This is a genomic window from Bradyrhizobium sp. USDA 4452 (assembly GCF_054063575.1).
Genome location: NZ_JBSSGK010000001.1, coordinates 49,910 through 104,310, shown reverse-complemented (window position 1 = coordinate 104,310; position 54,401 = coordinate 49,910). Strand labels below are relative to the sequence as shown.

General features: G+C 64.7%; 57 protein-coding genes and 2 pseudogenes (2 of these 59 running past the window's edge). 27 read left to right on the top strand and 32 right to left on the bottom strand.

What is annotated here, in order from left to right; genetic code table 11:
- Together ACVISU_RS00705 and ACVISU_RS00700 are read right to left on the bottom strand one after the other, a co-directional pair.
- On the bottom strand, nt 1-176 hold the beginning of the coding sequence (locus tag ACVISU_RS00705) for a 2-dehydro-3-deoxygalactonokinase (protein WP_050402492.1). It extends 739 nt beyond the left edge of the window; 176 of the gene's 915 nt are visible here — the first part of the coding sequence; its start codon is at nt 174-176; the stop codon falls past the left edge of the window.
- A 156-nt stretch (nt 177-332) separates the two neighbouring features.
- The gene (locus tag ACVISU_RS00700) at nt 333-548 is read right to left on the bottom strand and encodes a hypothetical protein (protein ID WP_050402491.1); all 216 of its coding nucleotides are present in this window, start codon (nt 546-548) and stop codon (nt 333-335) included.
- Between the two features lie 207 nt (nt 549-755).
- Here ACVISU_RS00700 and ACVISU_RS00695 point away from each other — a divergent pair, with 207 nt between their 5' ends.
- On the top strand, nt 756-932 hold the full coding sequence (locus ACVISU_RS00695) for a hypothetical protein (RefSeq protein ID WP_172803581.1): 177 nt from the start codon (nt 756-758) through the stop codon (nt 930-932).
- A gap of 89 nt (nt 933-1,021) precedes the next feature.
- On the opposite strand, the gene ACVISU_RS00690 is transcribed toward ACVISU_RS00695, so the two are convergent.
- Nucleotides 1,022-1,309: a hypothetical protein gene (locus ACVISU_RS00690; protein WP_456705666.1), complete on the bottom strand. Its 288-nt coding sequence runs from the start codon at nt 1,307-1,309 to the stop codon at nt 1,022-1,024.
- A 140-nt stretch (nt 1,310-1,449) separates the two neighbouring features.
- Nucleotides 1,450-1,691 (bottom strand): annotated as a pseudogene (locus ACVISU_RS00685) (hypothetical protein).
- 122 nt (nt 1,692-1,813) lie between these two features.
- Here ACVISU_RS00685 and ACVISU_RS00680 point away from each other — a divergent pair.
- Together ACVISU_RS00680 and ACVISU_RS00675 are read left to right on the top strand one after the other, a co-directional pair.
- Nucleotides 1,814-2,050: a hypothetical protein gene (locus tag ACVISU_RS00680; protein ID WP_050402489.1), complete on the top strand. Its 237-nt coding sequence runs from the start codon at nt 1,814-1,816 to the stop codon at nt 2,048-2,050.
- A 207-nt stretch (nt 2,051-2,257) separates the two neighbouring features.
- Nucleotides 2,258-2,614 (top strand): DUF6481 family protein, encoded by a 357-nt coding sequence (locus ACVISU_RS00675; RefSeq protein ID WP_050402488.1) that lies wholly within the window; start codon nt 2,258-2,260, stop codon nt 2,612-2,614.
- A 56-nt stretch (nt 2,615-2,670) separates the two neighbouring features.
- Here ACVISU_RS00675 and ACVISU_RS00670 read toward each other — a convergent pair whose 3' ends face one another.
- A complete protein-coding gene (locus ACVISU_RS00670; protein ID WP_456705665.1) occupies nt 2,671-2,904 on the bottom strand; it encodes a pentapeptide MXKDX repeat protein in 234 nt (77 codons plus the stop codon).
- 333 nt (nt 2,905-3,237) lie between these two features.
- Between ACVISU_RS00670 and ACVISU_RS00665 the strand changes: the two genes are divergently transcribed.
- Genes ACVISU_RS00665 through ACVISU_RS00655 form a run of 3 tightly spaced genes read left to right on the top strand, consistent with a single transcriptional unit; the run spans nt 3,238 to nt 6,166 of the window.
- Complete coding sequence (locus tag ACVISU_RS00665) at nt 3,238-4,260, top strand: TRAP transporter substrate-binding protein (protein ID WP_456705664.1); 1,023 nt, start codon at nt 3,238-3,240, stop codon at nt 4,258-4,260.
- Entirely contained in the window at nt 4,257-4,811 is a 555-nt protein-coding gene (locus ACVISU_RS00660) for a TRAP transporter small permease (protein WP_456705663.1), read from the top strand. The genes ACVISU_RS00665 and ACVISU_RS00660 overlap by 4 nt, the downstream gene beginning before the upstream one ends.
- The gene (locus ACVISU_RS00655; RefSeq protein ID WP_050402485.1) at nt 4,808-6,166 is read left to right on the top strand and encodes a TRAP transporter large permease; all 1,359 of its coding nucleotides are present in this window, start codon (nt 4,808-4,810) and stop codon (nt 6,164-6,166) included. The genes ACVISU_RS00660 and ACVISU_RS00655 overlap by 4 nt, the downstream gene beginning before the upstream one ends.
- A gap of 28 nt (nt 6,167-6,194) precedes the next feature.
- Here ACVISU_RS00655 and ACVISU_RS00650 read toward each other — a convergent pair whose 3' ends face one another.
- Nucleotides 6,195-6,332 (bottom strand): hypothetical protein, encoded by a 138-nt coding sequence (locus ACVISU_RS00650; protein ID WP_157113473.1) that lies wholly within the window; start codon nt 6,330-6,332, stop codon nt 6,195-6,197.
- Here ACVISU_RS00650 and ACVISU_RS00645 point away from each other — a divergent pair.
- The gene (locus ACVISU_RS00645) at nt 6,331-6,621 is read left to right on the top strand and encodes a hypothetical protein (protein ID WP_456705662.1); all 291 of its coding nucleotides are present in this window, start codon (nt 6,331-6,333) and stop codon (nt 6,619-6,621) included. The genes ACVISU_RS00650 and ACVISU_RS00645 overlap by 2 nt on opposite strands.
- Here the strand turns inward: ACVISU_RS00645 and ACVISU_RS00640 are convergent.
- Nucleotides 6,618-7,466 (bottom strand): SMP-30/gluconolactonase/LRE family protein, encoded by an 849-nt coding sequence (locus ACVISU_RS00640; RefSeq protein WP_456705661.1) that lies wholly within the window; start codon nt 7,464-7,466, stop codon nt 6,618-6,620. The genes ACVISU_RS00645 and ACVISU_RS00640 overlap by 4 nt on opposite strands.
- A 257-nt stretch (nt 7,467-7,723) precedes the next feature.
- Here ACVISU_RS00640 and ACVISU_RS00635 point away from each other — a divergent pair, with 257 nt between their 5' ends.
- The gene (locus ACVISU_RS00635) at nt 7,724-9,952 is read left to right on the top strand and encodes a lytic transglycosylase domain-containing protein (RefSeq protein ID WP_456705660.1); all 2,229 of its coding nucleotides are present in this window, start codon (nt 7,724-7,726) and stop codon (nt 9,950-9,952) included.
- A 198-nt stretch (nt 9,953-10,150) separates the two neighbouring features.
- Here ACVISU_RS00635 and ACVISU_RS00630 read toward each other — a convergent pair whose 3' ends face one another.
- From ACVISU_RS00630 to ACVISU_RS00580, 11 genes are all read right to left on the bottom strand, one after another.
- On the bottom strand, nt 10,151-11,119 hold the full coding sequence (locus tag ACVISU_RS00630) for a tripartite tricarboxylate transporter substrate binding protein BugD (protein WP_456705659.1): 969 nt from the start codon (nt 11,117-11,119) through the stop codon (nt 10,151-10,153).
- Nucleotides 11,120-11,198: 79 nt separating this feature from the next.
- The gene (locus ACVISU_RS00625) at nt 11,199-12,440 is read right to left on the bottom strand and encodes a threonine synthase (RefSeq protein ID WP_050402481.1); all 1,242 of its coding nucleotides are present in this window, start codon (nt 12,438-12,440) and stop codon (nt 11,199-11,201) included.
- Nucleotides 12,441-12,632: 192 nt separating this feature from the next.
- Nucleotides 12,633-14,054: a dihydrolipoyl dehydrogenase gene (gene lpdA, locus ACVISU_RS00620; protein ID WP_456705658.1), complete on the bottom strand. Its 1,422-nt coding sequence runs from the start codon at nt 14,052-14,054 to the stop codon at nt 12,633-12,635.
- Between the two features lie 17 nt (nt 14,055-14,071).
- Nucleotides 14,072-14,314, bottom strand: a complete 243-nt coding sequence (locus ACVISU_RS00615; protein WP_050402479.1) for a hypothetical protein — start codon at nt 14,312-14,314, stop codon at nt 14,072-14,074.
- On the bottom strand, nt 14,315-14,491 hold the full coding sequence (locus ACVISU_RS00610; protein WP_172803583.1) for a hypothetical protein: 177 nt from the start codon (nt 14,489-14,491) through the stop codon (nt 14,315-14,317).
- A 12-nt stretch (nt 14,492-14,503) separates the two neighbouring features.
- Complete coding sequence (locus ACVISU_RS00605; RefSeq protein WP_456705657.1) at nt 14,504-15,886, bottom strand: pyruvate dehydrogenase complex dihydrolipoamide acetyltransferase; 1,383 nt, start codon at nt 15,884-15,886, stop codon at nt 14,504-14,506.
- Between the two features lie 2 nt (nt 15,887-15,888).
- A complete protein-coding gene (locus tag ACVISU_RS00600) occupies nt 15,889-16,194 on the bottom strand; it encodes a DUF5076 domain-containing protein (protein ID WP_050402477.1) in 306 nt (101 codons plus the stop codon).
- 5 nt (nt 16,195-16,199) lie between these two features.
- On the bottom strand, nt 16,200-17,594 hold the full coding sequence (locus ACVISU_RS00595) for a pyruvate dehydrogenase complex E1 component subunit beta (protein ID WP_456705656.1): 1,395 nt from the start codon (nt 17,592-17,594) through the stop codon (nt 16,200-16,202).
- 44 nt (nt 17,595-17,638) lie between these two features.
- Complete coding sequence (pdhA, locus tag ACVISU_RS00590; RefSeq protein WP_456705655.1) at nt 17,639-18,658, bottom strand: pyruvate dehydrogenase (acetyl-transferring) E1 component subunit alpha; 1,020 nt, start codon at nt 18,656-18,658, stop codon at nt 17,639-17,641.
- A gap of 159 nt (nt 18,659-18,817) precedes the next feature.
- A complete protein-coding gene (locus ACVISU_RS00585; protein ID WP_021079258.1) occupies nt 18,818-19,135 on the bottom strand; it encodes an FtsB family cell division protein in 318 nt (105 codons plus the stop codon).
- Between the two features lie 45 nt (nt 19,136-19,180).
- A complete protein-coding gene (locus ACVISU_RS00580; RefSeq protein WP_456705654.1) occupies nt 19,181-19,732 on the bottom strand; it encodes an NADPH-dependent FMN reductase in 552 nt (183 codons plus the stop codon).
- A 283-nt stretch (nt 19,733-20,015) separates the two neighbouring features.
- Here ACVISU_RS00580 and ACVISU_RS00575 point away from each other — a divergent pair, with 283 nt between their 5' ends.
- Nucleotides 20,016-21,131: a D-alanine--D-alanine ligase family protein gene (locus ACVISU_RS00575; protein WP_456705653.1), complete on the top strand. Its 1,116-nt coding sequence runs from the start codon at nt 20,016-20,018 to the stop codon at nt 21,129-21,131.
- A gap of 10 nt (nt 21,132-21,141) precedes the next feature.
- On the opposite strand, the gene ACVISU_RS00570 is transcribed toward ACVISU_RS00575, so the two are convergent.
- Both ACVISU_RS00570 and eno read right to left on the bottom strand, forming a co-directional pair.
- Nucleotides 21,142-22,281 (bottom strand): zinc-binding dehydrogenase, encoded by a 1,140-nt coding sequence (locus ACVISU_RS00570; RefSeq protein WP_456705652.1) that lies wholly within the window; start codon nt 22,279-22,281, stop codon nt 21,142-21,144.
- 49 nt (nt 22,282-22,330) lie between these two features.
- Complete coding sequence (eno, locus tag ACVISU_RS00565) at nt 22,331-23,614, bottom strand: phosphopyruvate hydratase (protein ID WP_456705651.1); 1,284 nt, start codon at nt 23,612-23,614, stop codon at nt 22,331-22,333.
- 122 nt (nt 23,615-23,736) lie between these two features.
- Here eno and queF point away from each other — a divergent pair, with 122 nt between their 5' ends.
- The 4 genes from queF to ACVISU_RS00545 all read left to right on the top strand — a co-directional run bounded on the left by queF (nt 23,737) and on the right by ACVISU_RS00545 (nt 28,598).
- On the top strand, nt 23,737-24,213 hold the full coding sequence (queF, locus tag ACVISU_RS00560; RefSeq protein WP_456705650.1) for a preQ(1) synthase: 477 nt from the start codon (nt 23,737-23,739) through the stop codon (nt 24,211-24,213).
- A gap of 311 nt (nt 24,214-24,524) precedes the next feature.
- Entirely contained in the window at nt 24,525-24,707 is a 183-nt protein-coding gene (locus tag ACVISU_RS00555) for a DUF1059 domain-containing protein (protein ID WP_456705649.1), read from the top strand.
- Between the two features lie 119 nt (nt 24,708-24,826).
- Nucleotides 24,827-25,123 carry an antibiotic biosynthesis monooxygenase gene (locus ACVISU_RS00550; RefSeq protein ID WP_456705648.1) on the top strand — a complete coding sequence of 99 codons (297 nt, stop codon included), beginning with the start codon at nt 24,827-24,829 and terminating at the stop codon, nt 25,121-25,123.
- Nucleotides 25,124-25,478: 355 nt separating this feature from the next.
- Nucleotides 25,479-28,598, top strand: coding sequence for a hypothetical protein (locus ACVISU_RS00545; protein WP_456705647.1), 3,120 nt, complete (start codon nt 25,479-25,481; stop codon nt 28,596-28,598).
- A gap of 58 nt (nt 28,599-28,656) precedes the next feature.
- Here ACVISU_RS00545 and ACVISU_RS00540 read toward each other — a convergent pair whose 3' ends face one another.
- A complete protein-coding gene (locus ACVISU_RS00540) occupies nt 28,657-29,859 on the bottom strand; it encodes an MFS transporter (RefSeq protein WP_456705646.1) in 1,203 nt (400 codons plus the stop codon).
- A gap of 15 nt (nt 29,860-29,874) precedes the next feature.
- The gene (gene kdsA, locus ACVISU_RS00535) at nt 29,875-30,738 is read right to left on the bottom strand and encodes a 3-deoxy-8-phosphooctulonate synthase (RefSeq protein WP_456705645.1); all 864 of its coding nucleotides are present in this window, start codon (nt 30,736-30,738) and stop codon (nt 29,875-29,877) included.
- A 156-nt stretch (nt 30,739-30,894) separates the two neighbouring features.
- Between kdsA and ACVISU_RS00530 the strand changes: the two genes are divergently transcribed.
- Nucleotides 30,895-31,230, top strand: a complete 336-nt coding sequence (locus tag ACVISU_RS00530; protein ID WP_456705644.1) for a PAAR domain-containing protein — start codon at nt 30,895-30,897, stop codon at nt 31,228-31,230.
- Between the two features lie 49 nt (nt 31,231-31,279).
- Here ACVISU_RS00530 and ACVISU_RS00525 read toward each other — a convergent pair whose 3' ends face one another.
- Nucleotides 31,280-31,606, bottom strand: a complete 327-nt coding sequence (locus tag ACVISU_RS00525; RefSeq protein WP_050402466.1) for an NIPSNAP family protein — start codon at nt 31,604-31,606, stop codon at nt 31,280-31,282.
- 314 nt (nt 31,607-31,920) lie between these two features.
- Between ACVISU_RS00525 and ACVISU_RS00520 the strand changes: the two genes are divergently transcribed.
- From ACVISU_RS00520 to ACVISU_RS00500, 5 genes are all read left to right on the top strand, one after another.
- Nucleotides 31,921-32,754 carry a DUF3857 domain-containing protein gene (locus ACVISU_RS00520; RefSeq protein ID WP_456705643.1) on the top strand — a complete coding sequence of 278 codons (834 nt, stop codon included), beginning with the start codon at nt 31,921-31,923 and terminating at the stop codon, nt 32,752-32,754.
- Nucleotides 32,751-34,679 carry a transglutaminase domain-containing protein gene (locus tag ACVISU_RS00515; protein WP_456705642.1) on the top strand — a complete coding sequence of 643 codons (1,929 nt, stop codon included), beginning with the start codon at nt 32,751-32,753 and terminating at the stop codon, nt 34,677-34,679. Before ACVISU_RS00520 ends, ACVISU_RS00515 begins: the two co-directional genes overlap by 4 nt.
- A gap of 130 nt (nt 34,680-34,809) precedes the next feature.
- Nucleotides 34,810-35,484: a response regulator transcription factor gene (locus ACVISU_RS00510; RefSeq protein ID WP_050402464.1), complete on the top strand. Its 675-nt coding sequence runs from the start codon at nt 34,810-34,812 to the stop codon at nt 35,482-35,484.
- Entirely contained in the window at nt 35,481-36,860 is a 1,380-nt protein-coding gene (locus ACVISU_RS00505) for a sensor histidine kinase (RefSeq protein WP_456705641.1), read from the top strand. The genes ACVISU_RS00510 and ACVISU_RS00505 overlap by 4 nt, the downstream gene beginning before the upstream one ends.
- Nucleotides 36,861-36,953: 93 nt before the next feature.
- A complete protein-coding gene (locus ACVISU_RS00500; protein WP_456705640.1) occupies nt 36,954-37,616 on the top strand; it encodes a class I SAM-dependent methyltransferase in 663 nt (220 codons plus the stop codon).
- Between the two features lie 19 nt (nt 37,617-37,635).
- On the opposite strand, the gene ACVISU_RS00495 is transcribed toward ACVISU_RS00500, so the two are convergent.
- Both ACVISU_RS00495 and secG read right to left on the bottom strand, forming a co-directional pair.
- A complete protein-coding gene (locus tag ACVISU_RS00495; protein WP_050402461.1) occupies nt 37,636-39,267 on the bottom strand; it encodes a CTP synthase in 1,632 nt (543 codons plus the stop codon).
- A gap of 168 nt (nt 39,268-39,435) precedes the next feature.
- A complete protein-coding gene (gene secG, locus ACVISU_RS00490; RefSeq protein WP_456705639.1) occupies nt 39,436-39,825 on the bottom strand; it encodes a preprotein translocase subunit SecG in 390 nt (129 codons plus the stop codon).
- A gap of 204 nt (nt 39,826-40,029) precedes the next feature.
- Between secG and ACVISU_RS00485 the strand changes: the two genes are divergently transcribed.
- The gene (locus ACVISU_RS00485) at nt 40,030-40,596 is read left to right on the top strand and encodes a helix-turn-helix domain-containing protein (RefSeq protein ID WP_050402459.1); all 567 of its coding nucleotides are present in this window, start codon (nt 40,030-40,032) and stop codon (nt 40,594-40,596) included.
- 3 nt (nt 40,597-40,599) lie between these two features.
- Nucleotides 40,600-41,130, top strand: a complete 531-nt coding sequence (locus ACVISU_RS00480; protein ID WP_456705638.1) for a GNAT family N-acetyltransferase — start codon at nt 40,600-40,602, stop codon at nt 41,128-41,130.
- A gap of 113 nt (nt 41,131-41,243) precedes the next feature.
- Here the strand turns inward: ACVISU_RS00480 and tpiA are convergent, their stop codons facing one another.
- Nucleotides 41,244-41,996 carry a triose-phosphate isomerase gene (tpiA, locus tag ACVISU_RS00475; RefSeq protein ID WP_456705637.1) on the bottom strand — a complete coding sequence of 251 codons (753 nt, stop codon included), beginning with the start codon at nt 41,994-41,996 and terminating at the stop codon, nt 41,244-41,246.
- A gap of 240 nt (nt 41,997-42,236) precedes the next feature.
- Between tpiA and ACVISU_RS00470 the strand changes: the two genes are divergently transcribed.
- From ACVISU_RS00470 to moaC, 4 genes are all read left to right on the top strand, one after another.
- On the top strand, nt 42,237-44,138 hold the full coding sequence (locus ACVISU_RS00470) for a peptidyl-prolyl cis-trans isomerase (protein WP_456705636.1): 1,902 nt from the start codon (nt 42,237-42,239) through the stop codon (nt 44,136-44,138).
- A 70-nt stretch (nt 44,139-44,208) separates the two neighbouring features.
- Nucleotides 44,209-45,222 carry an anthranilate phosphoribosyltransferase gene (gene trpD, locus ACVISU_RS00465; protein ID WP_050402455.1) on the top strand — a complete coding sequence of 338 codons (1,014 nt, stop codon included), beginning with the start codon at nt 44,209-44,211 and terminating at the stop codon, nt 45,220-45,222.
- 11 nt (nt 45,223-45,233) lie between these two features.
- Nucleotides 45,234-46,055 (top strand): indole-3-glycerol phosphate synthase TrpC, encoded by an 822-nt coding sequence (gene trpC / locus ACVISU_RS00460; protein ID WP_456705635.1) that lies wholly within the window; start codon nt 45,234-45,236, stop codon nt 46,053-46,055.
- 4 nt (nt 46,056-46,059) lie between these two features.
- Nucleotides 46,060-46,575: a cyclic pyranopterin monophosphate synthase MoaC gene (moaC, locus tag ACVISU_RS00455; RefSeq protein WP_456705634.1), complete on the top strand. Its 516-nt coding sequence runs from the start codon at nt 46,060-46,062 to the stop codon at nt 46,573-46,575.
- 16 nt (nt 46,576-46,591) lie between these two features.
- On the opposite strand, the gene ACVISU_RS00450 is transcribed toward moaC, so the two are convergent.
- A complete protein-coding gene (locus ACVISU_RS00450) occupies nt 46,592-46,756 on the bottom strand; it encodes a Flp family type IVb pilin (RefSeq protein WP_050402452.1) in 165 nt (54 codons plus the stop codon).
- Between the two features lie 435 nt (nt 46,757-47,191).
- On the opposite strand from ACVISU_RS00450, the gene ACVISU_RS00445 reads away from it, so the two are divergent.
- Nucleotides 47,192-49,924: a bifunctional diguanylate cyclase/phosphodiesterase gene (locus ACVISU_RS00445; protein ID WP_050402451.1), complete on the top strand. Its 2,733-nt coding sequence runs from the start codon at nt 47,192-47,194 to the stop codon at nt 49,922-49,924.
- A gap of 105 nt (nt 49,925-50,029) precedes the next feature.
- Here the strand turns inward: ACVISU_RS00445 and ACVISU_RS00440 are convergent, their stop codons facing one another.
- Both ACVISU_RS00440 and ACVISU_RS00435 read right to left on the bottom strand, forming a co-directional pair.
- Nucleotides 50,030-51,379, bottom strand: coding sequence for a S41 family peptidase (locus ACVISU_RS00440; RefSeq protein ID WP_050402450.1), 1,350 nt, complete (start codon nt 51,377-51,379; stop codon nt 50,030-50,032).
- A 183-nt stretch (nt 51,380-51,562) separates the two neighbouring features.
- The gene (locus ACVISU_RS00435; protein ID WP_456705633.1) at nt 51,563-52,750 is read right to left on the bottom strand and encodes an NADH:flavin oxidoreductase/NADH oxidase; all 1,188 of its coding nucleotides are present in this window, start codon (nt 52,748-52,750) and stop codon (nt 51,563-51,565) included.
- A 429-nt stretch (nt 52,751-53,179) separates the two neighbouring features.
- Between ACVISU_RS00435 and ACVISU_RS00430 the strand changes: the two are divergent.
- Nucleotides 53,180-53,365, top strand: a pseudogene (locus tag ACVISU_RS00430) (hypothetical protein); the annotation flags it as partial.
- Between the two features lie 91 nt (nt 53,366-53,456).
- Here the strand turns inward: ACVISU_RS00430 and ACVISU_RS00425 are convergent.
- From ACVISU_RS00425 to ACVISU_RS00415, 3 genes are all read right to left on the bottom strand, one after another.
- Nucleotides 53,457-53,606, bottom strand: a complete 150-nt coding sequence (locus ACVISU_RS00425) for a hypothetical protein (protein WP_157113477.1) — start codon at nt 53,604-53,606, stop codon at nt 53,457-53,459.
- A gap of 240 nt (nt 53,607-53,846) precedes the next feature.
- Nucleotides 53,847-53,990, bottom strand: a complete 144-nt coding sequence (locus ACVISU_RS00420; protein WP_456705632.1) for a hypothetical protein — start codon at nt 53,988-53,990, stop codon at nt 53,847-53,849.
- A 25-nt stretch (nt 53,991-54,015) separates the two neighbouring features.
- Nucleotides 54,016-54,401, bottom strand: the end of a protein-coding gene (locus ACVISU_RS00415) for an ABC transporter substrate-binding protein (RefSeq protein WP_050402446.1). Its footprint extends 628 nt past the window's final position; the window shows 386 of its 1,014 coding nt (coding positions 629-1,014); the start codon falls outside the window, past its right edge; it ends in the stop codon at nt 54,016-54,018.

The window sequence follows — 54,401 nt, the reverse complement described above, 5'->3', positions numbered from 1 at the left end:
GCAGCGCCCAGCGCGTCGAGATGCGATTGCAGCACGGACGCAAAGCCGGCCCTGGCAGCCGCGGTCATGCCCTCGTCACTGCGGCGTTCGCCGAACACCTCTCCGCCGGCGCCCATCAGCCAGAGCCGGAAGCTGCTGGTGCCCCAATCGACCGCGACATAGGAAGGCCCGCTCATCGCGCTCTGTTCCACGCACCTGGTTTCCGGCTCGGCGATAGCGCCGCTGACCAGACGCGATAACGGCGTTCATCACGCCGCGCAAGACGCCATCGCGAGGCTACGCGAACGCATGCGACCGCCAGGCCCTATTCGCGTCGGTGGGGCGCGGATCGATTACCGCGCGCCCTTCAACGTACAGGAGGTCGTGCAGGTCGTGACGTTGCCGTGGTCACATTTGATGCAGGCGTTGACGCACTGATCCATGACCTTGGGATTGTACTGACTGTAAAGATTGGCCGCGCAGCTGTTGGTCGATCCCGTGACCTCCGGGTCGGACCAGCAACCTGACAGTAAAAATGCTGCGGCACTCAAAATGGCGACCTTGCGCATAAGGCCTCCTGCCACGCTCTATCCAAGTAACATTGCAAGTAACCTTGATAGGTTAGGTTAAATTTCGGTTTCAATTGCGACCCTCTCCGGAAGCAGTATTGCTTATCCACCGGACATTTCCCCAAGGTCCGGGCCCACACCGGCAAGGCCGTCAGGCGACCCCGCCTGGCGGCTTTGTTTGCCCAGCAGCGCAAGGATACCAACAAGATGGCCCGAAAGCCGCGGTGGTCGTTCAAGGAGGACCGACGACTGATGGAATTGGCACGGTCCTCCAAGTCACTGGAGGAGGTCGTGAAGGCGACCGGTCGTTCGCCGGAGCGAATCAAGAAGATGGCGATGCGCCTTGGCCTCTCCATCAAGCCCCGTGGCGTCACCAAGAAATAGTTTGAAATAAAGCCGCAGCCTAGCCGGCCGGAGTGCTCTCGCGCGAAGCGAGCCGTCGACGTGAAGACGATACCCCAGAAACAAGAAACTTAGGGTTCCGGCGGACAATCGTCCTTGGCACGCACCGAGATCGCCTTGACCTCGCCCCCGCTCTTAACCTCGCGCTCGGCCTTGGCCTCCTGTTCATCCTCGCCCGCCCGCGTGCAGGTGGTCAACACGAAAGCTACCCGGCTGCATTGCCACGCCGGCCCGAGCGCCGCGCTCGACACCGGCTCTGGCGAGGCCAGCGTCAGGGATAGATACGCTACCAAAACGCCACCTGCCGCGCCTGCGGCAGCCAGCGCTGCGCCCGTTCCGGACCACAGCTTGGACATCATGGCCTTGGTTCCCGCCGATCTCTGGGAGTTGAGGCAACCCGCCTGTCCGCGTGTGACCGGAATCACAACCGGGACCAAACAGTTCAGCCCGAGTCTTGGGGATCGATGTGGGAACGATATTGCACTGCCGCAAGGCAGGGTCAGCGCGCCGGCTCGATCACATTACAGTTGGTCCGGCCCGACATCAGACAGTCCTGCATCTTGCTCGCCGCCGTCAGGTCATGCGCAAGCCAGAGGCCGACGGCGAGCATGACCACTGCGACCAGCAGTCCGATCAGCGCTCCGCGGCGATTGCCTCCGTCTTCGGATTCGCTCATGGCCGCTTCGGTTCCCTTTTGCCATCGCCCGCATCATGACCGTTTGCACGGTTGCGTGCGATCAATTCTGCAACAGTCGCACAACGAAATGCGCGCCGACAGCCATCCGCCCTGCAAATCCATTGCAGGCTCTCCCGACTCGCGAAAAACTGCTCGCTGAAGTGGAGCGCGTGTGCGGGGCGTGCCAGTGAGCGAACACGAAGCGAGCTACGATTACCAGCGTTACAGGCAGCTACTCTCGGAGGCTGTCGACGAGACCAGCCGGCTGCAGCTGATCAGCCTGCTGATTGCCGAAAAGGCGCGCGACAGGCTGGAGGCCCAGCGCGCCTCGGACCGGAGTGCAATGACCGCCGAGACGGTCGCCAAGGTGCTCGGCACAAAGGTCTTGGGCAACGGCCGGCACGAGCAATTCCAGCGCGGCTAGGCCTTGTCCACATGCCCGGTGACCAACCACTCACCACGCCGGCGGCCAGGCGGGCACGATCACCGCCGTCCGCCATTTGCTGTGCGCTCATATCTCCCTTGCTCCACAACCCTCCGTTCGCCACTGGCAATTTCCGCGCCGTTCACTTATTGAAGCGCCGAACCGAACCCCATCCATCACCGAACAGAAAGCAGCAAGGCTTCCTCTATGAGTGGCTTCAAGGAACCGGGTTTTGCCGACCGCCAAAAGGCGGCCCTGCAGGCGCGGCAAAACCTCCTCAACAAGTTTCGCGCTCAGCCGGGAGCTGACGATCCCGCTGTGAAGGCCCGTGCCGAAGAGCGCGCGGCGATCGCCGAGCGCCGTGCCAAGGCCAAGGAAGCCCGTGAGACGGAGAAGGCCGAGCAGAAGCGCCGCGAGGAAGAGGCCGCCGCAGCCGAGGCCGCCCGGATCGCACGGGAGAAGGAAGAGGAAGCCGCAAGACTGATTGCGCTGGAGGCCGAGCAGAAGGCCAAGCGCGACGCGCGCTACGCGGCGCGCAAGGAGCGCGGCAAGAAGAAGCGCTAAGGCGCAATCAGGCCCGCCGCGACGGCGGGCCTGTGAAGGATGAGCGGTGGCGGCGGTCAGTTCTTCTTCATGCCGTCGTCTTTCTTCATCATCGCGCCGCCGTCCTTCTTCATGGCGTCGTCCTTCTTCATCATGCCATCGTCCTTCTTCATGGCATCCTTCGACATCGTGTCTTGCTTCTTCATCGCGTCGTCCTTGCCCATCTTGTCCTGAGCGAAGGCGGCGGGCGCCAGCGCGAGGCTGAACGAGAGCAGCGCGGCGGAAACGCCGAGGCGGGTCTTGGTGGTCATGATGATGATCCCTTGTGGTCAAATGTGAGCGCGACGACTTGCCGCTCTCTCCTCGACGCACTTGCGCCGCCGGTTGTTACCTTCAATAACAAATTCTTGAAGCATGCCGGCGCGTACGCCCGTCGCTCATCGCCTGAGCTCCGAACCTGCGTGGGCGCAGTGTGCGCCGCAGCAACGGCAGAGCCTAAATGACAAGACTTGCGACCGCCGGCGGGCCCGCACGAACAGGGCACCTCGAACTATCAGACTAGAGAAGTTTCACGCGAAGACCGGCTAAGCTAAAGCTTCCCGCCGGCCTAATAGCCACTCAAGAAGCTCTTCAGGGGAAGAATCATGCTCACACGCCGCCACGTCCTCGCTTCCGCCCTCGCCGCGCCCGCAGCCCTACGGATGGGCATCGGGACCGCGCATGCCGCGACCACGCTGAAGATCTCGCATCAGTTCCCCGGCGGTACGATCGACAAGGGCGACTTCCGCGACAGGCTGTGCCGGATGTTCGCGGCCGAGGTCGCCAAGCGCTCGGGCGGCGACCTCGCCGCCGAAGTCTATCCGAACTCCTCGCTGATCAAGACCAACGCGCAGTTCTCGGCGATGCGCAAGGGCGCGCTCGATCTCAGCCTCTATCCGATGCCCTATGCCGGCGGCGAGTTGCCGGAGACCAACATCGGCCTGATGCCCGGCCTGGTCACGACCTACGACCAGGGCCTGCGCTGGAAGAAGGAGCCGGTCGGCAAGGCGCTCAGCGACTTCCTGGCCGACAAGGGCATTCTCTTGATCTCCTGGGTTTGGCAGGCCGGCGGCGTCGCCAGCCGCTCCAAGGCGATCGTGGCGCCCGAAGACGCCAAGGGCCTCAAGGTGCGCGGCGGCTCGCGCGAGATGGACATGGTGCTGCAGACTGCCGGCGCCGCCGTGCTGTCGGTGCCTTCAAACGAGATCTACGCCGCGATGCAGACCGGTGCCTGCGATGCCGGCATCACCTCCTCCACCAGCCTGATCTCGTTCCGTCTCGAGGAAGTCGCGAAGTCGCTGACCTCGGGTGCCGGCGCCTCCTACTGGTTCATGCTGGAGCCGCTGATGATGTCGAAGGCGATTTTCGACAAGCTGCCGAAGAACCAGCAGGACATCATCCTCGCTGTCGGCGCCGAGCTCGAGGCGTTCGGCCGCAAGGGCGCGCAGGACGACGATGCCGAAGTCGCCAAGGTCTATGAGAAGGCCGGCGCCAAGGTCAGCGCGCTCGATGCCGCCGTTGTCGGCAAGTGGCGCGACATCGCGCGCGACACCGCCTGGAAGGACTACGGCGCCAAGACTGCGACCGCGGCCAATCTGTTGAAGCTCGCAAGCGACGTCGCAGCATGATGCATGGTCCGGTCGCGGATCAGGCCGAAACCCCAGGCATCGCCGCGGGCAATACACCCGTGGCGCTGCTCGGGCGCGCGCTGTCCGTCTGCAACAAGGTCATTGTGGTGTTCGCCGCGCTCGCCTTGATCGCGGCCTGCGTGATCCTGAGTTACAGCGTGCTTGGCCGCGCCCTGTTCCACAGCCCCAACTACTGGCAGGACGAGGCGGCCGTGTTCCTGCTGGTCGGCGCCACCTTCATGACCTCGGCCTATGTGCAGAGCGAGCGCGGCCATGTCAGCATCGAGGCGTTCGTCGGCCTGCTCTCGACGCGCGTCAACGGCATCAGGCTGTGGCTGGTCGATGTCGCGAGCTTCGCGTTCTGCACCTTCTTCGCCTGGAAGTCGTGGACCCTGGCGCACGAGGCCTATGTCGACGGCCAGGTGTCCAATTCGATGTGGTCGCCGCCGCTCGCGATTCCTTATGGGCTGATGGCGCTCGGCATGACGCTGCTCTGCATCCAGCTCCTTTTGCAGATCCTCATTCCGCTGACCGGTGGCCCGCGCCGATGACCGTGTTTGGTATTGGCATCTCCTATGGGCTTGCCACCCTGTTTGCGATGTTCTCCGGCATGCCGATCGCATTCGCGCTGGGTGCGGTCGCGGTCGTCTTCATGGCGATCTACATGCCGGCGGCCTCGCTCGATACGGTGACGCAGAACGTCTACGAGGAGATGGCCTCGATCACGCTGCTGTCGATCCCGCTGTTCATCCTGAAGGGGGCGGCGATCGGCAAATCGCGCGCCGGCCAAGATCTCTACTCGGCGCTGCATGCCTGGCTGCACCGCGTGCCCGGCGGCCTCGGCGTCGCCAACGTGTTCGCCTGCGCGCTGTTCGCGGCGATGGCCGGCTCCTCACCCGCGACCTGCTCGGCGATCGGTTCGGCCGGCATCCCGGAGATGCGCAAGCGCGGTTATTCCGGCGGCTTCGCCGCGGGGATCATCGCCGCCGGCGGCACGCTCGGCATCCTGCTGCCGCCCTCGATCACGATGATCCTGTTCGCGGTCGCAGCCGAGAAATCGCTCGGCCGGCTGTTCCTCGCCGGCATCGGTCCCGGACTGCTGCTGGTGTCGCTGTTCGGCCTCTACGCCGTGTTCCGCTTCCGCAAGGAATACGCGATGGCCAAGGCCGCCTATGAGGCGACCGGCAAGGACGCCGCGATCCTGCAGCGCGACGAGTTCACGATGGCCGAGCGCTTCAGCGCGCTGCCGCGCGTGATCCCGTTCGTGCTGCTCTTGACCGGCGTGATGATCGCGCTCTACGGCGGCTACGCCACGCCGTCGGAAACCGCAGGCCTCGGCGGCCTGCTGGCGCTCGGGCTGATCGCCGTGATCTACAGCGTGTGGAAGCCTAGCGATCTGTCGCCGATCCTGAAATCGACCATCCGCGAGTCGACCATGCTGATGCTGATCATCGGCATGTCGCTGCTCTATTCCTACGTGATGAGCTATCTGCACATCTCGCAGTCGGCGGCGGAGGCGATCGTCGCCATGCACCTGCCGCGCTGGGAGCTGCTGTTTGCGATCCTGGTGATGGTGATCGTGCTCGGCTTCTTCCTGCCGCCGGTCTCGATCATCCTGATGACCGCGCCGATCATCCTGCCGCCGTTGCGCGCAGCCGAGTTCGACATCATCTGGTTCGGCGTCGTCATGACCATCGTGATGGAGATGGGCCTGATCCACCCGCCGGTCGGCCTCAACATCTTCGTCATCCGCAACGTCGCGCCCGACATCCCCTTGAGCGAGGTGATCTGGGGCACGCTGCCCTTCGTGCTGCTGATGATGTTCGCCGTACTGATGCTGTGCTTCTTCCCGGAGATCTCGACCTGGCTGCCGAACCTGGTAATGGGGCCGGACGGCGGTCGCTAAACCTGCCTCGCGGGGAAGCAGCTTAGGGTCAGGCGGCCTCCTGCTCCCGTTCCGCCAATGCCTTCTCGATCCGGCGGATCAGCGACGCTGTCGGCCGTCCCTCGCGCTGCAACCGGCGGAGCTCATTCCAGAGCCTGATAATTTCGCGGTCTCGCTCGGCGTCCATGGCGGCATTCTCCGGAAGCACCGAATATGAACGAAACAAGAACAAAATTCAAGACCCCACGATGCGGACGCTGCCGCGGGAACCAGATCGGCGTGGCGCGCTTGCCCCTTTCATGAAGATGGCCAAGGCAATTCGCAAACAGGCCCAGACCGCGGAGCGGGTCGCATCGGCGACGGCCGACGCATTTGTCGCCAACCAGATGCGCTCCCTCGCCCACGCCTTCAGGAGCCAGGCCGAGATCCTGAAGAAGAAAGAGAAGAAAAAGAAGAAAAAGTCCCGCTCCGGCTAGGGATAGCCGTCGCCCGGCGTAGCGACCTCGACCCCGTCGATCCGCGACGCCGATTGGTCCTTCCGCAGCTCCTCGTACGACGTCTCCGCGCTCAGGCAGAACAGCGTCCTGCGGTCCGCGCCGCCGAGTGCACAGGCGAGCGCGCGGCGGCCGTGGACCGCGATCCGCGCACGCTCCACACCATTGCGATCGATCCGGACAAACGCGTCTTCGGTGAACGACGCGACCCAGACTGCACCATCGGCATCGAGGCAGATGCCGTCGGGTTCATTGACGCGCCCGAACCGCCGGCGAAGGCTGAGGTCGCCGTCCGGCGCGATGTCGTAATCGGCAAGACCCGCACCATCCATTTCCGCCACGACGAGCCGGCGGTGATCGGAGGAAACGGCAATGCCGTTCGGGAAGCGCAAGCCGTCGGCGACGACGCGGGCGCTGCCGTCGGGCATCACGAGGATGATGCGGCCAACCGCGCCGCGGCCTTCCGGCGGGGGCAGATTGAAGCCGAGATCGCCTACATAGGCGCGCCCCTGCCCGTCGACGATCATGTCGTCGATCGTGCCGGTCGCAACCGCGGAGAGATCGGAATACAGCGACAGCGTGCCGCCGGAAAATCGCAGCAACCGCTTTCTGAACATCGTCAGCACGACGATGTCGCCATCGGGCAGCACGCCGAGACCGCACGGCGTGTCGTCGCTCACCGCCGCATGCTCGTGGCGTTCACCTGACGGGCTGATGCTGAGCAGCGTCCGCGCCATGCAGTCGACGAACCAGAGCCGCCCGCGATGCCAGCGCGGGCCCTCGAAATAGCGGCCGCCATCCAGGATGGTTTTGAGTTGATCGGACATGAGGGCGCCCCGCCGCACGTTTCAACGAGGATATATCGCCGCCGGGACGGGTCAAACGGGAGCCCGCCCGAAATGCCCGCAAAATCCTCGGTTCCCGCGGGTTCCACCGGCCGTATTCCATATTTCGCCGCGTTTTCCCTGTTGAGTTGCGCCAGCATTAACACTCGAGAATCGAGGGTAGTGATAACCTGCGGCGGTTGTGTCGCCGTATGACGCGTTCTGTTTGTGCCTCGTGGTTTCTCAGGGGGGACCAGGGAATGAACCGGTGCCTACGTCCGCTGGCATGTTTCGCCACCGCCGCCGCGCTTGCGCTGCTTCCCGTTCAGGCAGTTGCTAAACCACATCACCAGCACCAGGCCAAAAGCGGCCACGGCGACAAGAAGGCGCATGGCACCAAGGCCGGCACGAAGTCTGCGCGCGAAAACGCCTCCGGCAAGCGCCGGCATGCCCGACACGGCGGCGACAAGCGCAAATCCGCGAAAGCCAAATCCGTTCCGTCCAAATCCGCTGAGGCCGCGAAGGCGCCCGATCCGGAGAAACCCGCCGGGCCGCAATTGTCGGGCGATCTCGCCGCGGTCAGGGACGCGATCGCCGCGGCGCGCCGGGGCAAGACCAACGACGCCACCGATATTCAAGCAAAGATCTCTGATCCCGTCGGGAGGAAGCTCGTCGAGTGGTATCTGCTGCGCCATTCCGAGTCGAATGCGCCATTCAGCCGCTATGCGGCATTCGTCACGGCCAACCCGGATTGGCCAAGTGTCACCCTGCTCCGCAAGCGGGCGGAAGCGCGGATCTGGCAGGAGCGCAGCGACCCGGCCACGGTGCACGGCTTCACGCTCGATCAGCCGATCAGCGCCAAAGGCAAGTTCGCCCTCGCCCGCACGCTACTCGCTGAAGGCGATCGCGATGGCGCGGCGCGGCTGGTGCGCGAAGCCTGGCGCTCGGAAGAATTGCTGGACCGAACCGAGAGTGACGCCTACGACGCATTCAAGGATCTGTTGACGCGCGACGATCATCGCGCGCGCATGGACAAGCGGATCGGCGCCAAGGATCTCGCCGGCGCCAGGCGCGCGGCACAGCACCTCGGAAGCGACGAGCTGGCCATCGTGAAGGCTTGTGGCGCGGTCCGCGGGCAATCCAGCAAGGCGGAAGATGCGCTCAACGACGTGCCGGCGGATGCCCGCAGCGACCTCGGCTACACGCTGTGCCGCATCCAGTGGCTGCTCGCGAAAAACCGGATCGACGATGCGGCGCGCGTGACGATTGCGGCGGCGCCCGAGACGATGGCGCAGCAGGACACTGATCAATGGTGGCGCGAGCGCCGCATCCTCTCCCGCAAGCTGCTCGACCAGGGGGAGTATCAGGCGGCCTATGACGTCATCCGCGGCGCAGTGCCGCCGGACAATCCGTATTACCGCTCCGACATGCACTTCATGCGCGGCTGGATCGCGCTGCGCTATCTCGACGATGCCACGACCGCGACCACGCATTTCGCACGGATCGACGAGGGCCAGACCAACCCGACCGTGCTGGCGCGCGCCGCCTATTGGCGCGGCCGCGCCGCCGAGGCGCTCGGCAACAGCGTGGCGATGCGGGCCGACTACCAGGCCGCGGCCCGCTACCCGACCGCCTATTACGGTCAGCTCGCGCTGGCCAGGCTCGGCCGTGACGGCATCGAGCTGCACGCGCCCTCGCCGGCGTCCAGCGCCGGCAGCATGGCGGCCGACGAGCGCGTGCGTGCCGCCGACATGCTCTACGCGATCGGCGAGCCCGACATCGTGCTTTATTTCGCTGCCGACCTCGCCGAGGAAAGCGCAGATGTCGGGATGCTCGAGGCGCTCGGCGAGCTCACCGGCCGCCATAACGATGCCCGCGCCATGCTGCAGATCGGCAAGATTGCGCTCGCGCGGGGCTTTGCGTTCGACCATTACGCCTTCCCGGTCATCGGGATTCCCAAGCACACCCCGATCGCCCCCGATATCGGGCGCAGCATGACCTACTCGATCGCGCGCACCGAAAGCGCGTTCGACCAGCGCGACAAGTCGGCGGCCAATGCCGTCGGCCTGATGCAGGTGACGCCCGAGGCCGGCCGCGATACCGCCAAGCGTTTCGGCGTCGGCTATGACTGGAGCCGGATGGTTTCCGATCCGGTCTACAACACCCAGATGGGGGCTGCCGAACTGAGCGCGCTGCTGGCGGAATACCGCGGCTGCCATATCATGACGTTTGCCGGCTACAACGCCGGCCGCGGCCGCGTCCGCGACTGGATCAAGGCCTATGGCGATCCGCGCGATCCCAAGGTCGATCCGGTCGATTGGGTGGAGCGGATCCCGATCTCGGAGACGCGCAACTACGTGCAGCGCGTGATGGAGAATTTTGCCGTCTATCAGGCGCGGTTCGAGGACGCCGGCACGGCGCTGGCGGCCAAGAACGGTGAGCGCGTCGTGACCCAGGAGAGCAATGCGGCTCCGGCTACCTCACAGTAGATCGTCGGGCGGGTTAGCCGCAGGCGTAACCCGCCGTTTGCGTGTGTGGCTCAAAAGGCGGGTTGCGCTTCGCCAGCCCGCCCTGCAGCACTAAAGCGCGATGAGATTGAGTTGAATCGTCATCGCGCTTTAGCCCCTTGCCTAAGCATGATCTTTTCGGAAAACCGCTTCACACTTTTCCGGATCATGCTCTAGCGTTCACTCCACCTTCACATTGGCGGCCTTGATCATCGGCCACCATTTTGCGATCTCCGCCTTCTGCCAGGCGCCGAGTGCGTCCGGCTTGAGCTGGTCCTTTGGCGGCATCTGCAAGCCGAGATTTTCAAGCTGCTTCTTCACGGCAGGATCGTTCATCGCCTGGATCGCCGAGATGTTGAGCTTGTCCACGATCTCCTTCGGCGTGCCCTTCGGCACCCATAGGCCCGACCACAGCGTCATGTGGAAGCCGGGCAGGCCGGCCTCGTCGACAGTCGGAACCTCAGGCGCGTTCGCGACCCGCTTGGAATCGGTGACCGCATAAGCGCGAATGTTGCCGGCGCGGACCTGGTTGATCGAGTTCGAGGTCTGGTCGACGATGATATCGATCTGGCCGGCGACCAGGTCGTTCAGCGCCGGCCCGGTGCCCCGATAGGGCACGTATTGCAGCTTGATGCCGGAGACGTTCTCGAAATACAGCCCGGCGATGTGGCTGCCGCTGCCGGCGCCGGCGGTGCCCGCGGTCGGCGGCGCCGGCCGCGACTTCAGCCACTCGAGCAGCTCCTTCAGCGACTTCGCCGGCACGGCGTTCTTGCTGACGATGATCATTGGATTGCTCGGCAGCAGCACCACCGGCTCGAGATCATCGACGAGATCGTAGCCGAGCTTGTAGATCGCGCCGTTCGCGACATGGGTGCCGAGATGACCGAACGAGACGGTATAGCCGTCAGGGGCCGCGCGAACCGCACGGCCGACGCCGAGCGAGCCGCCCGCGCCGGTCACGTTCTCGATCAGAACCACTTCGCCGAGCGACTGCTTCATGCGCTCGGCGAGGATGCGCGCCATCGCATCCGACGGACCGCCGGCGGCGAACGGCACGACGATGGTGATCGGGTGCGCGGGCCACGTTTCAGCCGAAACGCTCCCCGTGAACGCCAACATCGCCAGCACGGCCAGAACGAGCTTCCGCATCACGCGCTCCCCTCAATCTTCCTTGTCGTATCATTTTTGAAGGGCCACCTTTCGACAAGATGGCCCTTCGGATGAGGCGTCAAAACTGCGAGAAGTCGATCGGCTTGTGCCTGTCGAGCGCGCGGGTCACCGGCGGAAGCGGGTATTTCAGACCGCTGGCGCAATTGAACAGCATCACGCGGTCGGCCTTGGTGACACGGCCGTCGGCCAGGCTCTGCTTGTAGGCCGCATAGGTCGCAGCCCCCTCGGGGCACAACAGCAGCCCCTCCTCGCGCGCGACCTCGTTGAGGGCTGAGGTAATCTTGTCGTCATCGACCGCGATCGCAAATCCCCTGCTCTCGCGCACCGCGCGCAAGATGAGAAAGTCGCCGACCGCCTGCGGCACGCGGATGCCGGAGGCGATGGTGTGAGCATCCTCCCAGCGCGCGGCATGCTCGGTGCCGGCCTCATAGGCGCGCACCATCGGCGCACAGCCGGAGGCCTGCACCGCGACCATCCGCGGGCGCTTCGAACCGATGAAGCCGATCTTCTCCAGCTCGTCGAACGCCTTCCACATGCCGATCAGGCCGGTGCCGCCGCCGGTCGGATAGAAGATCACATCGGGCACGTCCCAGCCGAGCTGCTCGGCGAGTTCGAGGCCCATCGTCTTCTTGCCCTCGATCCGGTACGGCTCCTTCAGGGTCGAGGTATCGAACCAGCCGACTTTTGCTTTTCCCTCGCCGACGATCTTGCCGCAGTCGTCGATGTAGCCGTTGACGCGATAGACGGTCGCGCCCTGCAGTTCGATTTCGCTGACATTCACTTCCGGCGTATCCGCGGGGCAGAAGATCGTGGTCTTGATGCCGCAGGAGGTCGCGTAGGCCGCGAGCGCCGCGCCGGCATTGCCGTTGGTCGGCATCGCCATGTGCTTGATGCCGAGCGCCTTGCCCATCGACACCGCCATCACGAGGCCGCGCGCCTTGAACGAGCCGGTCGGCAACCGCCCCTCGTCCTTGACGATGATCTCGCCGCCGCCAAGCTTGGCGCCGAGCTTCGGCAGCCGGATCAGCGGCGTCGTGACCTCGCCGAGACTGACGATGTCCTTGCACTTGCGCACCGGCAACAGCTCGCGGTAGCGCCACAAATCGGCCGGGCGCTCGGCCAGCGCGTCCCTGGTCAGCGCCTTCTTCACCCCGGCGAGATCGTAGCGCACCAACAGCGGCTTGCCGGCCTTCGAGAGGTTGTGCACCTGATCGGCCGCATAATGATCGCCCTCCATCGCGCATTCGAGATGGGTCACGAAGGTCGGGCGTTCGATGGTGAGGTTGTCGTTGTCTTTCACGAGATGCGCTCTTTCTTGTTCTTGGATTCACTCATATCAGGCCTGTCACCCTGAGGTGGTCGCTTCCTAGCGGCCCTCGAAGGGCGACGAGCCCTGCTGCTTATCTCGGCCATGCATCCTTCGAGGCTCGCTCCGCTCGCACCCCAGGATGACAGGACTGCTACGGGCACGCGGCCTTCTGCGCTCCAAACGTCAGATATTCAGCACCCGCCCGTAGGCGTCGAGCACCGCTTCCTTCATCATCTCCGACAGGGTCGGATGCGGGAACACGGTGTGCATCAGCTCCTCTTCCGTTGTTTCTAGATTCATCGCCACCACGTATCCCTGGATCAGCTCGGTGACCTCGGCGCCGATCATGTGCGCGCCGAGCAGCTGGCCGGTTTTCTTGTCGAACACCACCTTCACGAGGCCCTGGTCCTCGCCGAGCGCGATCGCCTTGCCGTTGCCGACGAACGGGAAGCGGCCGACGCGGATCTCGCGGCCGCCTTCCTTGGCCTTGGCTTCGGTGAGGCCGACGGAGGCGACCTGCGGGTTGCAGTAGGTGCAGCCCGGGATCAGCAGCTTGTCCATCGGATGCGGATGGAGGCCCTTGATCGCCTCGATGCAGATCACGCCTTCATGCTCGGCCTTGTGCGCAAGCATCGGCGGTCCCGCGACGTCGCCGATGGCGTAGATGCCGGGGACGTTGGTCTTGCCGAGACCGTCGATCACGATGCAGCCGCGGTCGGTTTTGACGCCGAGCTTCTCCAGCCCGAGATTCTCGATATTGCCGACCACGCCGACCGCCGAGATCACGCGCTCGAACTCCTTGGCCTGCGGCTGGCCCTTGCCGTCGTCGATGGTCGCGACCACGCTGTCGGCCTTCTTCTCCAGCTTGGTCACCTTGGTCGAGGACATGATCTTGATGCCCATCTTCTCGAACCGTTTTCGCGCGAGACCGGCTATCTCGGCGTCCTCGACGGGCAGGATCTGCGGCAGCACCTCGACCACGGTGACGTCGGAGCCCATGGTGTGGAAGAACGAGGCGAACTCGATGCCGATCGCTCCAGAGCCGACCACCAGCAGCGATTTCGGCATCCGCTCCGGCACCATCGCCTCGAAATAGGTCCAGATCAGCTTCTTGTCGGGCTCGAGCCCGGGCAGCACACGCGGCCGCGCGCCGGTCGCGATGATGATATGCTTGGCTTGGTAGGTGCCCTCGCCGCTCGCGCCCTTCGGCGCCTCGACCGCCGACTTCTTCACCGTGACCTTGCCGGGCGCGTCGATCGTGGCATCGCCCCAGATCACGGTGACCTTGTTCTTCTTCATCAGGAAGCCGACGCCGTCGTTGAGCCGCTTCGAGACCCCGCGCGAGCGCTGCACCACCGCCTTCGGATCGAACGAGACGTTGTCGGCCGACAGCCCGTAATCCTTGGCGTGCTGCATGTAGTGATAGATTTCGGCGGAGCGCAGCAGCGCCTTGGTCGGGATGCAGCCCCAATTCAGGCAGATGCCGCCAAGATAGGATTTTTCGACGATCGCCGTCTTGAAGCCGAGCTGCGCGGCGCGGATCGCGGTCACGTAGCCGCCGGGGCCGGAGCCGATGATGATGACGTCAAAGGATGTGTCGGCCATGGCGGCTCCCGTTCAACTCAATGTGTGGCGCCGCGCCCGCGGCTTCTTGCGATCAACGACCTGACCAGCCATTCGAGCCCGAACGCCAGGACCATGATGGCCAGGGCGGTCGGCACGATCGGCTGGGCGATGTTCCGCGCCAGCTGTTCGCCGGCGAAGAACGCGGAGTGCAGGAGATCCAACCCGACCGGATTGAACAGCAGTACGGCCGACAGCAGCAGCGAGACCCAGGGCCAGCGCGTGCGAGCCGAGCCGACCATTCATCGGTACTCCTGCCATACCGCACCGAGGAACACGGTCCACGCCAGCGCCAGCACGCCTGCGCCGATCATCATCAAGCGGAACTGGAACGTCGATATCAGGTCGCGGTTGACCGCGACGAGCAACGCGAGGGCGATAGCTGCGAGCAGAACGTACGGACCTGACATCGCGTACATGGCGGATGCCCGTCACACCATCATCATCACGGGGTTTTCGATCAGCTGCCTGAAGGCGCCGATCAGCTCGGCGCCGAGCGCGCCGTCGATCGCGCGATGATCGCACGACAGGGTGACACTCATCATGTTGGCGATCTCGATCTTGCCGCCACGCACCACAGGACGCTCCTCCGAGGTACCGACCGCGAGGATCGAAGCATGCGGCGGGTTGATCACCGCGGTGAAGTGGTTGATGCCGTACATGCCGAGGTTCGACACCGCGGTGGTGCCGCCCTGGTATTCTTCCGGCTTCAGCTTGCGGGCACGGGCGCGCGCGGCAAAATCCTTCATCTCGTTGGAGATGGTCGAGAGCGTCTTGGTCTCGGCCTTGCGGATGATCGGCGTGATCAGGCCGCCCGGCATCGCCACGGCGACGCCGACGTCGGAATGCTTGTGCTTGAGCATGCCGCCTTCGGTCCAGCTGACGTTGCAGTTCGGGATCTTCTGCAGCGCGACCGCCATCGCCTTGATGACGAAGTCGTTGACCGAGATCTTGTAGAGCGGCTTCTTCTCCTTGTCCTTCGGCGCGGCCGCGTTGATCTCCTCGCGCGCGGCGAGCAGCTTGCCGATGTCGCAGTCGATCGTCAGATAGAAGTGCGGAACGTTCTGCACCGAGGCGGTGAGACGCTGTGCGATGGTGCGGCGCATGCCGTCATGCGGCACGACTTCATAGGAGCCCGGCTCGAACAGCGCCAGGATCTGCTTGTCGGACATCCCGGGCGCAATCGCGCCCTGGGGTGCGATGCTCAGCCCCGCGGCAGCCGGCGCAGCCGCCGGCGCCTTCAGGCCCTTGCCGGACTTGGCGTCGTCGACGTCGCGCGCGATGACGCGGCCGTGCGGACCGGTGCCGGTGATGCGTCCGAGATCGATGCCGGCTTCCTTTGCGAGGCGCCGTGCCAACGGTGAAGAGAACACACGGGCGTGGCCATTGGCCTGCGCGGCCGGTGCCGCGGCCTGCTGCGCCGCTGCGGGGGCAATAGCCGGCTTGGGCGCCGGCGCAGCCGCCGGTGCTGGAGCCGCAGCGGGGGCGGCGGCAGCGGGCTTCGGGGCCTCGGCGGGCTTGGCCGCGGGTGCAGCGCCGGCTCCGGCGCTGGCCGCCGCCTTCACATCCTCGCCGTCGCCGGCCATCACGGCGATGACGTCGTTGACCGGCACGTCCTGGGTGCCTTCGGGCACCAGGATCCTGGCGATCGTGCCTTCGTCGACCGCCTCGACTTCCATCGTTGCCTTGTCGGTCTCGATCTCCGCGATCACGTCGCCGGACTTGACCTTGTCGCCCTCTTTCTTGAGCCACTTGGCGAGATTGCCCTTTTCCATCGTCGGCGACAGCGCGGGCATGAGAATATTGATCGGCATTGTCAGTGACCTTGTTGCGACCGCGGTTTGGTTTGGCCCATGTCGGTCGGCCGGGCGATTTCGGCTTCGAACATCTCGACGATGCGCGCGAGCGCCTCGTCTTCAGTGAACTCGCTTTCGCGCGAATAGGCGCGCGCAGCGTGGCGGGCGATGTCGACGAGCATCAGCCCCCACATGTCCGGCTCCTCGAAGGCGCGCTGGAACGCGATCGACAGGCCGCCGTCGACGACGAAGGCGCGCAGCACCTCGATGGCGTCGTCGCGGCCCATCACGTCAGGCGGCAGTGGCTGCTCCTTGGGACCGGCCATCGGCGTTACCGGTAGGACACGGCCTTGGCGGCCGCGACCACCTCGGCGACGGAGGGCAGAGCGAGCTTTTCGAGATTGGCCGCGTAAGGCATCGGCACGTCCTTGCCTGAGACGCGCGCGACCGGCGCGTCGAGATAGTCGAAAGCGTGCTCCATGATGCGCGCAGCGACCTCGGAGCCGACGCCGCTCTGCTGCCATCCCTCCTCCACCGTGACTGCACGGCCGGTCTTCTTTACCGAGTTGATGATCGTCTCGGTGTCCATCGGACGGATGGTGCGCAGATCAATCACTTCGGCCTCGATGCCTTCCTTGGCGAGTTCATCGGCGGCCTTCAGCGCATAGGACATGCCCATCGCCCAGGACACGATGGTGACGTCCTTGCCGGCGCGGGCAATGCGGGCCTTGCCGATCGGAATCACGAAATCGGGCAGCTTCGGCACCTCGCCGGTGTGGCCGTACAGCATCTCGTTCTCGAGGAAGACCACAGGATTGGGATCGCGGATCGCGGCCTTGAGCAGGCCCTTGTAGTCGGCGGCCGAGTACGGCGCGATCACCTTGAGGCCCGGGATCTGCGAGTACCAGGCCGCGTAGTCCTGGCTGTGCTGGGCGGCGACGCGCGCGGCGGCGCCGTTCGGGCCGCGGAACACGATCGAGCAGCCCATCTGGCCGCCGGACATGTACAGCGTCTTGGCGGCGGAGTTGATGATCTGGTCGATCGCCTGCATCGCGAAGTTCCAGGTCATGAACTCGACGATCGGCTTCAGCCCGGCCATCGCCGCGCCGACGCCGACGCCGGCAAAGCCGTGCTCGGTGATCGGAGTGTCGATCACGCGCCGGGCGCCAAACTCCTGCAACAGGCCCTGCGTCACCTTGTAGGCGCCCTGATACTCGGCGACCTCTTCGCCCATGATGAAGACGTCGCCGTCGCGCCGCATTTCCTCGGCCATCGCATCGCGCAGGGCCTCGCGAATGGTCTGCGTGACCATCTCGGTCCCCGCCGGAATTTCCGGATCGGGCAATGCTTCGCTGACCGGCGCGGCCGGCGTCTTCGCCGCGGGCTGTGGCGCTTCCGCTTTGGCTTCCTCAGCAGGAGCATCCGCGGCCTTCGGCTGCGGCGCCGGTGCGGCCGGCGCCTTGGCGAGGTCGGCGGCGCTTTCGCCGTCGGCCAGGATGGTGGCGATCGGCGTGTTCACCGCGACGTCGGCGGTGCCTTCCGGAATCAGGATCTTGCCGAGCGTGCCCTCGTCGGTCGCCTCGACCTCCATCGTCGCCTTGTCGGTCTCGATCTCGGCGATGACGTCACCGGACTTGATGGTCTCGCCTTCCTTTTTCAGCCATTTGGCGAGGTTGCCCTTCTCCATGGTGGGCGACAGCGCAGGCATCAGCACTTGAATGGGCATATCAGCTCCCGAAATCGGTCTTGAGATTCTTCTGCGCGGGTGGGTCAGCGGTAGACGTCGGTGTAGAGCTCGGACGGATCCGGCTCGGAATCGTGCTGCGCGAAGTCGGCGGCTTCGTTGACGATCTCGCGCACCTCGGCGTCGATCGCCTTCAAGTCCTGCTCGCTCACGCCTGCCGCCAGCAGACGGTTGCGCACCTGCTCGATCGGGTCCTGGTCGTGGCGAACCTTCTCGACCTCCTCGCGGGTGCGGTACTTCGCCGGATCGGACATCGAATGGCCACGATAGCGGTAGGTCTGCATCTCCAGGATGATCGGACCGTTGCCGCCGCGGCACCATGCCGTGGCCTCATCGGCCGCGGCCTTGACTGCGCGCACGTCCATGCCGTCGACCTGCTTGCCGGGAATGTTGAAGGAGACGCCGCGCTTGGAGAAGTCCTGCTGCGCCGAGGCGCGCGACACCGCGGTGCCCATCGCATAGCGATTGTTCTCGATGACGTAGATCACCGGCAGCTTCCACAGCTCCGCCATGTTGAAGCTTTCGTAGACCTGGCCCTGGTTGGCCGCGCCGTCGCCGAAATAGGTCACGCTGACGTTATCGTTGCCCCGATAGCGATTGGCGAACGCAAGGCCGGTGCCGAGTGACACCTGCGCGCCCACGATTCCGTGACCGCCGTAGAAATGCTTCTCCTTGCTGAACATGTGCATGGAGCCGCCCTTGCCGCGGGAATAGCCGCCGCGGCGTCCGGTCAGTTCCGCCATCACGCCCTTGGCTTCCATGTCGCACGCCAGCATGTGGCCGTGGTCACGGTAGCCCGTTATGACTTCGTCGCCCAGCTTCAACGCCATCTGCATGCCGACCACGACCGCTTCCTGGCCGATATAGAGATGGCAGAAGCCGCCGATCGCACCCATGCCATAGAGCTGGCCGGCCTTCTCCTCGAAGCGCCGGATCAGGAGCATGTCGCGCAGTGCCTTGAGCTCCTGCTCCTTGCTGAATTCGGGGGGAGAGCCAGCCTTCTCCTGCCCTGATTCCTTTGCGGCGGTTTTCTTGGGTGTGGCCATGGCAATTCCGGGTGAGAGAAGTCGAAGAACCCTCTCTAACCCAACTCAAATCGCCTTGGAAGGATTGCGTTCGCCCGGTGGAATTTTGCTATGCCGCACTGCAGCGCGGCGCGACATTTTTGTGATAGTGCGCGAACGTTTTTGAAATTTGCGAACGCCTCAGTTCGACTTGTTGATCCGAACCAGATCGCGCGGGTTGGCGTAGTCGAGCTGGAAGCGCGCACGCTCGTCCAGCATGTCGGGATCGACCCGGTCCGACCGCAGCAGCGACACCCGCTGCTCGCCCTCGGCCCGCTCCTTCTTCAGCCGCGCCAGCTCCGAGGTCAGCGCGATAATTTCCTGATCGAGCTCCTGCCGCGCGTTCAGACCATATTTGCCGGTGTAGGCGTTGACGCCGAAATAGCCGACCATCAGCGCCGCCAGCGTGTAGAGGGCGAGCCCGGTCAGAATCGATTTGAGGCGCGTGCGGGAAACCATGGCCGCGAAGATGCGGCCATGGGGTTAAGGAACGCTAAATTTGGATCAGCCGTTCTGCTTCGCGACGAAGGCCGCGAAGGCGTCAAGGTACTGCTGCAACACGGTCTTGAGCGACTCCTTGGTCAGTTCGCCCTTTTCGTCGAAGGCATCGCCGATGCCATTGAGATAGGTTTCCGGCTGACCGAGGATCGGGCCGGAAATACCCGGCAGGATGTTCTGCAGGTGCTTCGCCGCGCTGACACCGCCCAGCGGGCCCGGCGAGTTGGAGATGATGCCGACCGGCTTGCCGATGAACGAGCTCTTGCCGTACGGCCGCGAGGCGACGTCGATCGCATTCTTCAGCACGCCCGGGATCGAGCGGTTGTATTCGGGGGTCACGACCAGCACGCCGTTCGACTTCTGCAGCTTCTCGCGGAAGGCGAGCCAGTCCGCCGGCGGCGCCGCCTCGAGGTCCTGGTTGAAGAAGGAAATGCCCTCGAGGGTCGTCACATCGAGCTTCAGCGAGGCCGGTGCGAGCTTGGCCAGCGCATTGGCGATCTTGAGCGAGAAGCTCTGCTTGCGGATGCTGCCGACGATGGCGACGATGTTATAGGCCATTGCAAAAATCCCCTCGGGTTGCGCGTAACACTGGTGCACTCCACTACCGGCACGCCAAGAAAGATGCAAGTGCATGGATCACTCAATTCCGGAAACGCAGCGTTCGCGAATCTTGGACGAACGGCCCTGAGGCTGCGCCGCGCAAGCGCCGGCATTTCGCCGCCGGACAACGTCATGCCGCCGGCAAGCTGCGTCCGGAGCAACCGGCGGCAAATTGTCGACACGTTCCTCGAAACATAATGTACCGATTCCACGCAGCGTCGAGCCGACCGGAGAGCAGCTGATGGCAGAGCGCAAGATCCGGGTTGCAATTCTGTTCGGCGGGCGATCGGCCGAACATGACGTCTCGCGGGCGTCGGCGGCCAACGTGCTTCGTTCACTCGACCCGGATCGCTATGACGCCACGGCGATCGGCATCACCCGCGACGGCCGCTGGGTCGTCACCGACGCGGGAAACGGCGCCGGCACCCGGAGCGGCGTACCGACCATTCCGGACCAGGCGCCGCAACTCGCTTTGCTGCCGGGCGGACAGGGCCGCGTCGTGGTGCTCCAGGGACCGGCGGCGGGGCCTGCGGAATTGCCGGCGTTCGACGTCGTCTTCCCGGTGCTGCATGGACCGAATGGTGAGGACGGCACGGTGCAGGGTGCGCTGGAATTGTCCGACGTCGCCTATGTCGGCTCGCGCGTGATGGGCTCGGCGGCGGGCATGGACAAGGACGTCGCCAAGCGTCTGATGCGGGAGGCGGGATTGCCGATCGTCCCCTTTGTCGCGATGTCGGCCGCGGCGCCCATCGGCTATGACGACGCGGTCAGCGCCCTCGGGTCGCAGGAGGTCTTCGTCAAGCCTGCCAACATGGGATCGTCGGTCGGCGTCTCGAAAGCGCGCACCGCGGAGGAGTTCGAGGCCGGCTGCAGACTGGCATTCCGCTTCGACAGCAAGATCCTGATCGAGCGCGGTGTCGCGCCGATCCGCGAGGTCGAGTGCTCCGTGCTCGAGGATGCCGCGGGCAGCATCCGCGCCTCCCAGCTTGGCGAGATCGTTCCGTCCGACAGGCACGGCTTCTATTCTTACGACGCCAAGTATCTCGATGCGGATGGCGCGCTGCTACAGGTGCCGGCCAACGTGCCGGCTGCCGTCGCCGAAACCATCAGGGAGCTCGCGATCAAGACGTTCGCCGTGCTCGGCTGCGAAGGCATGGCGCGGATCGACTTCTTCCTGCACGGCGAGCAGGCGTTCGTGAACGAGGCGAACACCCTGCCCGGTTTCACCAACATCAGCATGTATCCGCGGCTGTGGGAAGCCAGCGGCCTGCCGCAGTCCGAATTGATGGATGTCCTGATCGGCCACGCCCTGGAGCGCCACAAGCGCTCCAGGAAGCTGGCATTCGAGCGCGAGTAACGAGGCTGCGCTACGCGCCCTTGTTCGGATTGATCAGGAATTTCTCGCCGGTGGCGCGCTTGCCGTAGATGGCGATGTTGTCGAGCTGGAGCGCCTCCTGCAGCGACACCACCTTGGTGTAGTGGCTGGCGAACGTCGTCTTCAACTCGGCGACCACGCGCTGGCGCAGCTTGTTGCCAGCCTCCGGACCGATCTTCATCAGGAACGGAAACAGCAGCCAGCCGCCGATGCCCCAGGCCATGCCGAAGCCGCGCGGGAGCTCGATCTCGCGGGTATCGAGGCTGCCATAGACGTAGACCTGCTTGTGCACGTTCGAGCCGTAGCGGCTGTAGACCTTGGCGGACTTGTTGATCGCGGTCTCCATGGCGACCAGAATCTGGCCCGCGAGCTTGCCGCCGCCGATCGCATCGAAAGCGATGGTCGCGCCGGTTTCGACCAGCGCGCTGGTGAGCTTGTCCATGAAATCCGGCGCGCTGGAATCGACGACATGCTTGGCGCCGATCTTGTGCAGGATCTCGGCCTGCTCCTTGTTGCGCACGATGTTGACGAGGCCGATGCCGTCCTTGAGGCAGATCTTGTTGAGCATCTGGCCGAGATTGGACGCCGCCGCCGTGTGCACCAGTGCCTTGTGCCCCTCGCGCCGCATCGTCTCGGTCATGCCGAGCGCGGTCAGCGGGTTGACGAAGCAGGATGCGCCTTCCGCCGGCGTGGTGCCGTCGGGCAGCGGCAGGCATTCGTTGACGCGCAGGGTGCGATACTGCGCATACATCGCACCGCCGATCATCGCGACCGTCTTGCCCATCAGCGCCTTCGCCGCGTCCGACGAGCCGGTCCTGATCACGACGCCGGCGCCTTCATTGCCGACCGGCATCGACTCGTCGAGCCGCGCGGCGAGGCCAGGCAATGCGGCTTCCGGCACCCGCGCGGTCACCACAGGCAGTTCCTTGCTGCCGGTGACCTTTGCCGCGGCCATGTTGGCCGGGCCGATCAGGAGCCCGAGGTCGGATGGATTGATCGGGGTCGCCTCGACCCGGACCACGACCTCGTCGGGACCGGGCTCGGGGGTCGGGACATTGACCAGCGATATCTCCAGTTCGCCGTCTTTCTTGAGCAGCGAACGCAGCTGCAGACCGCTCTTGCCGTCACTCATCCCGACCTCCCTTTTTTGCGTCTTGTTCAGTTCCCGATCAGTTGGGGCGCTAGCCCAGCGCCTTCAAGGCCGCCCTGCCCGCGTATTTCGCCTGCGTGCCGAGCTGCTGCTCGATGCGCAGCAGCTGGTTGTACTTGGCGGTGCGGTCGGAGCGCGCCAGCGAGCCGGTCTTGATCTGCCCGCAATTGGTGGCGACCGCGAGATCGGCGATCGTGGAATCCTCGGTCTCGCCGGAGCGATGCGACATCACGGCGGTGTAGCCGGCCTTGTAGGCCATCTCGATCGCCGCAAGCGTCTCGGTCAGCGTGCCGATCTGGTTGACCTTGACCAGGATCGAATTGCCGCGGCCGTTCTTGATGCCGTCGGCAAGCCGCGTGACGTTGGTGACGAACAGATCGTCGCCGACCAGCTGGCACTTGTTGCCGATCGCATCCGTCAGCTCCTTCCAGCCGTCCATGTCGTCTTCCGACATGCCGTCCTCAATGGTGACGATCGGATAGCGGCCGACCAGATCGGCGAGATACTTCACCTGCTCGGAGCGCGAACGGGTCTTGTTCTCGCCGCCATAGACGTACGCTCCTTCCTTGAAGAACTCGGTGGAGGCGCAGTCGAGGCCGAGCACGACGTCGTCGCCGGCCTTGTAGCCGGCCTTGCCGATCGCGTTCATGACGAAGTCGAGCGCGGCGTCGGCCGACGGCAGGTTCGGCGCAAAGCCGCCCTCGTCGCCGACATTGGTGTTGTGGCCTGCCTTCTTCAGCTCACCGCGCAACGTGTGGAAGATTTCCGAACCGCAGCGCAGCGCTTCGGCGAACGAGGTGGCGCCGACCGGCAGGATCATGAATTCCTGGAAGTCGATCGGATTGTCGGCATGCACGCCGCCATTGATGATGTTCATCATCGGCACCGGCAGCGTCCGCGCCGAGGTGCCGCCGACATAGCGATACAGCGGCATGTCGAAGGATTCCGCTGCGGCCTTGGCGCAGGCCAGCGACACGCCGAGGATGGCGTTGGCGCCAAGCCGGCTCTTGTTCGGCGTGCCGTCGAGATCGATCATGATCTGGTCGATCGCGACCTGCTCCTCGACGGCCTGGTCGCTGAGCGCCTCGAAGATCTCGCCGTTGATGGCGGCGACCGCCTTCTGCACGCCCTTGCCGAGATAACGCGACTTGTCGCCATCGCGCAGTTCGACCGCCTCATGCGCGCCGGTGGAGGCGCCCGACGGCACCGCCGCGCGACCGATTGACCCATCCTCCAGCACCACATCGACCTCGACGGTGGGATTGCCGCGGCTATCAAGGATTTCGCGGCCGATGATGTCGACGATGTCAGTCATGAGAGCCTCTTATGGCAGTGAGGGGGTCGGATGGCGGTGCTTCTAGCGCAATGCATCGAGGGGGAAAAGGCCGGGTGACGAGCCCCCCGGCATTGGCTATGAGAGCGCCACGGAGACCCCCAATGGCGAAGAAATCCAGCAAATCAACGACCTCCCCCGGCCTGCAACTCGGCCGTGCGGTGGAATGGCCCGATGCGCCCGAGAAGGCGAAGCTCGACCGCGTGCCCAACCCGCAGGCTGGTACCGATTATCTGGTCCGTTTCACGGTGCCGGAATTCACCTCGATCTGCCCGGTGACGGGCCAACCGGATTTCGCGCATCTGGTGATCGACTATGTGCCGGGCCGCTGGCTCCTGGAATCCAAATCGCTGAAACTGTTCGCTGCGAGCTTCCGCAACCACGGCGCCTTCCATGAGGATTGCACGGTCATGATCGGCCGGCGGATCTCAGACGAAATCAAGCCGAAATGGCTGCGCATCGGCGGCTACTGGTATCCACGCGGCGGCATCCCGATCGACGTGTTCTTCCAGACCGGAAGGCTGCCGAGGGGCCTCTGGGTTCCCGATCAGGGCGTCGCGACCTATCGCGGGCGGGGGTAGGTCGGGCCTTTTCCGTTCGCCACGTCCGCCGAGCCTCGGAAACCGGCGCGGAAGTCGACATGCATGGCCTGCCTTTGGCCCGGAACTGACATGGCGCTCCTTCTAGTGTATCATATGCTCGGGCGTTGCTGCTCCGATGTGGTTGAAGCGACCACGATCGAAGGCGATCGACACGCTCGTTGTGGGCGGCGGGTAAGCTGGCCATGAGCTATCATTTGAAGGTGTCAGGCATAGTGTGCTGACGCGGGCATTATCGTGAGTGGGAGTAGTTCAGCACGGCGAATAGTTCACTCGTATTGATGGAGGCAGATTTGGGTAGAATGTTTGTGGATTGCCGAGAATACCCAAGTGAGATGAACTGCACGATCGCGATTTCAGCGGATACCCAAAAGGAACTTCTGGAAGCGGCGGTGCAACACGCTGTCGCGGTGCATGGCCATCAGGATAGCCCGGAATTGCGCCGTGAATTGGCGAAGATGATGAAGGCCCAGTAGACAGTCTGATCGGTCCGTGACCGCCACGAAGCGGAAGTGAATGCATGGACTTTCAAATCGCGTGCCCCACGTGAACGCGATTCCTGTTCGGGAACATCTCACCGCCAAGGAAGAAATCGATGACCGCTTTCAATGCTGTGCGTTTTCGGGTGAAGCCGGGGCGCGACCAAGAGTTCTTGGACGCTCACAAGTCAATTGGAGCAACCTGGCCGGGTCTATTGCATGCCAACATTATTAAAACCGGTGACCGCTCCTACTGCATCATCGCCGAGTGGCAAAACATGGACGCGTGCATCGAGGCACGGCCAGTCATGATCGCCACCCTCGATTCTTTTCGCGACACGCTCGAAGATCTCGGCAACGGTCTCGGCGTGACCGATCCGGTTGCGGGTCCGGTCGTCTCATCTTTGAAATAGCGATTGTGCGAATGAGCGGGCCGGGATGACCTGAGGGATCGCCAGGGCTCGACGTCTGGCCGCGTCGGTATCGGGCCGGACGCCGCTGCTTGATGAAATCTCGCTCAGCTGAAGTCGAGCACGACCATCGCGGCGGCCAAGACCAACGTCGCGGTCCTGCCTTGCTGATTTTCGCCGCAACACTTTCGTGATCCACGCGGAACACGCGCGAAAGCGCTTGAGCTATCGGCACGATTCGCAATCGCGAAAAGGTTCCGCCATCCCTGCAAAATTCGCGCGGCCAATCGTCACATGCACGCCGTCCACCAAGCGTTTCCTCCCGTTTCCAAACATTGCAAACCCATGGAGGATCGACATGGTTACGATCAGCGAGATGAGGACGTTCGCGTCGGGGACATCAGTTGGCGCGACGGCTCCGGATTCGATCACGACAGCGAACGGAACGATCTTCGTCGAATACGGCAATGGTGCGGATTCGACCGGCGCCGGCGGCTCGAGCACGATCGTGCAATACGACAACAGCGGCAAAGTCGAGCACACCTACAAGATCGCCGGGTCGGTCGACGGACTGAAATACAACCCGACCACCGGGCAGATCTGGGCGCTGCAGAACCAGGACGGAAATTCCACGCTGACGCTGATCGATCCCGTCACGCACAAGGTGACCGGTCCGCTGAGTTTTGCCAATCCGTCCGCGACCAGCGGCTATGACGACGTCGTGTTCGATGGCAACAGAGTGTTCCTGAGCTACACCAACCCGAACGGTACCGGCGATCCGACGCTGGTGGAATTGCTGAACGGCGACCATCCGAGCGGGACGCTGCTCACGACGACGATCCTGACCGACGGTGCCACCGGCCTCGACACGGTCACCGGCAAGATGGAGCCGGTGCCGCAAACCGATCCGGATTCGCTGAAGCTCGCCGCCAATGGCGACCTGATCTTCTCCAGCGCAGCCGACGGCTCGATCATCGATATCCAACACCCCGGAACGGCCAGCCAGGCGATTTCGTTCACGCCGATCGCAGGCATCCCCGCGGGCTCTGTCGGCAATGCCGGCCTCGATGACGTGATCAGGCCGAGTGCGACGGCGGGCACGTTCTACATGACCGACACGAAGTCGGGGAACGTTTACTCATTTCACGCCAGTGGCCTCAATACCAACGACTATTACGCTGCGGTCGCCAGTCTCGGCGGATTCGGTCAGGTCGATCCGACCACCGGCGCCTTCACGCCGATCGTCACCGGGTCAAACTTTTCCTCCGCGCACGGCCTGCTCTTCATTCCCGACAAGAGTGCGCCGCAAGTGGCGCATGTCGATTCGATCCATAGCTTCGCCAGCACCCCCAACGGGGTGACCGGGCTCGACTCGATCACGATCGCCGGCAATTACGTGTTCGTGGAATACGGCAACGGCGTCGACTCGACCGGAGCGGTGCCCGGCGACAGCACGATCATCCAGTATGATCACGCCGGTCATTTCGTGCACGCCTATTCGATCGAGGGATCGGTCGACGGACTGAAGTACAATTCCGAAACTGGAATGGTGTGGGCGCTGCAAAACCAAGACGGACGCTCCTCGCTGTCGCTGATCGATCCCAACAGCCAGACAGTGACGGCGCATTTCAACTACGCCAATACGTCCACCTCGCGCGGCTATGACGACGTCGTGTTCAAGGGCAACGAGGTGTTCCTGAGCTATACCAACCCGACCGGCAACGGCGATCCGACCATCGTCAAATTGCTGAACGGCACCAACCCGAAGCCTGGCGACCTCCTCACCACCGCTCCCGTGCTGCTCGACGGCGCGATCGGCTACGACACCGTCACCGGCAAGATGGAGCCGGTGCCGCAGACCGATCCGGATTCGCTGAAGCTTGCCGCCAACGGCGATCTGATCTTCTCCAGCAACGCCGACGGCGCGATCATCGATATCCAGAATCCCGGCACCTCCAAACAGGCGATTGCCTTCACTCCGATCCAGGGAATTCCCGCAGGCTCGGTCGGAAACGCCGGTCTTGACGATGTCATCAAACCGAACGCGACGTCGGGCACGTTCTACATTTCGGACGCAAAGGACGGTCACGTCCTGTCGGTGCATGTCAGCGACCTCGACCCCAACGCTTACTACGCTTCCGTCGGCGCGCTCGGTGCCTTCGGTCAGGTCGACGAGAACACCGGCGCCTTCACCGCGCTGGTCTCGCAGGATAATGCACCGGGCTTCAGCTTCGGCTCGCCGCACGGCGTGGTATTCGTCCCTGACAAGAACGCGGCGCCGTTTCCGCATATCGACACCATCAAGACCTTCCAGGCTCCCAGCGACGGATCGACCCAGCCGGATTCCGTCACCACTGCGCATGGCTCGACCTTTGTCGAGTACGGCAATGGGGCGGATTCGACCGGCGCCGGCGGCTCGAGCACGATCGTCCAATATGACAAGCACGGCGACATCGAGTTCAGCTACTCGCTGTCAGGATCAGTCGATGGCCTGAAGTACAACCCGGTAACTGGCGATATCTGGGCGCTGCAAAACCAGGACGGCAATCCCACCCTGACGCTGATCAACCCGGAGACGCATGCGGTCTCGGCCCCGCTCAGCTACGCCGATTCGTCGGCCAGCCGTGGCTATGACGACGTCGTGTTCAAGGGCGACAAGGTGTTCCTGAGTTACACCAATCCGGTCAATTCGGGCGATGCGACCGTGGTCCAGCTCCTCAACGGCGATCATCCGACCGGCGCGCTGACCACCAAGCCGATCCTCGAATTTGGCGCCACCGGGCTCGATACCGTGACCGGCAAGATCGAGGTCGTGCCGCAAAACGATCCCGACTCGCTGAAGCTCGCGCCAAATGGCGATCTGTTGCTGTCGAGCAGCGACGACGGCACCATCATCGACATCAAGGCCCCCGGGACCGCCCACCAATCGGTGTCATTCACGCCGATAGCCGGCGTCGGCGCCAAGGCCGGCCTTGACGACGTCATCGAGCCGGGCGCCAAATCCGGTACCTTCACCCTGACGGACACGGCGACCGACAAGGTCTTTTCGTTCCACGCGACGGGGCTTAACCCCGACGATTTCTACGCCTCGGTTGGGAGCCTGAAGGCGTTCGGTCAGGTCGATCCGCACACCGGCTCCTTCACGCCGCTACTATCCGCCGACAACGCGCCGGGCTTCAACTTCAGCTCGCCGCATGGCGTCAGCTTCACGCCCGATCCGGCTCCGGAGGTTGCCACCGTCGACCATACCGGCACGTGGGTCAGTATCGCCAACGATGGTTTCGCATTCGCCGGTAGCGGCAACACCGACCATGCGGCCAATGCCCCGCACGATGTCTTCGGAGGTTCTTCATCCGTGGAAACGCTTGCGCAGCTGGCGTCCGATGTCCCCCAAACGTCGCATGTCGACCTCGAAGTGCAGCATGACGTTTCGGCGGTCTATGTCGCGATGGGCATGCACACCTTCCATCTGATCTGACGGTCGGAAACCCATGACAGCGGCTGCGAGGGGCGTCACCATCCTCTCGCGGCTCTGCTTACTCCGAACCGCTTCCGAGCGCATCCGCCGGCCGCGTCTGCTTCAGGAACTTCGCACAGACAAATCCGAGCACCATCATCACCGCGGCCGCCGAGACCAGGGTCGTGGTCTTGCCGGCATGTTGCAAGCCGAAGCCGTAGGCGATCGGGCCGACGGTCTGGCCCATGAAGAAGAAGAACGAGTGCAGCGACAACGCGGTGGCACGCGCTTCGACCGACAGCTCGCTGGCGAACACCTGCAGGCAGCCGTGGATCATGTAGAAGCCGAGGCCCATCACCAGAAGGCTCGCCATCTGCAGCTTCCAGTGCAGCCCGAAGGCGGCGCCGGCGAGTTGCATGCCGACCAGCGTTGCGCCGATGATCATCATGCCCTTGACGCCGATCCACGGCAGCAGCCGCGAGACCGTCAGCGTGTAGAGCAATCCGCCGATTGCAAAGCCCGCGATCACTATGCCGGCGATCGACAGCGAGGTCTCGCCGAGTTCGAACAGGAACGAGGCGATGAAGGGAAACAGCCCGAGCACGCAGCAGCCTTCGATGAAGACCGCCGAATAGCAGATGCGCGCGTTCGGATTGGTGAAGATGGTGCGATAGCCGTGGCGCAGCGCCTTCAGGCTGGTGCGCGGCGGACGGTTCAGCGCGGCGCCGCGGAAGCCGGCGGCAACCGCAAGTGCGACGACGATCACGAGGCCGCCGAGCACCGCGAGCACGCCGCGCCAGCCGAGGAAATCGCCGATCAGGCCGGAGGCCGTGGCTCCGAGCAGATTGCCGGTCATCGAGCCGGCCAGCGTCCGTCCGATCGCGAGCTGCCGCTTGTCGGGGCCGACGAGATCGCTGGTCAGCGAGAGCGCAACCGGAAACACGCCGCCGGAGCCGATGCCGGCGAGGATGCGGGTCACGAACAGCATCGGAAACGAGGTCGAGAGCGCGCCGAGGATGCTGGCGACCCCGAGCAGTCCGAGGCAGATCGTCATCAGACGCGCCTTGCCGAACAGATCGGCGGCGGCGCCGATCGCCGGCTGGATGATTGCGAAGGTGAAGGCGAATACCGCGGCAAAGCTCGCCGCGGTCGCGATGCTGACACCGAAATCCTCGGCGACATGCGGCAGTACCGGATCGAGCGCGCGCACCGACAGGCTCGCCGCGAATGTCGCCAGCGTGATGACGTTGAGAACCGGCGGCATGCCGCTCTTTGCGGTCATGTCGTCGTCACCCTGTCAGGCTGCGGTCTTGGCGAGCGCGTCGAACTGCATCAGGCGCTTGACGAGAGCTTCGAAGTCGCGGAGCGGCACCATGTTCGGACCGTCCGACGGCGCGTGGTCCGGATCGGGATGAGTTTCGATGAAGACGCCGGCGACGCCGACCGCGACCGCGGCGCGCGCCAGCACCGGCACGAATTCGCGCTCGCCCCCCGACGAAGTCCCCTTGCCGCCCGGCTGCTGCACCGAATGGGTGGCGTCGAAGATCACCGGTGCGCCGGTGGTGCGCGCCAGGATCGGCAGCGCGCGCATGTCCGACACCAGCGTGTTGTAGCCGAACGACGCGCCGCGCTCGGTGACCAGCACATTGGCGTTGCCGGCGCCGGTGATCTTGCTGACCACATTGGTCATGTCCCACGGCGCCAAAAACTGCCCCTTCTTGACGTTGACGACCTTGCCGGTCGCAGCAGCCGCCAGCAACAGATCGGTCTGCCGGCACAGGAAGGCCGGGATCTGCAGCACGTCGACGGCCTGCGCCGCGTCAGTGCACTGGTCGGGTTCATGCACATCGGTCAGCACCGGCAGCCCGAGCGACGAGCGGATCTCGGCGAAGATCGGAAGTGCCTGCTTCAGCCCGATGCCGCGCGCGGCCGACGCGCTGGTGCGGTTCGCCTTGTCGAACGAGGTCTTGTACACCAGACCGATCTTGAGCCTCCCCGCGATCTCCTTCAGCGCGGAGGCCACCTCAAGCGCGTGCGCGCGGCTCTCGAGCTGGCAGGGACCTGCGATGATCGAGATGGGCAAGGCGTTGCCGAATTTGGCCGGTCCGACCGTAACGATCGGCGCGGCTTGCGCGGAAACCTGATTGGTCAAAATGTGCATCCTTTTTCCGGCGACCATGCAGTCCGACGCGGGAGGGATCAAGCCATCCCGCACGATGAGGGGGTTGCGCTGACGCCGTGGGTGCGCCGTGCTATCACAATCCCGCCCCAACCGCTCCTATAGATTGGCGTGGAACAGATTCCCAATGAGGACGAAATGCGCATCTCGCTGATGATCGGAGTCATGGCCGGACTGTCGGTGATGTCAGGTCTGGCATACGGCCAGACCAGCAGCCAGCCCGGCGTCGTCACCAGCGGAGCCACCGGTGTCACCGTCAACGGCAAGCCGGCAGCGCGCAGCGGCGACACCACCAGCAATGGCGGCCCATTGGTCGAAGGCGTGCCCAATGTCCTGATCAACGGCAAGCCGGCGGTGGTGATGGGCGATCGCACCCATTGCGGCGGCAAAACGACCTCGGGCAGCCACGGCGTCTTCATCAACGGCAAGCCGATGGTCCGCGAAGGCGACCAGACCTCGGGCTGCGCGCAATAGGCGCCCGGGCGCGGCGAGATCTCGCCGCCGCGCCCCGATCACACCCGCATCACTTGACCGCTGAGAACGACGTCGGCACCAACAACTGGTTTTCGATGGTGAGGACGATCTGGCCGTCCTCCTCGGTCTTGGCGCGCGCGGTGATCCATTCCGGATCGGTCGTGAACGCGGTCCATTTCTTTTCCCGCTCGGCGAGTGACTCCCAGGCGAGCAGATAGGTCAGGTCCTGATTGGATTCGCCGACCAGCGTCGTGAAGAAGCCGGCCTGCCTGATGCCGTGCTTGTCCCAGAGCTTGAGCGTGATGGTCTCGAAGCGCTTGAGCAGTGCCGGCAGCCGGCCCGGCAGGCAGCGATAGACGCGGGTCTCGTAGATCATCGGCGATACTCCCAGATCGTGTTCGCGAAAGGTGCAGGTTCTGACAACAAATCCGGGTCAAGTCAAAATCGGCAAGTCAAATTGACGTGGTTCAGCCCCTCCGCGCCAGCATGGCCCATCCGCCGGCGCTGCACACCTTCACACCAGTTTCACCTCGTCGACAAACTTGGCCGCCTGCAATAATTGCCGGCCCGTCCGCCATCATCTATACAACTCCTAAGTGAACGAGGTGGCGAATGTATCTCATGCGATGGTTGCGCGCTGGCTTGTTGCTGGCGGCTGCACTCGGATGTCATTTGGGATGTCACGGCGCCGTGGCCCAACAGGCGACCGGTAACGGGCTCAAGGAAGTCCAACTCGGCAAGGATGCGTTTACCCTGGGCGATCCGGTGCCGGACTGGGTCGAGCAACTGCCGATCCCGGAAGTCCCCAAGACGGCATCATTGCCGGTGGTCATCCGTCTCGCCGACAGTCAGTATCGGCTTGGAAAAACTTCCGAGCTCTACTTCCGACGTTCGATGCAGATCAACGATGCCGCAGCACTGACAGCGGCCGGGCGCCTTTCGATCGCATTCGCCCCCGAATATGAGCATGTCCGGCTTCACACGATCCGCATCTATCGCGGGCAGGAACAGTTCGATCGGACGCTGACGTCCAACATCCGCTTCCTGCAGCGCGAGCAGGATCTCGAGCGGGGCGTCTATAGCGGCCGGGTGACTGCCTCCATCCTGATCGACGATCTGCGCGTCGGCGACACACTCGAGATCGCCTATACGAGCTCCGGTCAGAATCCGGTGTTCAGCGGCAAGGCTTTCGGCGCGGCGCCGTGGGACCAGAGCGTGCCGACGCTGCGACGGCGAGTCGTTCTGAATTATCCAACCGACCGATCGATCGCCTGGCGCGTGGTCGGCGACCGGCCGCTGCCGCCCCTCACCCCCACCGAGACCGTACGCGACGGATTTCGGCGCGTCAGCTTCGACCAGCAGCCATTGCCGGGATTTGCTGCAGAGACGATGGCGCCGCCCGATTTCTTCGGGCTTCGCTTCGTGCAATTCACCGAGTTGCGAGCTGGAGTGATGTCGCTGCCTGGGCAAGCAACCTGTTCGAGACGACCGCGCCAAAGGACGGTGAGTTTCAGGACGTCGTGAAGCGGATCAAGGCGCTGCCGTCCGAGCCGGCCCGCGCCATGGCGGCGCTCGAGTTCGTGCAATCCCAGATCCGCTATTTCTCGGTCGCGCTTGGCGAGAGCTCGCACCGGCCAACCCTGCCCGACGAGGTTTTGCGGCGCCGCTACGGCGACTGCAAGGACAAGTCGCTGTTGCTGGTCACCCTGCTGCACGAGCTCGGCATCAAGAGCCGGCCCGTGCTGCTGCAGATCGGGCGCCACGGCGGACTGGAGAAAATGCTGCCCAGCCCGCAGTTCTTCGATCATGCCATCGTCGAGGCCACGGTCGGCGGCAAGTCCTATTTCCTCGACCCGACGCGGCTCGGACAGCATGGCGAGCTCGACCGCGCGGGCCAGGCGCATGCCGGCGTCCAAGTCCTCGTCGCCGCACGCGGGACCGATGCCGTCTCGCGCGTTCCCGCCGATACCGGCGATGTCGTCGGCAATGAAATCACCGAGCGCGCGACGCTGGCCAAGTTCGGTGAAGAGGGCCAGCTCGACGTCCGGCGCGTCTGGCGCGGGCTGGGCGCCGAGCAACTCCGTGTCGTGCTTGAACGGGCATCGCGCGAGCAGACCTCCAGGTTCGTCAGAGATGCCCTGGAACGCCGTTATCCCGGCGCGACGCTGGTGGGCGAGCCGGTGGTGCAGAACGACACCGTGAAGAACGAGCTTTCGATCTCGGCGCATTACCGGATTCCGAAGCTCGCCACGGAGGTGGAAGCGAGTTGGGTCGTCAGCTACGCGCTCGACAACATGCAGAATGTTCTGATCGCCTCGCAATCGGCAAACCGCACCACGCCGCTGCGGATTCCAGGCTTCCCGTTCCACGGCAAATACAGTTTCGAAATGAGCTTTCCCGAGCAGGTCAGCGCCAGCATCGACCCGCGCGAACACGCCATCTCCAACAAGTATTTCAACGCCACGGTCACCGAATATTTTCGCGGCAGCAACGCCAGGAAGACCGTCGAGCTGAAGACGCTGCAGCCGTCGGTCGATCCGGCGGACTACCCCGGCTATGCCGAGGACCTCCGTTCGCTCAACAAGGCGATCGGCGGCGCCTTTGCGGTCAACAAGGCGATGCTCAACAACAATGCAGCCAAGGCGGATATCGCGCACCGCCTCCACGAGCAGCACGAGGAGATCATCAAGAAGACGACCGAGAGCATCGATGGCGGCAAGCTGACCGGCGGCGATCTGGCCAACAGCTATTGCCTGCGCGGCCATGCCAAGGCCGACCTCGACCGCGTCGACGAGGCCCTGCAGGACACCAACACTGCCGTGCGCCTCGCGCCGACCGCCCCGAACATCCTGACGTGCCGCGCCAGCGTCTATTTCCGGTTGGGACAGTTCGACAAGAGCGTGACCGACTACTCCAATGCGATCGCGCTGGGCGGCGGCGCCGACGGCATCGCATTCCGCTGGCGCGGCGTCTCGCGGGTCTATGCCGGCCGGATGCAGGAGGCCATCGAGGACTTCGCCAAGGCGAGCGAACTCGGCGACCGCGAAGCCCGACTCTACAGCGACATGTGGCTGATCGGGACCTACGGCCGCCTTGGCAGGCCGATCCCCGACGACATGGTCAAGCGCGCCGCGACTGAGGCGCAAGGTGAATGGCCGCGTGCCGGCCTCGCCATGCTGGCGGGCCTGATGTCGCCGGACGACATGCTCAAATCGCTCGAGAAGAAGGCCGGCGACGAGCGCCAGATGGCACTGGCCGAAGCATATTTCTATATCGGCCTGCGCAACCTCGCGCTCGGCGACACCATTCAGGCGCAAGCGTTCTTTCAGAAGACACGCGATATCGGTGTGATCGACTACGTCGAGAACGACTGCGCGGCGTTCGAGCTCGACCGTTTGAAGAAGCTGGGCGCGACAACCTCGGCCAAGCCCGGAGCGGTCGCCCACTGATTTCGAGGCCGAGTAGCGTTCCCGGGCGGCGCACCACACCCCGATACTGCAAGCTGTGGCGCGGCACCCGCAATGTTGCTGCAATGTTGCTGCCCCTAGAACCAACGGCTTGAAAGCGGGATTTGGCGACATGCGGATATTGCTGGTCGAAGACGAGGCCGAAATGGCGGCGGCGCTGTCACAGGCGCTGAAGGGCTACGACATGGTCGTCGACCACGTGCCGAACCTTGCCGAGGCCGAGGAAGCGATTTCCGCCGACGTGCACGGCGCTGTCCTGCTCGACCGTCAGCTGCCCGACGGCGACGGCCTCACGCTGATCCCGAAGCTGCGCGCCAAGGCCGACGGAGTTCCGATCATCGTGCTGACCGCACGAGGCGATCTTGCCGACCGCATCACCGGCCTCGACAGCGGCGCCGACGACTATCTGGCCAAGCCGTTCGCGGTCGAGGAGCTGTTGGCGCGGCTGCGCGCCGTGCTGCGCCGTCCCGCCGGCCTGCAGCTTGAGATCATCAAGGCCGGCCGGATGGCGTTCGATTGCAGCCATCGCGAGGCCAGCGTCAATGGCCGCCCGCTCGACCTGCCACGGCGCGAGCTGCTGGTGCTGGAGACGCTGCTGCGCCGCATGGGCCGCACCGTGCTACGCGCGACGCTCGAGGAGGCCGTCTACAATTTCGAGGACGAGATCCAGTCCAATGCGCTCGATGCCCACGTCTCGCGTCTCAGGCGCAAGCTTGCAGACTCGGATGCCGGCGTCGAGATCCACAGCATCCGCGGCGTCGGCTACCTGCTGAAGCAGGTGTCATGAGCGAAGCGGCCGATCACTACTGCCTGCGCTCGAAGCTGAGCTGGTGGCTGGTGACGATGCAGGCCGCCCTGCTGGCGATGCTGATCGTTTGCCTGATCGGCGCGCTGTGTGCCACCGGTTTCCTGATCGTTCCGCGTGATGAGGATCACGTCATATCCATCGTGCAGGGTGCGATCGGACGCGATGGCGAGGGCAACCTCGCATTGCGCGCGACGGCCGAACTCAAGCAGCTTCGCGAGAACACGCCCGACCTCTGGTTCCTGGTGCGCGACCGGCAAGGCCATTCGCTGTCGGAAGGCGTCGTGCCGCCCGAATTTGCCAGGATCGGTGATGCACTCGACCAGATCAGCCAGGCCAGGCTCGGCTGGCAGATGTTCGAGGACGATCCGCGCAAACCGCCTGCGCGAATGAAGCGCGTCAATTCCGACGCTGGCCCCGTACAGGTGCTCACAGCCACGCAAGGGCCGACGTCGAGCGTCAGGACGGCACTCGCCACGACGCTGGCATTCCTTGCCATAGCCCTGCCCGGCCTTTTCCTGATGGCGTGCGCCACGTTCATCGCAACGCCGATGGTGGTGAAGCGCGCCCTCGCCGGCCTCGACACCGCGGCCGACGAAGCCCGCCGGATCGATTTCCGTCAGCGCGGCAGTCGGCTGTCGTCGGACCATCTGCCGCTCGAAGTCGCTCCACTCGTGACCGCCGTCAACGATGCGCTGAAGCGGCTCGACGACGGCTATTCGCGCCATCAAAGCTTCGTCGCCGATGCTGCGCACGAATTGCGCACGCCGATCGCGATCCTCAACACGCGGCTGGAGTCGCTGCCGCCGGGACCTGAGAAAACCCGGCTGCTCGAGGATTCAGCGCGGCTTGCGACGCTCGCCGAGCAGCTGCTCGACATCCAGCGCTTCGATCATTGCCGCAATCCGTTCGGCCGCGTCGATCTCGTGGCGGTTGCGCGTACGGTTGCGGCCGATCTCGCGCCGCTCGCGATCGCAGCCGGTTACGAATTGTCGCTCGATACCGCAACCGACCGGGTCGAAACGCTGGGCGACCGCGCTGCGCTCGAGCGCGCGCTGACCAATCTCGTGCAGAACGCCATCCAGCATGGCGGCCGCCGCGGCACCATCACCATCCATGTCGGCAGCGCCGCGACAGTCGACGTGTCAGATGAAGGCGACGGCATCCCGAAGGATGAGCGCACGCGGATCTTCGATCCGTTCTATCGGCTTGCGCCGCTCGATCGCGGCGCCGGCCTCGGACTCAACATGGTACGCGAGATTGCAAGACTGCACGGCGGTCATGTCTCCGTGCTTGACGGACCGAAGGGCGGCGCGAGCTTCCGTCTCACGTTACCGCCGGCGCCGCTCGTATCGTGATGCGCGCAATGTTGTCGCAATGCAGCTCCCGCAAACAAGGCGTCACGCTTCGCAATCGAGTCGGGGCGCGTCGACACTTTGCTGGGAATCCCAATGTCACATGATCTCCTGTCTTTCTTCACGGCGTGGATGGCAGCTCCCGGCCGCGTCGGCGCCATCGCGCCCTCGGGCGCAGCGCTCGCCGAACTGATCACGCGCGACATCAGCGCCAACACCGGTCCGGTGCTCGAGCTCGGTCCTGGCACGGGGGCCTTCACCTATCAGCTGCTGAAACGCGGCGTGCGCCAGCAGGATCTCACGCTGATCGAATACGGCTCCGATTTCATGCGGCTGCTGCAGCTCCGCTTCCCCGGCGCGCGCGTGCTGTGGATGGACGCCGCGCGGCTCGCCTCGGAACGGCTGTATGAGGGCGCGCCGGTCGGCGCCGTGGTGAGCGGACTGCCGTTGCTCAACATGTCGCCGCGCAAGGTGATCTCGATCGTCAGCGGCGCCTTCAGCTACATGCGTCCCGGCGGCGCGTTCTATCAATTCACCTACGGCATGCGCTGCCCGGTGCCGCGGCCGATCCTCGACCGGCTCGGCCTGCGCGCCACGCTGGTCGATCGCGCGCTCCTTAACGTACCGCCGGCCGCGGTCTACCGGCTGACGCGACGCCCGCAATACAAGCTGATCACGCGCGACGTCACCCCCGCGGCCGATGCAGGTGTCTCGCCAATCAAAAAGGACCGCAGGGCCAGCGAGGACTGCGCCGTGTGATGGCGCAGCTTTAGGCCGCTTACACCAGCCTGCTCTGCTTCGCCGCGGCCTCGATGAAGGACGCAAACAGCGGATGCGGCTCGAAGGGCCGCGACTTCAGCTCGGGGTGGAACTGGACGCCGATGAACCAGGGATGGTCCTCGTACTCGACGATCTCGGGCAGCACGCCGTCGGGCGACATGCCGGAGAAGCGCAGGCCGTGCTGCTCGAGGCGGTCCTTGTAGGCGGTGTTGACCTCGTAGCGGTGACGATGCCGCTCGGAGATCTCGGTCGCACCGCCATAGACCTGCGAGACGCGGCTGCCGCGGTTCAGCGCCGCGGGATAGGCCCCGAGCCGCATGGTGCCGCCGAGGTCGCCGCTCTGCGAGCGCTTCTCGAGCTCGTTGCCGCGCAGCCATTCGGTCATCAGGCCGACCAGCGGCTCCTTGGTCGGGCCGAACTCGGTCGAGTTGGCCTCCTCGATGCCGACCAGATTGCGCGCCGCCTCGATCACCGCCATCTGCATGCCGAAGCAGATGCCGAAATACGGCACGTCGCGCTCGCGCGCGAACTGCGCCGCGCGGATCTTGCCCTCGGCGCCGCGCTGGCCGAAGCCGCCGGGCACCAGGATGCCGTTGACGTGCTCGAGGAACGGCGCCGGGTCCTCGTTCTCGAACACCTCGCTCTCGATCCAGTCGAGATTGACCTTGACCTTGTTGGCGATGCCGCCATGCGAGAGCGCCTCGATCAGCGATTTGTAGGCGTCCTTCATGCCGGTGTACTTGCCGACGATCGCGATCGTCACCGCGCCTTCCGGATTGCGGACGCGCTCGTTGATGACGTTCCAGCTCTGCAGCGCCGGCGGAATCTTCGCCGTGATGCCGAACGCGGCCAGCACCTCGTCGTCGAGACCGGCGGCATGATAGGCCTCCGGCACGGCGTAGATGTTGTCGACGTCGCGTGCCTCGATCACAGCGCTCTCGCGCACGTTACAGAACAGGCCGAGCTTGCGCCGCTCTTCCTTGGGGATTTCACGGTCGGTGCGGCACAGCAGGATGTCCGGCTGGATGCCGATCGAGCGCAGCTCCTTCACCGAGTGCTGCGTCGGCTTTGTCTTGAGTTCGCCGGCACTTGGAATGTACGGCAAAAGCGTCAGGTGAATGTAGACGGCGTGATCGCGCGGCAGCTCGTTCTTGAGCTGGCGGATCGCCTCGAAGAACGGCAGGCCCTCGATGTCGCCGACCGTGCCGCCGATCTCGACCAGCACGAAATCGTACTCGTCGTTGCCATCAAGCACGAATTCCTTGATCGCGTTGGTGACGTGCGGGACCACCTGGATGGTGGCGCCGAGATAGTCGCCGCGGCGCTCCTTGGTGATGATGTCCTGGTAGATGCGCCCGGTCGTGATGTTGTCGGCCTTGGTGGCCGGACGACCGGTGAAACGCTCGTAATGGCCGAGATCGAGATCGGTCTCGGCGCCGTCATCGGTCACGAACACTTCGCCGTGCTGATACGGCGACATCGTTCCGGGATCGAGGTTGAGATAGGGATCGAGCTTGCGAAGACGGACCTTGTAGCCCCTAGCCTGCAGCAAAGCGCCGAGCGCCGCTGAAGCCAGACCCTTGCCGAGCGAGGAGACCACGCCGCCGGTGATGAATATGTACCGCGCCATGGGACTTTACCTTTAAGCCGCTTCCTGCGATTCGCAAAACGAATCGGCTGTTCCCGGCAAACAAATCACCGGGCTGTGGGTTACGTTAAACTGATAGCGATTTCAGAGCATTAATGGGGGTTTTGGATGCAGGATGCCAGCGCAGCATGCTGCATGGCCACCCTGCTTTTATTGCGACCGTGGTGCCTGCGGGCCGCTCGGAGCCTGCTGCCCCTGCTGCTCGTCGGTCTTCTTCAGCGAATCGAGGATGCCGCCGGAGGTCGGAGGCGTCAGCGGCGCGCCGCCGGCCGGCTGGGTCTGCGCCGGTGCGCCGGTGCCGATGATCGAACTCGGCTTGCGGTCGTAGCCCGCGTACCAGGACAGGAACAGGCTGGTCACGAAGAAGCCGACCGCGAGGATCGCGGTGGTCCGCGTCAGCAGGTTCGCGGTGCCGCGGCTCGACATGAAGCCGGCGCCGCCGCCCATGCCGAGGCCGCCGCCTTCGGATTTCTGCAACAGCACGGCGCCGATCATGACGGAGACGATCATGAGATGAACAATGATAACGACAGTCTGCATCGCAAGCCTTCCGTCACAAGCCGCCAAGCAGCCAGACAAACGGCGCTATCGGCTTTGCGGGTTTTCGTGAAGTCGCGCCCTGTTACACGATCGGACCGGGCATTGTCACCCCCGAGATAGTCGCAATGGCCGACATCACAAGCCGTGCCGATTGCATCAGGCCGAGCCTTGATTGGAATCGAGACGTTCCATTATAATAGACAAATGGATACTTTGGTAGACGATTTCAGCCAGCGCCTGGCACAGCGGATCCGGCTCGAGCGCGATGACCGGGGCTGGTCGCTGGCCGAGCTCGCCGAGCGTTCCGGCGTCTCCAAGGCAACCATCAGCAAGATCGAGCGCGCCGAGGCCAGCCCGACCGCAGTCGTGCTGGTGCGCCTCGCCTCGGCTTTCGATCTCACGTTGGCCGGGCTGATGTTGCGCGCCGAAGGCCAGGGCGAACGGCTGTCGCGCGCCGCGACCCAGCCGGTCTGGCGCGATCCGGAAACCGACTATCTGCGCCGCCAGGTGTTCAGCCGTCCCGATCATCCGGTCGAGCTGGTGCGGGTGGACATGCCGCCGAAGCAATCCGTGACGCTGCCCGCCTCGTCCTACGCCCATATCCGCCAACTGGTCTGGGTACTGAGCGGCAGCCTCGTCATCACCGAGGGCGGCGCGCGCCATGAGCTGGCGAGCGGCGATTGCCTCGGCTTCGGCCCGCCCGCTGAGACTACATTCGCCAACGAAACCAACGCCGGCTGCACCTACGTGGTCGCCCTGGCCCGGAGCTGATGCATGTCGCAATTCGCCATCAAGCCGCTCACTGACGAACCTCAGATCCGCAGCGCGCTCGGCGATCTGTTGATCGAGACCGTCGCCAGCGGCGGCTCCGTCAGCTTCATGCATCCACTGTCGCCGGAGGACGCCGATGCATTCTGGCAGGACTCGCTCGGCGCCGCCGCGCGCGGCGAGCGGGTCGTGCTCGGTGCGTTCGACGGCGAAAACCTGATCAGCACCGTGACGCTGCTGCTGAAGCTGCCGCCGAACCAGCCGCACCGCGCCGAGATCGCCAAGATGATGACGCGCCTGAGCCATCGCAACCGCGGCGTCGCGACAGCGTTGCTGCGCGCAGCCGAGCAGCTGGCGATCGCGCACGGACGCACGCTGCTGGTGCTCGACACGGCCGTCGACGACGGCGCCGCGCCGCTTTACGAGAAACAGGGTTTTCAACTCAGCGGCATCATCCCGGAATACGCGCTGAAGCCGCATGGCGGCCTCACCGGGACGCTGATCTACTGGAAGCGGATAGGCGCGGCGGCGGCGTAGCCCGAGGCGTCATTGCGAGGAGCGAAGCGACGAAGCAATCCATCGATCCGCATATGCGGTGAAATGGATTGCTTCGCTTCGCTCGTAATGACTTGGCGGAGCGCCGTCCCCACCTAACAGCCCGCCGCGATCGCTAGAAAGTCTGCCGCCTTGAGACTGGCGCCACCGACCAGCGCGCCGTTGACGTTGGCGACGGCCATCAGCTCGGCGGCGTTCGACGGCTTCACGGAGCCGCCATAGAGGATCCTGATCCGGCTTCCCTCGCTCTTGAAGCGATCGGTGAGCTGACCACGGATAAACCTGTGAACTTCCTCGACATCCCTGGCGGTCGGGGTCAGGCCGGTGCCGATCGCCCAGACCGGCTCATAGGCCACCACCAGATTGGCCGCGGTCGCGCCGTCGGGCAACGAGCCTTTGAGCTGGGTGCCGCAGACATCGAGCGTCTTGCCGACGTCGCGCTGCTCGCGTGTCTCGCCGATGCAGACGATCGCGGTCAGGCCCGCGCGCCAGACCGCCTCCGCCTTCTGCCGAATCAAGGCATCGGTCTCGCCGTGATCGGCGCGCCGTTCGGAATGGCCGACGATGATGGCGACCGCGCCGAGGTCCTTGAACATTTCGGCCGAGAGGTCGCCGGTGTGGGCGCCCGAGGCCTTCGGGTGACAATCCTGGGCACCGACGGCGACCTTCGAGCCGCGCGCCTTGTCGGCAAAGGCCGCGACCAGTGTCGCCGGCGGGCAGACCAGGAGATCGGCCTTGCCCGCGACGTCGCCGGAGCCGGTCAGCATCGCGTCGAACTCGGCGAAAGAGGATTTCAGGCCGTTCATTTTCCAGTTGCCGGCGATCAGCGGCCGGATGGCGTCGGTCATGTCGGATTTCCCATCATTCAAGCGTCGTCTTGCGCTACCAGAGCCGGGCGGCGACTTCCAGAGCGCGGCTTCGCGCCTGCCGTGCGACGCTTCCGCCCGCGCGCCCGAGGTTGCGGGGGGAGACGAGCCACTTTATAAGCGTTTTCAATTCGGTGACGCCCTGTTGCTGGACAAAAGGTCCCGACCTTTGCTCCCTCTTGGGCACGAACCGGTTCCCCACCTGCAAAACAAGTTGGACCCATGCTTCGAGGAATGCGGAAAGCCTCATCAAACTGGCTCGGCAAGACGATTATGGCCGTCGTGATGGGCGTTTTGATCGTCAGTTTCGGAATTTGGGGCATTGCCGACATTTTCAGGGGATTTGGCCAGTCGACCTTCGCCAAGGTGGGCGGCACCGAGATTTCGGCTGAGCAGTTCCGCCAGATCTATACCGACCGTCTGCAGCAGCTCGGTCGCCAGTTCGGCCGTCCGCTGACCCCGGAGCAGGCGCGCGCCTTCGGGATTGACCGCCAGGTGCTGCAGCAGACGCTGGCGGAAGCCGCGCTCGACGAGGAAGCGCGCCGCATGGGCCTCAACCAGTCCGATGCCGAGGTGCTGCGCACGATCTACAACGATCCGAACTTCAAGGGCCTCAACGGCCAGTTCGATCCGCAGCGCTTCCAGTCCGTGATCCGCAACTTCGGCTACACCGAGGGTCGCTACATTGCCGAGCAGCGCCGCGTCGGCCTGCGGCGGCAGATCGCCGGCACCATCTCGTCCGGGATCGAGCCGACCAAATCGATGGTCGAGGCGCTGACCCGTTTCCAGAACGAGCAGCGCTCGATCGACTTCGTCACGCTCGGCGCCGCGCAGGCCGGCACCATCGATCCCCCCTCGCCCGAGGCGCTCGCCGCCTATTTCGAGGACCACAAGGTCCAGTTCCGCGCGCCCGAGTACCGCAAGATCGCTTTCGTCGCGATCACGCCGGAAGAAATCGGCAAGTGGGAGACCGTGTCCGACGAGGATGCCAGGAAGATCTTCGAGGAGCGCAAGGACCGGCTCAGCACGCCGGAGAAGCGCGAGGTCTCGCAGATCGTGTTTCCGGACGCCGGTGAGGCGCAGGCTGCCCGCGCCCGCATCACCTCGGGCACCTCGTTCGACGACATCGCCAAGGAGCGCAAGCTCAATCCCGCCGACGTCAATCTCGGCCTGGTCGCGAAGTCTGCGATCCTCGATCCGGCCGTCGGCGACGCCGCCTTCTCCCTGCCCGCGGGCGAAGTCAGCCAGCCGGTGCAGGGCCGCTTCGGCGTGGCGCTGGTCAAGGTCGGCAAGATCGAACCGGGCGTGACCCCGACCTACGAGAGCCTAGCGCAGCAGGTCAAGAACGAGATCGCGACCGAGCGCGCCCGCGCCAAGGTCGCCGAGCTCCGCGACAAGATGGAAGACGAGCGCGGCGGCGGCTCGAGCGTCCTCGACGCCGCGCAAAAATTGAAGCTGACCGCCGTTACCATCGACGCCGTCGATCGTTCGGGGCGTCTGCCGAACGGCCAGGTCGCCTCGAACATCCCGCGCGGCCTCGACGTGGTGTCGCAGGCCTTCAACAGCGACGTCGGCGTCGACAACGACCCGATCCAGTTCAACAACGGCTATGTCTGGTACGACGTGCTCGGCATCACGCCGTCGCGCGAGCGCACCCTCGACGAGGTCCGCGACCAGGTCGAGGCCAAGTGGCGTGAGGACCAGATCTCCGCCAAGCTGCGCGCCAAGGCGACCGAGATCGTCCAGAAGCTCGACGGCGGCGCCAAGCTCGCCGACGAGGCCGCCGCGGCCGGCGTCAAGGTCGAGACGGCCGCGAACTTCCGCCGCGAGGCCACGCTGCCCAACGTGCCGGCCGGCGTGATCGCCGCCGCATTCCGCACCGCCAAGGACGGCGACGGGCAGACCTCGGCCGCCGGTGGCAGCCAGTGGGTGGTGTTCCGCGTCACCGATGTGACGGTGCCCCCGGTCGACTTCGCCTCCAACGAGGTCAAGCAGCTCACCGAGGCGCTGCGGCGCTCGCTGAGCGACGAGCAGGTCGCGCAATATGTCGCGAAGATCGAGACCGACATCGGTGTGACCGTCAACCAGGCAGCCTTCGCACAGGTGACAGGCGCGAATAATTGAGCATGATCGGGACAGCGCGACGACGCGCTGCGCGGCGATCGAGCTCCAACAACAGACCCTGAGCCAGCGAATGGACGACCTGAAATCGATCATCGGAAAAGTCGCCACCGGCGCCACGCTGACGCGTGAAGAGGCGGCGTCCGCCTTCGACAGCATGATGTCGGGCGAAGCCACGCCCTCCCAGATGGGCGGCCTGCTGATGGCGCTGCGGGTGCGCGGCGAGACCGTCGAGGAAATCACCGGCGCCGTGACCGCGATGCGCGGCAAGATGCTGCCGGTCAGCGCACCGGCGGAGGCCGTCGACATCGTCGGCACCGGCGGCGACGGCTCCGGCTCGGTCAACGTCTCGACCTGCGCGGCCTTCATCGTGGCCGGCGCCGGCGTGCCCGTTGCCAAGCATGGCAACCGCGCGCTGTCGTCGCGCTCGGGCGCCGCCGATGTGCTGGCCTCGCTCGGGGTCAAGCTCGACCTGACGCCGGCACAGGTCGGGCGCTGCGTCAGGGAAGCCGGCATCGGCTTCATGTTCGCGCCCGCGCATCACCCGGCGATGAAGAATGTCGGCCCGACCCGGGTCGAGCTCGCCACCCGCACCATCTTCAACCTGCTCGGGCCGCTGTCGAACCCGGCCGGCGTAAAGCGGCAGATGGTCGGCGTGTTCTCGCGGCAATGGGTGCAGCCGCTGGCGCAGGTGTTGAAGAACCTCGGCTCGGACAAAGTCTGGGTCGTGCACGGCTCCGACGGCCTCGACGAGATCACCCTCACCGGCCCTACCTTCGTTGCGACTCTCGAGAACGGCGAGATCAGGACGTCGGAAGTGACGCCGGAAGATGCCGGCCTCGGCCGCGTCGACGGTGAGGCGCTGAAGGGCGGCGATGCCGATGCCAATGCGATCGCGCTGTCCGGCGTGTTGGCCGGCAAGCCGAGCGCCTATCGCGACGTCGCCCTGCTCAACGCGGCCGCCGCGCTGATCGTGGCCGGCCGCGCCAAGGATTTGAAGGAAGGCGTGGCGATCGGCGCGCAGTCGCTCGACAGCGGCGCGGCCGCCGCGCGGCTGAAGCATCTGGTCGCGGTTTCCAACGGTTGAGAGCGCGAGACATGTCCGACATCCTGACCAAGATCGAGGCTTACAAGCGCGAGGAGATCGCCGCCGCGAAGCGCGCGCGTCCGCTCGCCGAGGTCGAGGCGCAGGCGAAAGCGGCCTCGGCGCCGCGCGGCTTCGTCCGTGCGCTCAGGGATAAGCACGCACGCGGCGACTACGCGCTGATCGCGGAGGTGAAGAAGGCCTCGCCCTCGAAGGGGCTGATCCGGGCCGACTTCGATCCACCCGTGCTCGCGAAAGCCTACGAGGCGGGCGGCGCGGCGTGCCTGTCGGTGCTGACGGATGCGCCCTCCTTCCAGGGCCATCTCGATTTCATGGTCGCGGCGCGCGCGGCGACCAATCTGCCGGTGCTGCGCAAGGATTTCATGTTCGACACCTATCAGGTGGCGGAGGCGCGCGCCCACGGCGCCGACTGCATCCTGATCATCATGGCCGCGCTTGGCGATACGGCGGCAAGGGAGCTCGAGGACGCCGCGCTCGGCTATGGCATGGACGTGCTGATCGAGATCCACGACCGCGCCGAACTCGACCGCGCCTTGAAACTTCGCTCGCCGATGATCGGCGTCAACAACCGCAATCTGCGCACCTTCGAGACCACGCTTGCGACCAGCGAGGCGCTGGCGCCGCTGATCCCGCGCGATCGCCTGATGGTCGGCGAGAGCGGCATCTTCACATCAGATGATCTCGCCCGCCTCGAGCGCGTCGGGATGTCGACCTTCCTGGTCGGCGAGAGCCTGATGCGCCAGCAGGACGTCACCGCGGCCACCCGCGCCTTGCTGACGCGGCAGACGGCACCGCGCGCTACCGGCACACGCTGACGCGATGGCGCGCAAGACCAAAGCCGGATCGAAGGGATCTGGCGCCGCCCTCACCCATATCGACGCCAAGGGCGAGGCGCGGATGGTCGACGTCTCGACCAAGCCCGCGACCGAACGGACCGCCGTCGCCGAAGGCCGCGTCCTGATGAGCAAGGCAACGCTGGCGCTGATCGAAACCGGGCAGGCCAAGAAAGGCGACGTGCTCGCGACCGCGCGGATATCAGGCATCTTGGCGGCGAAGCGGACCTCGGAATTGATCCCGCTCTGCCATCCGCTGGCGCTGAGCAAGGTCACGATCGACATCGCAACCGACGATAAGCTGCCCGGCTGCATCGTCCGCGCCAGCGTCAAGGTGACGGGACCGACCGGCGTCGAGATGGAGGCGCTGACCGCGGTTTCGGTCGCCTGCCTGACGATCTATGACATGGTCAAGGCGGTCGACCGCGGCATCCGGATCGAAGGCATTCACCTGGTCGAGAAGATCGGCGGCAAATCCGGGCACTATCGTGCCGGCGCGTGAACGCCGGTTCGCTCGATCACTTCAGTGAACCGCTGATCGTATTGAAGGTGCCCGACAGCCTGGTGCCGACGCCTTTCACCGCTGCAATGATCGCGATGGCGATGCCGGTTGCGATCAGCCCGTATTCGATCGCAGTAGCACCGGTTTCGTCGGCCCAAAAGCTCTGCACAAGCCTCTTCATGATGAGACCCTCACACCCTTGAATTTCGCGCAACCACACGCAAACAACGTGCCGAGGCCAACATCGAGCAGGTTCATCGAGCTAGATCGTAAACAGATGATTGCATCGGCCTTGCGCCCGGCAAGGAATTCCGCGTCGCACTTCTCGACCGGCAGAATCTGCAGTTTTCGCTTTGGGAACTTGTTGTCCTGATATCGATCAGCGCTGAAACGATGTCGCGGCCTCGTCAAACTGCATCAGCGGCAATTGCCTCATTTCGCCCCAGCCGGAGGGGAGTTTGTAGCGTCAACCCGGAACGGTGTAGGCCCCCTATCCGCAACCACTCGTTAACCAATCTCGCTAACCGGCGCTCCATTTCGTTTGGATACGACTTTCGCGGGCCGGAGGTGCGTGAAAGCTACTTTCGGGTGAAACGCCTGGAAGCGATAGCGTCAGATGAAGCAAAACGGCAGCGCCTTGTTCAACGTCACCTCTGTGATCGGCAGCGGTCCGATCCGCTGGCTGATCCTCGGCGGCGCCGTGCTGATGGCCGCGATCGCGATCGGCGCCACCTTGATGGCGGAGAATTTCCGCGAGCGCGCCCTGCATAACAGCGAGCGCGAGCTCGAGAACACCGTACTGCTGCTGGCGCGGCATTTCGACCAGCAGCTCGACGACCTCGAAGTGGTCCAGCGTGACCTGATCGCGTTCATGCGCGACAACGGGATCGCGACGCCGGAGAACTACAGGCGCCGGATGTCCGCCGCCGACATCCATGCGATGCTCAAGTCCAAGATGGACGCGCTGTCCAATGTCGGCAGCCTCAACGTGTTCGACGCCGACGGCGCGCTGATCAACAGCTCGAGCGCCTGGCCATTGCCGCAGGCCTCGATCGCCGATCGCGATTACTTCAAGATCTTCAGATCCGGCCCCTACTCGCCCGACATGATGGTCGCGCCGGTGGTCAGCCGCGTCAGCGGGAACTGGACCACCGCGATCGTCCGCAAGGTCACGGGACCGCAAGGCGAGTTCCTCGGCGTGGTCGGGCGCGGCATCGAGCCGGCGACCTTCGAGAAATTCTTCTCGACCGTTGCGCTCGGCGACGGCGCCGCGATCTCGATGCACCATCGCGACGGCACGCTGCTGGCGCGCTATCCCCACGTCGAGGAGATGATCGGGAAGAACTTCCGCACCGGCCCGGCCAATCAGCAGCAGGTGTTCGAGCTATCGCAGAGCACCTCGCGGTTGACCAGCCCGGTCGACGGCAAGGACCGCCTGGTGTCGTCGCGGGCGCTGTCCAAATTCCCGATCGTCGTCGTCGCCACGACCACCACGGAGGCGGCGCTCGCCAACTGGCGCGAGCAGATCGGCATGCTGATCGCGGTGACCGCAGCATCGGTGCTGGCGATCGCGATCCTGCTGACGCTCGTTGTGCGCAAGCTGTTGCAGCAGCACCGCACCCAGCAGCAGCGTTTGACGCTGGAGAAGCTCCGGCTCGACACCGCCGTCAACAACATGACCCAGGGCCTGTTGCTGTTCGATGCCGCGCAGCGTCTCGTGATCTGCAACAAGCGCTATATCGAGATGTACGGATTGTCCGCCGACGTCATCCGGCCCGGCTGCAGCTTCCGCGACGTCGTCGCGCATCGCCACCTGACCGGCTCGTTCCAGGGTGACGTCGAACGCTACGTCAACCTCGTGCTGCGCGACGTCGGCATCCGCAACACCATGGTGATCGCAACGCCCGACGGGCGCTCGATCCAGGTGGTCAACGAGCCGCTGGCCGACGGCGGCTGGCTTGCGACCCACGAGGACGTCACCGAACGCCGCCGCGCCGAGGAGCGCATCACGCATCTTGCCCACTACGATGCACTCACCGACCTGCCGAACCGCGCGCTGTTCCATGAGAAGATCAAGCGCGAGCTGACCGATGTCGCGCCCGGCAGCCAGCTCGCGGTGCTCTATATCGACATCGACGAATTCAAGGGCGTCAACGACTCGCTCGGCCACATGGTCGGCGACGAGTTGCTCAAGTCGGTGGCACGGACGCTGAGCGGCGTGATCGGCGACGGCGATTTCGTCGCCCGGCTCGGCGGCGACGAATTCGCGATCGTGCAGACCGGCGTGAAGAGCGAGGTCGAGGTCACCGACCTCGTCGCGCGCATCTACGAGGTGATCCGCTCGCCCTATCAATGCCTCGGCCACCAGGTCACCACCGACGCCAGCATCGGCATCGCGCTGGCGCCGAGGGACGGCACCGATCTAGACCAGATCATGAAGAACGCCGACCTTGCAATGTATGCGGCGAAGTCGGCCGGCCGGCGCGTCGCGCGCTTCTTCGAGCCGGCGATGGACGCCGACGCCCGCGCCCGCCGCGAGCTCGAGATGGAGCTGCGGCAGACCATCGCTGCTGGCAGCGGGCTCGAAGTGTATTACCAGCCCTGCGTCGATCTGCGCAGCAACGAGATCACCGGCTGCGAGGCGCTGGTGCGCTGGCGCCATCCGGTGCGCGGCATGATCTCGCCGGCCGACTTCGTGCCGATCGCCGAGGAGACCGGCCTGATCAACCAGCTCGGCGAATGGGTGCTGATGACGGCCTGCAAGGAAGCCGTGAACTGGCCCGATCACATCAGGCTCGCGGTCAACGTCTCGCCGGTGCAGTTCCGGACCGGCACGCTGGCGCTCAAGGTGATCGCGGCGCTCGCGGCATCGGGCCTGTCGGCGGGCCGGCTCGAGCTCGAGATCACCGAGGCGGTGCTGATCCGCGACGACGAGACGGCGCTGGCCGCGCTGCACCAGCTCCGCGCCATCGGCATCCGGATCGCGCTCGACGATTTCGGCACCGGCTATTCATCGCTGAGCTATTTGAAGCGCTTCCCGTTCGACAAGATCAAGATCGACCGCTGCTTCGTCACCGACATCGCCGATCCGCAGGGTTCAGCCGGCATCGTCGAGGCGGTCGTCAACATCGCTGCCGAGCGCAGCATGACGACCACCGCAGAAGGCGTCGAGACCGCGCAGCAGCGCCAGTTGCTGCGCGAGCTCGGCTGCTCGGAAATGCAGGGCTATCTGTTCAGCCCGCCAAAACCGGCCGCCCAGATCCGCGAGCTGTTGGCCGGGCATCACCGTGGCCCCGCAGCAGGTCCGACCGCCGCGCGCCGGCGCAAACCGGTCGCCGGCGCGGCCTGACCGCCTGCAGCGTTTCGAGCGAAGTGGATACCGGTTCGCGTGAAGAAAACGCGTCAAGACAAGAAGGGCGAGCCCCGTTCCGATTCAATCGGAACGGGATAGCCTCTAGTTCGGCACCGGCCGCTTCTGCGCGGCCTTGTCGGCGTTCTTGGCGTCGGCGTTCACGGTGACGCCGCGCAGCTGGTTGAACGCCGCAGCCAGCGCCTTGTCGTTCTTCTCGTCCGGCGGCACGTAGGACTGCGAGCCGGTCTGCTCGGCGCCCTCGGCGGAGAGGTGGCCGCGCATCGAGGCCTCGCCCTTGATCTCGGAGCGGGTCTTGAACTCGTCCGGCACGTCCTGCAGCACCTCGATGTCGGGCTTGATGCCAAGCGCCTGGATCGAATGGCCCGACGGGGTGAAATAGCGCGCCGTGGTCAGCGCCAGCGCACCATTGCCGGCACCGAGCGGAATGATTGTCTGCACCGAGCCTTTGCCGAACGAGCGGGTGCCGATCAGCGTCGCACGCTTGTGGTCGTGCAGCGCGCCCGCGACGATCTCGGAGGCCGACGCCGAGCCGCCGTTGATCAGCACCACGAGCGGCTTGCCCTTGGTCATGTCGCCGCCATGGGCGGTGAAGCGCTGGGTCTCTTCCGGATTGCGGCCGCGGGTCGAGACCACCTCGCCGCGCTGCATCAACGTCGAGGTCACCGAGACCGCCTGATCGAGCAGGCCGCCCGGATTGTTGCGCAGGTCGACGACGTAGCCGGCGAGCTTGTCCTGCGGGACCTGCTTCTGGATCTCGCCGATCGCCTTGCGCAGGCCCTCGGTGGTCTGCTCGTTGAACGAGGTGATCCTGACGTAGCCGATGTCGCCGCCCTCGACGTGGTACTTCACCGGGCGGACACGGATGATCTCGCGGGTAATCGAGACCTCGATTGGCTTGTCGGCGTCCTTGCGGATGATCTTCAGCCGGATCGAGCTGTTGGGCGCACCCTTCATCTTGTTGACGGCCTGATCGAGCGTCAGGCCCTGAATCTGCTCATCGTCGATCGAGGTAATCACGTCGCCCGACATGATGCCGGCGCGCGAGGCCGGCGTGTCGTCGATCGGCGCCACCACCTTGACGAAGCCGTCCTCCATCGTGACCTCGATGCCGAGTCCGCCGAACTCGCCATGCGTGGTCTCCTGCATCTCCGCCCAGCCCTTCTCGTTCATGTAGCGGGAGTGCGGATCGAGCGAGGAGATCATGCCGTTGATCGCCCCTTCGACGAGCTTGGAGTCCTCGGGCTTCTCGACGTAGTCGGTCTTGATCTTCTCGAACACCTCGCCGAACAAATTGAGCTGCGAATAGGTGTTGTCGGCATGCGCGGCGGCATTGGCGACGGCGAACAGATGCGCCCCCTGCGGCGAGGCCACGAGCAGGGTGAGACACGCTCCCGCAACCGTCCCGAGGAAGAAGCCAACATGTCTGCGCATTATCCGTGATCCCTTCGCTATCGGCCGGCAACGTTCCGCAACGTTCGCCTGCCCCACCCCGACGGGGGCACCACACAACGGCTTTTTGGTCGGATCAAGGCCGCCTCGTCACCGGACCATTACGGTCCTGTCACGATGCCCTGGTCAGCCCCAAATCAGCATTTAGTCAACACCAAGTCAGGCTCAAGTCAGCTCCCGGTCGGCCTCCGGCCCAGGCTCGCGCAACCCGTTCTGCCAGGTCGATGGCCTAGTCCCGAATCCGCGCTTGGCCCGGGTGCCCAGCCAATAGCCAAACTGCGCAGGAACATGGCGAAATGGCCCTTCAACCCCGAGTTTTAGCGCGGCATCCATCGGCCAGTTCGGGTTATTGAGGATTTCCCGGCCGACCGCGATCAAATCTGCTTGTTTGTCACGCAGTATCTGCTCGGCCTGGTCACCATGGATGATCAGGCCGACCGCCATGGTCATGATATCGGCGTGCCGGCGGACATATTCCGCCAGCGGCACCTGATAGTTGTATTTGATCTCCTTGCCGAGGATCGGCGCCATCTCGCTGATTCCGCCCGACGAGCAGTCGATCACGTCGACGCCCTTCGCCTTCAGGATCTTCGCCAGGTGCGCGCTCTGCTCCGGGCCCCACCCGGCATTGTCCTCGACCGACAGCCGCACGAACAACGGCTTGTGATCCGGCCAGCAGCCGCGCACGGCCTCGGTCACTTCGATCAGGAAGCGCATCCGGTTGGCGTCCGAGCCGCCATATTCGTCGCTGCGCTGGTTGGCGCGCGCGGAGAGGAATTCGTGCACGAGATAGCCATGGGCGCCGTGCAGCTCTAGCACCTCGAACCCGGCCTCATGCGCGCGCCGCGCCGCCTGCCCCCAGGCCGCAACGAGATCCTTCACCTCATGCGTTTCCAGCGCGCGCGGCACCGGCCAACGCTCGCTATGGGCGATCGCGCTCGGCGCCACCGGGGTCCAGGCGTCCCAATCCTCGATCGCAGCGCTGCGCTCCAGCGGACGGTCGCCCTCCCAGGGGCGGCTTGCGCGCGCTTTGCGGCCGGAATGGCCAAGCTGGATGCCGGCGACGGCGTTCTGCTGTTTGATGAAGCTGACGATCCGGCTGAGCGGTGCGATGAACTTGTCGTCCCAGATGCCGAGATCGCCGATCGTTCCGCAACCGCGACGCTCGACCTTGGTCGATTCGACAATTACCAGACCGGCGCCGCCGGCGGCGAACTTGCCGGCATTCATCAAATGCCAGTCGGTCGGAAAGCCCTTTTCGGCCGAATACTGATGCATCGGCGGCACCACGATGCGGTTCTTCAACGTGACGCCGCGAATGGTCATCGGCGAAAACAGCAGCTTGTCGGACATCGCTTCCTCGCTTCACATCGTTACCCGGCACGCCGGACCGATCTTGTATTTGTCGCCGACGATATCCGCACCGCGCAACGGCCGATAGAGGCACGCCGCGGCCGCGCGCGCGTCGAAATTGCAGGTTCCACCGGATCGAATTTTTGCGCGCGGAGGAAATCATGATCGCCACGCGTGTTGTCTCTGGCAACCGCAAGGAGGAAGCTCATGAGGATCAGCACAATCGCGTTGTTCATCGCCGGTGTCATGGCAACCGGCCCGATGATCGCTGGACACGCGGCCGCGCAAAGCCTGCAAAATGACGCCGACAAGGGCGCCAAGACACGCAATTCCGGTGAATCCGGTTATGTCGGAGATCAGGACCGCCCCGGCGCGGCCTCGACGCCTCCTGGACGCCCCAATGCTGCCACCGGTTCCACGGATGCCGCGACGTCTCCGAGCGCGCAGAATTCCGGGACCGGAATCAGCGGCGCTCCGGGAAACAAGAACGGGCCGCCGGCCAAAGGACAAAGCACGGTGGGCTCAAGCTCGCAGAACCAGCACGTCCGGCAACAGGACCCCTCCAACGTCAAGGGATTGCCCGGCAACAAGAGCGGTGAGCCTGCCAAGCGTTAGCGCCTTGCGCGTCCTCAACAGACGCGACGCCGGTCAATGGCACCGATCGGCGCCGGCTTGAATTGCGCTGCTGATCTGAGCAGTTCTGACTTTATTGAGCGGGCTTGCGGTTCGCCGACAGGTCGGTCGGGCAATTTAGCCCGCATGCGATCGCTCTCTTCTGGTCGGCAACACGCCAGACCAGCAGCGCGACCAGGACGATGATGGTGACGGTGAGCTTGGCCAACGTGTCGTGATTCAATTTCAGCTCCGAGCAACAATCCGCACAGGTGGCAATCATCAGCTGCAAACAAGAGTAGTCCGGCCCCCTCGGCGGCCGTGCCCGGTCCGTCTACCAGACCCGCATTCGATCTGGTCACCATCATGGTACGGAGCTGACGTGGCCCGCAAGCTTTCCGGTCTGCATGGCAGCACAGCACAAGCCGGCCGCGATCGCGCTGGACATTTCTCGTCTGTGTCCTGTTCGGCGTCTGCGCCCTGATCATTGCCCCAGAGGCGCAACAACACCTCCTGCGGCCCAGCCGTCGCGTTGGGCCGCAAATATCTGCAACTCCATATGGCCCGGAATTTGATAAAGAAAAACGCCGCGATCAGCGGGAACCTGCCCGTCCATCATGTAGCCCATATGGGCTACATCCTCGCGACACCGGTCAACTCCGCGCGAGCCTCGCTGCGCCCGCGGCGATCGCGTCGTTGAAGCTCGTGTCCCAGAATTTTCCAACCTCGGCGCGCGCGTCGAGCACACCGAGCTTGAGGAAGGTATCGGCGACCTTCTGGTGGGTCTGCGGCACGTCAGGCGTAACACCTGCGAGCGAGAAGTCGTCGCTGCGGCGGGCGAACTGGTCGAGGATGTCCTGCAGCGGCAAATGCGTCTCGGCCACCTGCGCCGCCGCATAGAGGGGAAAATTCTTGTTGGCGAACGCGTAGGCGCGCTGGATGCGCAGCAGAAAATCGGTCACGGCCGCGTGGCGCTGCGGATCGTCGACCGCCTTCGGATTGGCGTAGATCGGGAAATTGCCCGAGAGATAGCCGACCC

What these genes read in the sequence shown, in the direction of transcription:
- trpC (WP_456705635.1), top strand. Translation starts at nt 45,234, where the DNA reads ATGTCCGACATCCTGACCAAGATCGAGGCTTACAAGCGCGAGGAGATC.
- ACVISU_RS00495 (WP_050402461.1), bottom strand. Translation starts at nt 39,267, where the DNA reads ATGGCGCGGTACATATTCATCACCGGCGGCGTGGTCTCCTCGCTCGGC.
- ACVISU_RS00645 (WP_456705662.1), top strand. Translation starts at nt 6,331, where the DNA reads ATGGCGGCATTCTCCGGAAGCACCGAATATGAACGAAACAAGAACAAA.
- ACVISU_RS00480 (WP_456705638.1), top strand. Translation starts at nt 40,600, where the DNA reads ATGTCGCAATTCGCCATCAAGCCGCTCACTGACGAACCTCAGATCCGC.
- kdsA (WP_456705645.1), bottom strand. Translation starts at nt 30,738, where the DNA reads ATGCACATTTTGACCAATCAGGTTTCCGCGCAAGCCGCGCCGATCGTT.
- tpiA (WP_456705637.1), bottom strand. Translation starts at nt 41,996, where the DNA reads ATGACCGACGCCATCCGGCCGCTGATCGCCGGCAACTGGAAAATGAAC.
- ACVISU_RS00605 (WP_456705657.1), bottom strand. Translation starts at nt 15,886, where the DNA reads ATGCCGATCAATATTCTCATGCCCGCGCTGTCGCCGACGATGGAAAAG.
- ACVISU_RS00485 (WP_050402459.1), top strand. Translation starts at nt 40,030, where the DNA reads ATGGATACTTTGGTAGACGATTTCAGCCAGCGCCTGGCACAGCGGATC.
- ACVISU_RS00635 (WP_456705660.1), top strand. Translation starts at nt 7,724, where the DNA reads ATGAACCGGTGCCTACGTCCGCTGGCATGTTTCGCCACCGCCGCCGCG.
- ACVISU_RS00420 (WP_456705632.1), bottom strand. Translation starts at nt 53,990, where the DNA reads ATGGGCTACATGATGGACGGGCAGGTTCCCGCTGATCGCGGCGTTTTT.
- ACVISU_RS00655 (WP_050402485.1), top strand. Translation starts at nt 4,808, where the DNA reads ATGACCGTGTTTGGTATTGGCATCTCCTATGGGCTTGCCACCCTGTTT.
- ACVISU_RS00530 (WP_456705644.1), top strand. Translation starts at nt 30,895, where the DNA reads ATGCGCATCTCGCTGATGATCGGAGTCATGGCCGGACTGTCGGTGATG.
- secG (WP_456705639.1), bottom strand. Translation starts at nt 39,825, where the DNA reads ATGCAGACTGTCGTTATCATTGTTCATCTCATGATCGTCTCCGTCATG.
- ACVISU_RS00470 (WP_456705636.1), top strand. Translation starts at nt 42,237, where the DNA reads ATGCTTCGAGGAATGCGGAAAGCCTCATCAAACTGGCTCGGCAAGACG.
- ACVISU_RS00670 (WP_456705665.1), bottom strand. Translation starts at nt 2,904, where the DNA reads ATGACCACCAAGACCCGCCTCGGCGTTTCCGCCGCGCTGCTCTCGTTC.
- ACVISU_RS00580 (WP_456705654.1), bottom strand. Translation starts at nt 19,732, where the DNA reads ATGGCCTATAACATCGTCGCCATCGTCGGCAGCATCCGCAAGCAGAGC.
- moaC (WP_456705634.1), top strand. Translation starts at nt 46,060, where the DNA reads ATGGCGCGCAAGACCAAAGCCGGATCGAAGGGATCTGGCGCCGCCCTC.
- ACVISU_RS00615 (WP_050402479.1), bottom strand. Translation starts at nt 14,314, where the DNA reads ATGGTCGGCTCGGCTCGCACGCGCTGGCCCTGGGTCTCGCTGCTGCTG.
- queF (WP_456705650.1), top strand. Translation starts at nt 23,737, where the DNA reads ATGGCGAAGAAATCCAGCAAATCAACGACCTCCCCCGGCCTGCAACTC.
- ACVISU_RS00695 (WP_172803581.1), top strand. Translation starts at nt 756, where the DNA reads ATGGCCCGAAAGCCGCGGTGGTCGTTCAAGGAGGACCGACGACTGATG.
- ACVISU_RS00675 (WP_050402488.1), top strand. Translation starts at nt 2,258, where the DNA reads ATGAGTGGCTTCAAGGAACCGGGTTTTGCCGACCGCCAAAAGGCGGCC.
- ACVISU_RS00435 (WP_456705633.1), bottom strand. Translation starts at nt 52,750, where the DNA reads ATGTCCGACAAGCTGCTGTTTTCGCCGATGACCATTCGCGGCGTCACG.
- ACVISU_RS00445 (WP_050402451.1), top strand. Translation starts at nt 47,192, where the DNA reads ATGAAGCAAAACGGCAGCGCCTTGTTCAACGTCACCTCTGTGATCGGC.
- lpdA (WP_456705658.1), bottom strand. Translation starts at nt 14,054, where the DNA reads ATGGCCGACACATCCTTTGACGTCATCATCATCGGCTCCGGCCCCGGC.
- ACVISU_RS00630 (WP_456705659.1), bottom strand. Translation starts at nt 11,119, where the DNA reads ATGCGGAAGCTCGTTCTGGCCGTGCTGGCGATGTTGGCGTTCACGGGG.
- ACVISU_RS00700 (WP_050402491.1), bottom strand. Translation starts at nt 548, where the DNA reads ATGCGCAAGGTCGCCATTTTGAGTGCCGCAGCATTTTTACTGTCAGGT.
- ACVISU_RS00500 (WP_456705640.1), top strand. Translation starts at nt 36,954, where the DNA reads ATGTCACATGATCTCCTGTCTTTCTTCACGGCGTGGATGGCAGCTCCC.
- ACVISU_RS00510 (WP_050402464.1), top strand. Translation starts at nt 34,810, where the DNA reads ATGCGGATATTGCTGGTCGAAGACGAGGCCGAAATGGCGGCGGCGCTG.
- eno (WP_456705651.1), bottom strand. Translation starts at nt 23,614, where the DNA reads ATGACTGACATCGTCGACATCATCGGCCGCGAAATCCTTGATAGCCGC.
- ACVISU_RS00650 (WP_157113473.1), bottom strand. Translation starts at nt 6,332, where the DNA reads ATGGACGCCGAGCGAGACCGCGAAATTATCAGGCTCTGGAATGAGCTC.
- ACVISU_RS00595 (WP_456705656.1), bottom strand. Translation starts at nt 17,594, where the DNA reads ATGCCCATTCAAGTGCTGATGCCTGCGCTGTCGCCCACCATGGAGAAG.
- ACVISU_RS00585 (WP_021079258.1), bottom strand. Translation starts at nt 19,135, where the DNA reads ATGGTTTCCCGCACGCGCCTCAAATCGATTCTGACCGGGCTCGCCCTC.
- ACVISU_RS00525 (WP_050402466.1), bottom strand. Translation starts at nt 31,606, where the DNA reads ATGATCTACGAGACCCGCGTCTATCGCTGCCTGCCGGGCCGGCTGCCG.
- ACVISU_RS00505 (WP_456705641.1), top strand. Translation starts at nt 35,481, where the DNA reads ATGAGCGAAGCGGCCGATCACTACTGCCTGCGCTCGAAGCTGAGCTGG.
- ACVISU_RS00570 (WP_456705652.1), bottom strand. Translation starts at nt 22,281, where the DNA reads ATGAGTGACGGCAAGAGCGGTCTGCAGCTGCGTTCGCTGCTCAAGAAA.
- ACVISU_RS00440 (WP_050402450.1), bottom strand. Translation starts at nt 51,379, where the DNA reads ATGCGCAGACATGTTGGCTTCTTCCTCGGGACGGTTGCGGGAGCGTGT.
- ACVISU_RS00690 (WP_456705666.1), bottom strand. Translation starts at nt 1,309, where the DNA reads ATGATGTCCAAGCTGTGGTCCGGAACGGGCGCAGCGCTGGCTGCCGCA.
- ACVISU_RS00450 (WP_050402452.1), bottom strand. Translation starts at nt 46,756, where the DNA reads ATGAAGAGGCTTGTGCAGAGCTTTTGGGCCGACGAAACCGGTGCTACT.
- ACVISU_RS00600 (WP_050402477.1), bottom strand. Translation starts at nt 16,194, where the DNA reads ATGGCCGGTCCCAAGGAGCAGCCACTGCCGCCTGACGTGATGGGCCGC.
- trpD (WP_050402455.1), top strand. Translation starts at nt 44,209, where the DNA reads ATGGACGACCTGAAATCGATCATCGGAAAAGTCGCCACCGGCGCCACG.
- ACVISU_RS00550 (WP_456705648.1), top strand. Translation starts at nt 24,827, where the DNA reads ATGACCGCTTTCAATGCTGTGCGTTTTCGGGTGAAGCCGGGGCGCGAC.
- ACVISU_RS00610 (WP_172803583.1), bottom strand. Translation starts at nt 14,491, where the DNA reads ATGTACGCGATGTCAGGTCCGTACGTTCTGCTCGCAGCTATCGCCCTC.
- ACVISU_RS00575 (WP_456705653.1), top strand. Translation starts at nt 20,016, where the DNA reads ATGGCAGAGCGCAAGATCCGGGTTGCAATTCTGTTCGGCGGGCGATCG.
- ACVISU_RS00545 (WP_456705647.1), top strand. Translation starts at nt 25,479, where the DNA reads ATGGTTACGATCAGCGAGATGAGGACGTTCGCGTCGGGGACATCAGTT.
- ACVISU_RS00660 (WP_456705663.1), top strand. Translation starts at nt 4,257, where the DNA reads ATGATGCATGGTCCGGTCGCGGATCAGGCCGAAACCCCAGGCATCGCC.
- ACVISU_RS00640 (WP_456705661.1), bottom strand. Translation starts at nt 7,466, where the DNA reads ATGTCCGATCAACTCAAAACCATCCTGGATGGCGGCCGCTATTTCGAG.
- ACVISU_RS00540 (WP_456705646.1), bottom strand. Translation starts at nt 29,859, where the DNA reads ATGACCGCAAAGAGCGGCATGCCGCCGGTTCTCAACGTCATCACGCTG.
- ACVISU_RS00665 (WP_456705664.1), top strand. Translation starts at nt 3,238, where the DNA reads ATGCTCACACGCCGCCACGTCCTCGCTTCCGCCCTCGCCGCGCCCGCA.
- pdhA (WP_456705655.1), bottom strand. Translation starts at nt 18,658, where the DNA reads ATGGCCACACCCAAGAAAACCGCCGCAAAGGAATCAGGGCAGGAGAAG.